The sequence below is a fragment of the Saccharopolyspora sp. NPDC050389 genome, assembly GCF_040655595.1.
Taxonomy (GTDB): Bacteria; Actinomycetota; Actinomycetes; order Mycobacteriales; family Pseudonocardiaceae; genus Saccharopolyspora.
In genome coordinates this window covers 56,807-107,366 of the sequence record NZ_JBFAKG010000030.1, presented here as the reverse complement: position 1 = coordinate 107,366, position 50,560 = coordinate 56,807, and the positions used below count along the sequence as shown (strand labels likewise).

The following is a 50,560-nucleotide window of genomic DNA, read 5'->3' as shown; positions in this document are numbered from 1 at the left end:
CGAGGTCGTCCTTCTGCTCCTTGACCTCCTCGACGACGGGCTTCTCCGGCTCCGGCGGCTTCTCGATGTAGTCCGGCCATAGCAGCCCAAAAGACTCACGGCCCGAACGCCGGTGTCCACTGTGGTCAGCCGCGGGACGGGACCTGCGGGTCGCTCCAGCCCAAGTAGTTGTTGAAGTAGGAGACGCTGTCGGCGTGGCCGATCGCCCCGCCGATGCTGCTCGCGTAGATGCCGCCGTTGCCGTCGGCGATTCCGACGTGGCCGTACTGGCTGATGTTCCAGTACACGAACGCGCCCTTGGGCGGGGTGGAGCCGTCGGTGTGCGCCTTGCCCGCGGATTTCGCGGCGTTCCAGTGCGCGATCGCGGACGGCCAGACCCCGGTGGTGCCCCAGGCGTTCTCCGCGGCCTTTTCGCAGAGACCCTGGTAAGAGGTGTCACCGATGCGCGCCTTGTACCACTCGATGGCACCCTGCGCGGTGCCGTCGCCGGGAGCGGCGGCGACCTGAACGGCCTGCGATGCGGGTTGAGCGATCACGCTCGGCGCGGCGAGCGGAGCGAGCACGAGTGCTGCGGCAACACCGCAGGTGCCGGTTAATCGAACGAGACGATGCTTGTTCACGAAGTCCTCCCGGAGCGCAAAAATCTCCAACGAACGGGAAGGACGCTAGCGATCTCCAGTGCCGAACACCATCAAGAACACCTGAACAGCCGATGACAGTCGCGCCGGGCGCAGCACTCAGTGCGACCTGCCGCGGCTTCGGTGGTGGCGCTACTCGTCGAGTTCCCCGGCGCGAATGACGCGCTTCGACTCGCCGGCGGAGTACTCGATCCGGATGCGCGGATCGAAGTGCTCGGCGAGTAGTTCGGTGAGTGCCAGCCCCCGATTCCACCACTGCTCTTCGGCTTCCGGGGTCGGGAACCAGGTGGACAGCGGGTCGTCCCAGTTGAGCAGCGCGGTCCACTGATCGTGCCACTCGTCGATGCGCTTGATCAGATGACCGGGAATCGTGGCGTATTTCAGCAGGTCTTCAGCCGGGACCGGAAAGGACGTGTCTCCCGTTCGCGTGTTGAGCCAGATCGGGTAGGCCTCCCAATCGATCATCACCCGGATCTTCACGAGCTCGTCCTGCTCGCTCTTCCACGGTCGGGAGCCTCGTGCGGGGACTTCCGGTGGGCGGACGGTGACGGTCGAACCCTGGTCGTGGAACCACTGGGCGAGTTCGGTGCCGTCGAGCACGACCGTTCGGTGATCTTTGCAGACGATGACCGGACCTCTGATCGAACCCGTGGTGCCGGAAACCTGGGCTCCGGAAAGGTTTGCGCCGCTCAGCACGGCGCGATCCAGGTTGCAGCCGGTCAGATCGGCGTTCGTGAAGCTCGCCCCGCTGAGCAGGGCCAGCCGCAGGACCGCGCCGGACAGATCGGCATCGCGGAAGATCGCGTTCATGGCGGACGCGCCGAGGAGATCGGCGCGGACGAGGCTGGTTCCGGTCAGGTCGGCGCGATCCAGGTTGGCCTCGGAGAGATCGGTGTCCGTCAGGTCGCATCCGGTGAACCGGGCCTCGGTGCACACGGCCTCGAAGAACGCCATGTCGCGAAGCACGGTGCCGGTGAGATCGCTCGACATGAACCACGCGCCGACCAGGTAGCCGCCGGTGAAGTCGGCTCCGCGCACGTCGGATGCGATCGCGTAGAACACCTCGTGGCCGTTCCCCTCGAGCCAGATTCGCAAGTCGCCTGCAACAGCCGGGTCGTTCGGCCAACGTCGAGGCTGCCAGGAGTAGGCGCCCGCGCGCTGAGTCCAGCTCGGGGCCGAAGGCGTGTTCTGCGCTGCGGGCGGGTAGTCGAAGACGGTGATCGGCTCGCCGATTCCGCCCGATGGGGCGTTGCGCAGTTCGGTGAGGATGGCGTCGGTCGATCCTGGTCCAAGATCTGACAGCGCCAGGTGCAGGGAGCGGCCTGCTTTGCGCACCTTGGCGAGTGTTCGGGGGAGCGAGTGCAGCAGCTCGATCGCCACCGGCCGGTTCTCCGTCCACAGCTGTTCGAAGTGTCCGAGCACGACTCGTGAGGCGGCGATGTCGCCGATCTGGCCGAGGAAGTAAGGACTCGGCAAGCCCAGGTTTCGCACCAGAGATGACGATTGGCTCGTGCCGCTCACGCCGATCGCGCGAATCGGGTGCTCATCCCGCTCGTCTCGCCACCGCTTCAGCGCCGATTCGGGCAAGTCGACGTGGATGGCGGTCGCAGGGGGCGTGATGTCCGTGTCGAAGTGCTCGATGCGCACTGCCGGCCGGCGAAGGCTCTCAAGCGTCGCGCTGTCGAATCCGGACAGGCTCAGCCCGTTCCAGTCGAGCAAGTACTGCTCGAACGGAATGCCGCAGTCGGCAGCGTGGCCTCCGATCTCGGTGTAGGTCTCCTCGACCTCCTCCATGCCCGCTTCGTAGTCGAAACCGATGGTCAGCGGGTGCTTGGTGTGATCCGCGAGGAACTTCCAAAGGGACTCGTTCAGCAGGGGCCGGGTGGGGTTGCGCGGGCTGCTCGCCGGGCCGATGTGGAAGTAGTCGACGCTCCCGCCATCGCGCAGAACGGGCTTCCCGAGCGCGAGATAAACCCTGCACGGTGAGCAGATCAGATACCCCAGGTCGCTCATCCTTCGCCCTTCTGCTCGGCTTCACCCGTTACGGCATGGTGGGGTAGTCGAACACGATGATCGGCTCCTCGATTCCGTCAGAGGGGGCGCTGCGGAGCTCGGCGAGGACGGCGTCGGCCGATCCCGCGCTGAGGTCTGCCAGTGCAATGTGCAAGGAACGGCCTGTAGCGCGTACCTGAGCAAGCGTTCGAGGAAGGGAATGCAGCAGCTCGATCGCTACCGGCCGGTTCTTGGTCCACAGCTGTTCGAAGTGCCCGAACACGATCCGTGAGGCATCCGTATCGGCGACCTGGCGGAGCATGTACGGGCTTGGCAGGCCCAAAATTCGTGCGAACATCGACGACTCATTGATGTCGCGGACACTGATTGCGCGAAGAGGCTTGTCTCTCTCGTGCTGCCACCGCTGTAGGGTTGATGGGGGTAGATCGACGTGGATCGCAGTGGAAGGGGCTTCGATATTGGAATTGAACGGCTCGACTTGCACTGCCGGCCGGCGGAGGCTCTCAAGCGTGAAGCTGTCAAAGTTGGACCTGTTCAGTCCGTCCCAGTTCAACAGGTACTGCTCGAATGGAATATCGTCGTCGGCGATCTCCCCGCCGATCTCGGTGTATTCCTCCTCGACTTCCTCCATGCCGTCTTCGTAATCGAACCTGATGACCAGTGGATGTCCGGTGTGATCTGCGAGAAACTTCCAGAGCGATTCGTTTAGCAATGTCTGTGTGGGATTGCGCGGGTTGTTCCTTGGGCCCAGGTGGTAGTAGTTGACGCTTTCGTCGTCTTTGAGGACGGGTTTCCCAAGCGTGAGGTACATCTTGCAAGGTGCGCAAATAAGATACCCGAGGTCGCTCATGGGTTCCTCATTCAATCTTTCCGTTGGCTAGGTTTCCCCTGCCGATGATCCTACCGGATGGGTCGCAAAATATCAGATTCACGTTCTCGTGGTCGGTCGGGCCGCGTCGGCCGCGCCATCGATCCACCCACGAATTTAATTCGTCCACAGTTACTCCCTGTGGTATCTGGTAGAAGACTTCTCCTCCTTCTTTGCCGAGTTGTTTGCAGGCCTTTTTGGTGTTCGTGTTAAATGAATTCTCGGATCCGTTGAGTGCCTTGTTTTCCCGGTTTAGGGCATCGTTTCCGTTGCTGTCTTGGAATCGGATGTCGGGTCCGAAGGCGTTCTTTTCGTCGACGAACGGCGTCGTTCCGGGAGGGCCGTCGCGGAGTGAGGCGATTGCGGCTTCGCGCGTCATTCCGCCTCGGGAGTCGTCGATGATCTTTCTGATCAGATCTTCCTGTTCGTGGGGTGGAAGTCTGTCGAAAGGATCTTCCGGGTCGGGGTGGCCGGTTTTCGGGTCGTCGGGTGGGTCGTTGGGGTTTCTTGGGGTGTTCGGGTCGTCTGGGGCGTTCGGGGGTTTTTCCGGGGGCTGCGGGGTGGGGTTGCCGTGGGTTATGTCGGTGAGGATTTTTCGGAGTTGGCCGAGGAGATCGGCGAGTTTGCGGACGAGAGGAATGAGGTCGCCCAGGGCTCGCAGCAGCTTCTGGATGACCTCCATGATCCGGACGGCCCAGCGGGCTACGCGGGCCGAGGCCTGGACCGCTACCGCGGCGATGCCCACTCCGGTGGCGGCTTCGATCGCCCAGGACACCAGCCTGCCCACGCAGTCCGCGATCAGATCGCGGACCACCTCGCGGATGGTGCCCACGACCATGCCGGCGGTTTCCGTTCCTTCTGCGAGCGCTCCGGCGGCTTGCGACTGGGCCCGGATGAGTTCGGCGGTCGCGCCCAGCCGGGAGCGGTATGCGTCGGCTGTCGCGCCGGTCCAGCCCGCGGTGTCCCGGTTGACGTCGGCCTGCATCGCGTCGGCGGTGGACCGCAGGGACTCACCGACGTTGCGCCAGGTTTGGGCGTGGGCCGCGACCGCGTCGGCGTTTCCCGCTAGCCAGTCGAGGATGTCGGTGAGCGGCTGGACGAACTCGATCAGCCAGCCGACGAGCCAGGGCACTCCCGTGCCGATGGGGTCGAGGACGGCCGACAAGACCTCCAGCCCGGCGCCGAGCACGGAGTAGCCGATCTCGGCCCACGAGCCCGATTCGATCGCCGCGCTGACGTCGGAGATGGCTTCGACGATGCCGATGCCGGTGTACCAGCTGGAGGAGTCCTGCGGTTGTGCGATCAGCGGGTTGTCGCCCACCTCGTCACCCGCCGAGTTCGTCGGCGAGGCGCTGCAGGCCGGCGGCGATCTCGGCGTCGGTCGCCTCGTGGTCCGCGATGGCGTCGCGCAGGGCGGTCGAGAGCGCGGAAACCGCATCGTGCGCCGCGGATGTGGTGGACAGCACCGTCTCGGCGGTGCTGTCCAGGATCGGCGGCAGGAACTAGCAGATCACGCCGTACGCGTCCGTGCCCAGTTGCACGTTTCGCCCGGCGTCGGCGGCCTGGCCGATCGCCGAAGCGTGGCCGTCGAGGCGGTCCGCGTGCGCGCGCAGCTGTTCGGCCGGTATCTGGAAGCCCTCAGCCATCGATTCCCCTCAGAAGGTTCCTAGTTCAGGAACGTCTCGTCGCTGAAGTCGCCGTCGCCGTGAGCCTGCGTTGGGCCGGACTGCACGGGCGGGCCGGACGGCGGAGGCGCAGGCGGACTGGCCGCCGGCGGTGCAGGAGCGGGCGGCGCGGTAGGAGCGGGCGGTGCAGGAGCGGGCGGCGCGGCGGGTTTCGGAGGTTGAGGTGGCGCCGGCGAGTGCGAAGCAGGAGGAGGCGCTGATGGGAATCGCTGCCGGTAGTTCTCGGTCACCGCGTTGGCGATCTTCGCGTCGCGGTCGCCGAGCGTGGACCTGGTGGCCTCCGTCACCTGATCGGCGATGCGGGACTGGGCTCGGCTCAGGACCGCCATGAACTCCGCGCTCAGCTCCGCGCCCGAGGCTCGTTGATCGTGGAACCGCACCTCTGTCGGGACGCCTTCGGCGTTGATGGTCACCGTCACCGAACGCCCGCGTTCGGTGACCCGGATGCGGCCGATCTCCTGTTGCATCGCCGCCGTGCGTTGCGCCTTTTCCTGCAGGCCCTGCGCCCAGTTCTGGAGAGCCTTCTCCGCCTGCGCCGGATCGGCCCCGAAGTCCGGTGGCTGCAACTCGTCCCCCTTGGCCCGAAATTTCGAGTCAGGGGAGTTCTACTGCACCGCGCCGCCCCGGTTGCGTGGATCAACCGCTGCTGCTCCGGACGGGTCAGGCGGTGCTCGGCCGAACAGGTGGCCGACCATGGGGATGCTTCCTCAGGTGGTACCGGTAGCCTGTCGCGACGTGCCTTCCGCGGTCGCGACAGCTCCGCCTCGCCCGTCTCACGTCGAGCCGGTGGAGATCGAGAAGCTCGCCGATTTCATCGGCGCGCAAGTACTTCGCGCCCCTGGTCACAGCGCTGCCGCAGCGCCGGTGACCGGGGCGACCCTGCGTGCTCAGCACGTTCGTCCCGGCGATCTGTTCGCCGCGCTGCCGGGCACCCGCGTGCACGGCGCCGACTTCGCGCAGCACGCGCTGGATTCCGGCGCCGTCGCAGTGCTCACCGACCGGGCCGGGATCGAGCGGGCCACGCTCGCCGAGCATCCCGCCGTCCGCGAGGGCAAGGTCGCGTTGCTCGTGCACGACGATCCGCGTGGCGTGCTCGGCTCCGCCTCGGCGCTGATCTACGGCGACCCGTCGCGGAAGCTGAAGGTGCTCGGCGTGACCGGCACCTCCGGCAAGACCACCACCACCTACCTGCTGGAGTCCGCGCTGCAGGCCGCCGGGTTCGGCACCGGGCTGGTCGGCACGGTCGAGACCCGCATCGCGGGCGACCGGCTGGACAGCGCCTTCACCACCCCGGAGGCGCCGGACCTGCAGGCGCTGCTGGCCGTGATGGTCGAGCACCGGGTGACCTACGTGCCGATGGAGGTCTCCAGCCACGCGCTGGCCATGGGCCGCGTCTCCGGCACCCGGTTCGCCGTCGGCGCCTTCACCAACCTCTCCCAGGACCACCTGGACTTCCACCGCGACCTGGAGGACTACTTCCAGGCCAAGGCGCTGCTGTTCGACGGCCGCGCCGAGCACGAGGTCGTCTGCATCGACACCGACTGGGGCAAGCGGCTGGTCAAGCCGGACACCATCACGGTGTCCACCGCCGCGGACGCGACCTGGTCCGCCACCGACGTGCAGGCGTTCCCCACCGGGGAGCAGACCTTCACCGCGCACGGTCCCGACGACCTGAAGCTGCCCATCCGGCTGCGGCTGCCCGGCCCGTTCAACGTCGCCAACGCGCTGCTCGCGATCGGCGTCCTGCACGCCGCCGGCGTGCCCACCTGGGCCATTGAGCGCGGGCTCGCGGAAGTCGACGTGCCCGGCCGCATGGAGCGTGTTGCGCTCGGGCAGGACTTCACCGCTGTGGTGGACTACTCGCACAAGCCCGGCGCGGTCGCCGCGGTGCTCGACGCGGCCCGCGCGCAGGTCGACGGCAAGGTGATCGTCGTGCTCGGCTGCGGAGGCGACCGGGACGTCGCGAAGCGGCCGTTGATGGGCGAGGCGGCCGCCCGCCGGTCCGAGCTGCTGATCGTCACCGACGACAATCCGCGCAGCGAAGACCCGGCCGACATCCGGGCGGCCATGCTGGCCGGTGCGCAGGAGGTGCCCGCCGACCAGCGCGGGGACGTGATCGAGATCGGCGACCGGCGCGCGGCCATCACCGCGGCGGTCGAGCGAGCCGAACCGGGCGACATAGTCGTCGTCGCGGGTAAGGGCCACGAGACAGGGCAGGAGGTGGCGGGCGTTGTGCACCCCTTCTCCGACCGGGAGGAGCTCGCCGCTGCCCTCCGTCTATTTTTGGGCCAAGGGCCCCGGGCCCCAGAGGAAACCGATGTTCGTCGGGGGCAGGGCGACGAGGAGGCAAGTTGATCCGGCTCAGCCTCGCTGACATCGCGGAAGCGGTGGACGGCAGGCTTCATCGTGCGGAAGGCTCGGAGATCGTCAGCGCGGGTGTCGAGTTCGACTCCCGCAAGGTCGAACCCGGCGGGCTGTTCGCGGCCGTGCCCGGGGAACGGGTCGACGGGCACGACTTCGCCGCGCAGGCGATCGCGGACGGTGCGGCGGGCGTGCTCGCCGCGCGGGAGGTCGACGGCCCGGCGGTGATCGTGCCGCCGGTGGACGACGACAGGCACGGCGCGCTGGCGCTGGCCGGCGACGTGGACGGTTCCGGCGCCGCGGTGCTGGCCGGGCTGGCGAAGCTGGCCCGCCACGTGGTCGACCGGCTGCCGCAGCTCACCGTGGTCGGCGTGACCGGCTCTTCGGGCAAGACGTCCACCAAGGACCTGATCGCGCAGTTGCTGGAGCCGATGGGCTCGACGGTCGCGCCGCCCGGCTCGTTCAACAACGAGCTCGGTCACCCGTGGACCGTGCTGCGCGCCGACGAGAGCACCCGGCACCTGGTGCTGGAGCTGTCCGCGCGCGGCGTCGGGCACATCGCGCACCTCTGCGAGGTGGCGCCGCCGCGCATCGGCGCGGTGCTCAACGTCGGCCACGCGCACCTCGGCGAGTTCGGCTCGCAGGAGGCGGTGGCGCAGGCCAAGGGCGAACTGGTCGAGGCGCTGCCCGCGGACGGCGTGGCGGTGCTCAACGCCGACGATCCGCTGGTCGCGGCGATGGCCGAACGCACGAAGGCCCGCGTCGTGTTCGTCGGGGAACGCCCCGATGCGCACGTGCGCGCTGAGGACATCGACGTCGACGAGCGGGCGCGACCGACTTTCACGCTGGTCACCGCGCAGGGCGAGGCCCGGGTGACGCTGCCGCTGTTCGGCGAGCACCACGTGGGCAACGCGCTGACCGCGGCCGCCGTGGCGCTGGAGCTCGGCGCGACCGTCGAGCAGGTGGCCGAGCGGCTCGGCTCGGTGCGCCGGGTGTCCGCGCGGCGCATGGAGGTCAGCGAGACACCGGGCGGCGTCACGGTCGTCAACGACGCCTACAACGCCAACCCGGAGTCGGTCCGGGCGGCGCTGAAGACGCTGGCCGCGATGACCCGCGGGCGTCCGGCCCGGGCGTGGGCGGTGCTGGGACCGATGGCCGAACTCGGCGAGTCGGATGCCGAAGCGCACGACGAGATCGGGCGGCTGGCCGTCCGGCTGAACATCGACCGGCTGGTGGTGGTCGGCGAGCAGGCCCAGGTGATGCACCAGGCGGCATCGCTGGAGGGGTCGTGGGGAGAGGAGTCGGTTCTGGTGCCGGACGTCGATGCGGCCGTCGCGCTGCTGCGCGCCGAGCTGCGTCCCGGTGATGTGGTGCTGACCAAGGCATCGAATTCCGCCGGGCTGTGGCGGGTCGCCGAGGCCCTGCTGACCGAGGGAGATGCGGGGAGGCAGCAGCCGTGAAGCCGATCCTCGTAGCGGCCGCCGTGTCGCTCGTCGTTTCGATCCTGTTCACGCCCTACCTGATCCGGGTGTTCTCCAAGCAGGGCTTCGGCCAGGAGATCCGGGAAGAGGTGCAGAGCCAGCACGCCGCCAAGCGCGGCACCCCGACCATGGGTGGCGTGGCGATCCTGGTGGCCATGTGGGTCGGCTACCTGGTGAGCCACCTGATGGGCGGCGACCCGATGACCGCGTCCGGGCTGCTGGTGCTGGGCCTGACCACGGCGCTGGGCATCGTCGGGTTCCTGGACGACTTCATCAAGATCCGCAAGCAGCGCAACCTCGGGTTGAACAAGACGGCGAAGCTGGTCGGCCAGCTGATCGCCTCGGTGCTGTTCGCGATCCTGGCGATCCAGTTCGCCAACCAGAACGGCGTCACCCCGGCGTCGGTGGAGCTGTCGTTCCTGCGCGACATCACGGTGATCTCGTTCGGCGCGATCGGGTTCGTGATCTTCGCCTACGTCGCGATCAGCGGCTGGTCGAACGCCGTCAACTTCACCGACGGCATGGACGGCCTGGCCGGCGGCACCGCGGCGATGGTGCTGGCGACCTACGTGCTGATCTCGTTCTGGCAGCTGCGCAACGACTGCTTCGCGCCGTCCGGCCCGACGCCGGGCTGCTACACGGTGCGGGACCCGCTGGACATCGCGGTGGTCGCCGCGGCGGCGATGGCGGCCTGCGTCGGCTTCCTGTGGTGGAACGCCGCGCCCGCGAAGATCTTCATGGGCGACACCGGTTCGCTGGCGCTGGGCGGCCTGCTCGCCGGGCTTTCCATGGTCACCCGCACCGAGCTGCTGATGATCGTCATCGGCGGCGTGTTCGTGGTCGAGGCGCTGTCGGTGGTGCTGCAGATCGTGGTGTTCCGCAGCACCCGGCGACGGCTGTTCCGGATGGCGCCGTTCCACCACCACTTCGAGTTGGCCGGGTGGGCGGAAACCACGGTGATCATCCGGTTCTGGGTGCTGGCCGGGATCAGCTGCATGTTCGGCGTCGGCCTGTTCTACGCGGACTGGCTGGAAAAGGCCATGATCCTCAAGTGACGGTGCGGGTGTCGTGAGTGCGCAACCGGGCTGGAGCCCGGTTGCTCACTCACGACCACGCTGCGAAGACACGTTAGGGAGGCGAGCCGGTGGCAGGGCGGTTCGAGGGGCGGAACGTGCTGGTGGCCGGGGCCGGGGTGTCCGGCCGCTCGGCCGCCGAGGCGCTGCTGGCGGCGGGCGCGGCGGTCACCGTCACCGACGCCTCCGCGGACCGGCTGGTGGCGCTGGCGTCGCTGCAGGCGCTGGGCGCGGAGCTGGTCGCCGGGCTGGTCGAGCCGCCCGCGGGCACCGACCTGGTCGTCACCAGCCCCGGCTGGCGGCCGGACGCGCCGCTGCTGGCGGCGGCGGTGGCGGCCGGTGTCGAGGTGATCGGCGAGGTCGAGCTCGCCTGGCGGCTGGACCAGGAGAAAGAGGTGCCGGCCACCTGGCTGGCGGTCACCGGCACCAACGGCAAGACGACGACGGTCAGCATGCTGGAGTCGATCCTGCGGGCCGGTGACGTCGACGTGGTGGCCTGCGGGAACGTCGGGTTGCCGGTGGTAGACGCGGTGCGGGCCGGGCACGAGGTGCTCGCCGTGGAGCTGTCCAGCTTCCAGCTGCACTGGTCGGACTCCGTCGCGGCGTTCGCCGCTGTCGTCCTCAACCTCGCCGCCGACCACCTCGACTGGCACGGCTCCCTCGTCGCCTACGGCGATGCCAAGGCGAAGGTGTACTCCGGCAACTCCGTTGCCGTCGCCAACGCCGACGACGAGTGGTCGACCCGGCTGTCCGCCGCTGCCGCGGCGGACGCCAGGCGGGTCTCCTTCACACTGGGCGCTCCTGCGGAGGGGCAGCTGGGTGCCGAGGGCGGTTCGCTGGTGGATCGGGCCTTCGGCGATGGCGTGGTGCTCGCGGAGCTCGCGGACGTGCATCCGGCGGGCCCGCACAACGTGGCGAACGCGCTGGCCGCGGCGGCGTTGGCGCGGGCTTACGGCGTCGAGCCCGCGGCGGTCGCCGACGGGCTGCGGGCGTTCCAGCCCGGGGCGCACCGGTCGGTGCGCGTCGCGGAGGCCGCCGGTGTGTCCTATGTAGACGATTCCAAGGCGACGAATCCGCACGCCGCCGACGCGGCGTTGCGCGCGCATCCGCGGGTGGTGTGGATCGCGGGCGGGCTGCTGAAGGGCGCCGAGGTCGACGAACTGGTCGCGGCCAACGCCGATCGGCTGGCCGCCGCGGTGCTGATCGGCCGCGATCGGGGCCGGTTCGCCGCCGCGCTGGCCCGACACGCGCCGGATGTGCCGGTCCGCGAGGTCACCGCGGGGGACGATGCGGGCATGCTGGAAGCTGTTCGCGCGGCCAACGAGTTCGCGCGTCCGGGCTCGGTGGTCCTGCTCGCCCCGGCCGCCGCGTCGATGGACATGTTCACCGACTACGCCCACCGGGGCCGGGCTTTCGCCGACGCGGTGCGCGCGGTGCTCGCCGATGCCCCGGCGGCGGCGCACGGCGGGTGATCCGCCGTGACGACGATGACGAAGCCCGCGCCCGCGCGCAACCCGAGGAAGCGCGCCACCCGGGGCGTGCTGTCGCCGCTGACCGCGTGGCTGACCCGGCCGCTGGCGTCGTTCCACCTGCTGCTGGCGGTCTTCGGCCTGCTGACGATCTTCGGCCTGGTGATGGTGCTGTCCGCCTCCAGCGTCGACTCGTTCAACAAGGACGGCTCGTCCTACAGCGTGTTCAGCAAGCAGGTGATGTACTGCCTCGCCGGGCTGCTGGTGTTCTACGCCGCGCTGCGGGTGCCGGTGCGGCTGATGCGCCGGTACAGCCTGATCCTGCTGACGATCTGCCTCGGGCTGCTGGTTGCGGTGCTGACGCCGCTGGGCACCAAGCTGAACGGGGCCCAGAGCTGGTTCATGGTCGCCGGCGTGTCGTTCCAGCCGGTCGAGTTCGCCAAGATCGCCTTCGCGCTGTGGGGAGCGCACGTGCTCGTCACCAAGCGCGGCCTGATGACGCAGTACCGGCACCTGCTGGTGCCGGTGGTGCCGGCGGCGCTGCTGATGTTCGCGCTGGTGATGATGCAGCCCGACCTCGGTTCCACGATCACGCTGTTCATCGTGCTGCTGGCCCTGTTGTGGTTCGCCGGTGCGCCGCTGCGGCTGTTCCTGGTGATGCTGCTGGGCGCGGTGACCGGTGCCGTGGTGCTGGCGATGGTCGCCGACTACCGGATGGCGCGGCTGACCAGCTTCCTGGATCCGCTCGCCGACCCGGCCGGCAACGGCTACCAGGCCTCGCAGGCGCTGTTCGCGCTGGCTGACGGCGGGCTGTTCGGCCGCGGGCTGGGGCAGGGCTGGTCGAAGTGGCAGTACCTGCCCAACGTGCACAACGACTTCATCTTCGCGGTGATCGGCGAGGAGCTCGGGTTCGTCGGCTGCACGATAGTGCTGATGCTCTTCGGCACCACCGCGTACGTGGGCATGCGCATCGCGTTCCGCAACACCGACCCGTACATCCGGCTGGTGTCGGCGACGCTGACGATGTGGCTGGTGGGGCAGGCGATCATCAACGTCGGCTACGTGGTCGGCCTGCTGCCCACCACCGGGCTGCCGCTGCCGCTGATCTCCTCCGGCGGATCGTCGGTGGTCACGACGATGCTGGTGTTCGGCCTGCTGGCGAACTTCGCCCGGCACGAACCCGAGGCCATCGCCGCGCTACGGTCTTTGGGACCGGGTCGGGTCGGCAAGCTGCTGCGGCTGCCCACCCCGGCCCCGTACCGGCCACCGGCGAAGCGGCGGCCGGCACGACCGACCCCACGAAGCCGGCCCGGCGCGAAGAGCTCCGGGGCGGCGGCAACTCGCCGGGGAAGCGGGGACACGCGCGCGCGTGGTGCGCGCAGCGGACCCGGATCCCGGGCGCAGACACGAGGAGGACACCGTTGAGCGGGGAGCAGACGGTCCGCATCGACCAGGGTGCTGTGGCCGACCCGCGGGGCGCCGCCATGGGTCGGCGGCCGCTGTCGGTGGTGGTCGCCGGCGGCGGCACCGCCGGGCACATCGAGCCCGCGCTGGCGCTGGCCGACGCGGTGCGCCGGCTGCGGCCGGACGCCCGGGTGACCGCGCTGGGCACCGAGCGGGGCCTGGAGAACCGGCTGGTGCCGGCCCGCGGCTACCCGCTGGAGCTCATCCCGCCGGTCCCGATGCCGCGCAAGCCCAACGTCGACCTGCTGAAGCTGCCGCTGAAAGTGCGGGAATCGGTGAAGCAGACGCGCGAGGTGCTGGAGCGCGTCGGCGCGGACGTGGTGATCGGCTTCGGCGGCTACGTGTCGCTGCCCGCCTACCTCGCCGCGCGCGGCCGGGTGCCGATCGTGGTGCACGAGGCGAACGCGCGCGCGGGCCTGGCGAACAAGGTGGGCGCGAAGTTCGCGGAACGAGTGCTGGCGGCGACGCCGGACAGCGGCCTGGCCGGGGCGCAGACCATCGGCATCCCGCTGCGCGAGTCGATCACGCAGCTGGACAGGTGGGCGCTGCGGATGCAGGCCCGCCAGCACTTCGGGCTGCACCCGCACGCCCCGACGATCCTGGTGTTCGGCGGCTCGCAGGGCGCCCGCACCCTGAACACCGCGTTCTCCGGCGCGGCGGAAGCGCTGGGGCGCGCCGGAGTCGGCGTGCTGCACGCGCACGGCCCGAAGAACACCATTGCGGTGCAACAGGTTCCGGGCGCGCCGGCGTACACGGCGGTGCCCTACCTGGAGCGGATGGACCTGGCGTACGCGGCGGCTGACCTGGTGGTGTGCCGCTCCGGGGCGATGACCGTCGCCGAGGTCTCGGCCGTCGGGCTGCCCGCGGTGTTCGTGCCGCTGCCGCACGGCAACGGCGAGCAGGCGCTCAACGCGCAGCCGGTGGTCGCCGCGGGCGGCGCGCGGCTGGTGGCGGACGCGGAGCTGAGCGTGCAGCGGGTCATCGACGAGGTGCTGCCGCTGGCGCTCGACGCCCAGCGACTGCAGGAGATGAGCCGGGCGACGCTGGGCAGCGGTCACCGCGAGGCGGACCAGGTGCTGGCGCAGATCGTGCTGGAGGTGGCCGGAAAGTGACCGGACCATCCACTTCGGATACTTCGGCTCTGGAAGCCGTGCTGGCCCGGGTGCACCTGGTCGGCATCGGCGGGGCCGGGATGAGTGGCATCGCCCGAATCCTGCTGGCCCGCGGGCAGCAGGTGTCCGGCTCGGACGCCCGCGACTCGCGCACGGTGCTGGCGCTGCGCGCGCAGGGCGCGCACATCGGCATCGGCCACCAGGCGGAGAACCTGGACCAGTTCGACGAGGACCCGACGGCGGTCGTGGTGTCCACGGCGATCAAGCCGGACAACGCGGAGCTGGTCGAGGCGCAGCGCCGGGGAGTCACGGTGCTGCGCCGCGCCGAGGCGCTGGCCGCGCTGATGGCCGGGCACCGGGTGGCCTGCGTGGCGGGCACCCACGGCAAGACGTCCACGACGTCGATGCTGACCGTGGCGTTGCAGCACTGCCGCTTCGACCCGTCCTTCGCCATCGGCGGCGACCTCAACGAGTCGGGCGCGAACGCGCACCACGGCGACGGCAGCATCTTCGTCGCCGAGGCGGACGAGAGCGACGGCTCGTTCCTGGTGTTCTCGCCGTCGGTGGCGGTGGTGACCAACGTCGAGCCGGACCACCTGGACCACCACGGCACCGCCGAGGCCTACATCGCGGTCTTCGACGAGTTCGTGCGGCGGATCGAGCCGGGCGGCGTGCTGATCGCCTGCGCCGACGACGCGGGCTCGGCCGAACTGGCCGACAAGGCGGCGGCGCTCGGGATCCGCGTGCGGCGCTACGGGAAGTCGGCGACCGGCGAGGGCGATGCGCGGCTGGTCGGCTACCGGGCCGAACACGGCTCCGGGGTGGCGACCGTGGAGCTCGGTGGCGAACGCGTGGACGTGCAGGTGGCGGTGCCGGGCGAGCACATGGCGGGCAACGCGGTCGCGGCGCTGCTGGCCGGGCTGGAGCTCGGCGCGCCGCTCGGCGGCCTGCTCGACGGGCTCGCCGCGTTCGGCGGCGTCCGGCGGCGCTTCGAGTTCAAGGGCCGCGCCGGCGGCGTCCGCGTCTACGACGACTACGCCCACCACCCGACCGAGGTCGACGCGCAGCTGCGCGCGGCGCGGCCGGTGGTCGGCGACGGCCGGCTGATCGTGGTGTTCCAGCCGCACCTGTTCTCCCGCACGGCGGCGTTCGCCGACGAGTTCGCGACGGCGCTGGGCCTGGCCGACGAGGTCGTGGTGCTGGACGTCTACGGCGCGCGGGAAGACCCGCAGCCCGGCGTCACCGGCAAGCTGATCGCCGACGAAGTGCCGCTGCCGCCCGGGAAAGTGCACTACGAGCCATCCTTCACGGCGGCGGCGCCGCTGGTCGCGGGCCTGGCCCGGCCGGGCGACCTGGTGCTGACGATGGGGGCCGGGGACGTGACGATGCTAGGCCCGGAGATCCTCCGCGAGATCGACCGCGACGCCGCGGAGGAGCAAGGGTGACCCCGACGCGCCGCCGCGCAACGGAACGCCCCGGGCTGCGCAGCACCCGGGGCCGCCCGGTGCGGGGCGGCGCGACGGCGCCGTCGAAGTGGCGGCGCTGGGCGCTCCCGGCGGTGCTGGCCGCGGTGACCGCAGTGGCGCTCGTGCTGTACTTCACGCCGCTGCTGGGCGTCCGGTCGGTGCAGGTCGTCGGCAACGCGACGCTGGGCCAGGACCAGGTGGTGCAGGCGGCGGGCATCGAGCCGGGCACGCCGATGCTGCAGGTCGACGTCGACCAGATCCACGACCGGCTGCGGGCGGTGCCGAAGATTGCCGCGGTGCAGGTGTCGCTGAGCTGGCCGTCGACGGTGCAGGTCCAGGTGACGGAACGGGTGCCGGTGGCGTTCCTGGTGGCCCGCAACGGGATTCAGCTCGTCGACGCGGGCGGCGTGCCGTTCGAGGCGGTCCCGGAACGCCCGGCCGACCTGCCGGAGCTCCGGGTGCGCGAGGCGTCCCAGAACGATGCGGCGACCCGAGCGGCGATTACGGTGCTGATGGCCCTCTCGCAGCCGGTGCGCGCGGACGTGACGGCGGTGATCGCGGAGAACCCGAACGACATCCGCTTGATGCTCAAGGGAGACCGCGAGATCCACTGGGGGACCCTGGAGGAAACACCCAGGAAGGCGGCGATCCTCCCGCCCCTGCTGACCCGCCCGGGCAACGTCTACGACGTGACCACCCCAGCCCTCCCGACGGTGGCCTGAGCGGCCGGCGGTCCGAAGTGGACTGCTGCACATCGCGGGAATCCATTGATACCGGACATATCGGTCCGGCGGGTGCAGTACGAGTTCCCGGACCGGTGGCAGCCGTAGGACCTGAACGTTCCCAAGGATTTCAAGCCGTTCCAGATCACCTGGGGTCGCAGCCAGCGAGTGGCGGCCTACGGTTGCTCACGTGGCCGTGAGTACTTTGGGTTGCTGTAGAGCCTGTTTGAGAACTCGTTCCGCGCAGTCGTGCATCCCCGCTGGCTGGTGTGGAGCGAACGGGCCGTTCGTCCCGATAGACGAGGCGAACAGGCCGTTCGCTCCACCACCCCGAACGCACAAGCCGCCCTACTGCAACCCCACCCGACAACATCCCAAACAGCCTCTACAGCAACCCAAAAGACTCACGGCGCCGAGCCGGTCGATCCTCCCATTCCTGCGCATCTTCCCGGACAAGGTCTACGACGTGACCACCCCGGCACTTCCCACGGTGGCCTGATCGGCCGGGGGTCGTGAGTGGTTTGGACTGCTATGGCGATCCGAAGTACTCACGACCCCTGATACGGAGCCGGGGTCACGTCGTGGGGTCGCCGATGTTGGCGACGGTGTTCTTGAAGGACGGGCGGGTTTTCATCGCGTAGGCGTAGATCGCGGCGCTGAACACCGCCATGACGATCGCGCCGGAGACCATGCCGATCGGGCCGTTCCCGCCCGGTAGCAGCGCGTCCCGCGCCGCGCCGAACTCGCCGAAATAGCTGATGATCGCCATTCCGGCGATCCAGAACACGCACCACGAGCCCGCACGGAGGTCCAGGACCGGCAGGCTTCGGCGGGCGAAGCGCCGGTAGACCGCCAGGAAGACGTAGCCGCCCGCGATCGCCAGGAACAGCTTCTCGTTGATCTGCCAGCCGGTCCAGAACACGATCAGGTTCGCCGACAGGAATCCCAGGTAGGCGATGGTGTCTCCGCCGGGCAGCCGGAACGGGCGGGGCTGGTCCGGCAGGGTCCGCCGCAGCGCGCCGAAGACGACCGGTCCGAACGCGAAGGTTAGCACGGTCGCCGAGGTGATGAAGCCGATGATCTTCTGCCAGCCGGGGAACGGCAGGAAGAACACGCAGCCGAAGACGAAGGTGAGCACTGCCGCCAGCCACGGCACACCACGCCCGTTGAGCTTCGTCAGCGCCAGCGGCGCGTTGCCGTTCTGCGCGTTCGCGTAGGCGATTCGCGTGGTCACGGCCGTGTAGATCAGTCCGGTATCGCCGGGGGAGACGATGGCGTCGACGTAGAGCGCGATCGCCAGCCAGGTGGCGCCGAGCAGGGTGGCGAGCCCGGCCAGCGGGCCGGCGACGTCCGCGAAGGTGACCTCGGACCAGCCGCCGCCCAGCAGTTCGCTCGGCAGCCCGGTGATGAACGCGACCTGCAGCAGCACGTACAGCAGCCCGGTGATGACGATGGACCCGATCACCGCGAACGGCACGTTCCGCTGCGGGTTCGCGGTTTCCCCGGCGAACTCGATGCCCTGCCGGAAGCCGAGGTAGGCGAACACGATGCCGCCGGCGGGCAGGGCCGTGAACACCGCGCCGACGCCGTTCGGGAACAGCCCGCCGTGCGCGACCAGGTTCGAGGCGTTGAACGACAACACGAAGAACGCCACGACCACGACCGCGATGACCAGCAGCTTCCACCAGACCAGCAGGTCGTTGAACCGGACGAAGGCCTTCACCCCGAGCACGTTGATCACGCTGAACACCGCCATCAGCCCGACGGCGACCAGCAGCCCGGGGAAGGTCGCGACCAGCACGCCGTCCTCGGAGGTCATCAGCCCCGGCAGGTAGGGCTTGGCGTACTGGATCACCGCGAGCACCTCGCTCGGCGCCGACGCCGCGCAGGCCACCCACATGACCCAGCCGGCGAAGAACCCGGCGAAGGAACCGAAGCCGTACTGCGCGAAGCGGATCACCCCGCCTGTCACCGGGAACATTACGGACAGCTCGGCGAACGTGAGCCCGATCAGCGTGACCATCACGGCGGCGATGATCCAGGAGAAGATCGCGCCGGGGCCTGCGATCTTCGCCGCGCTCAACGCGCTGAACAGCCAGCCCGAGCCGATGATCGACCCGACGCCGGTGAACAGCAGGCTGCGGCGCCCGATCTCGCGCCGTAGTCCGGTGTCCAGCCGAACCGCGGTGCTGCGGGTGGTTCTCGATGGTGCCGCCATGGCCGCGTTGCCTCCCTGCCGTTTCGTTGGGAACGCGCGGGTCCGAACTGGTCAGCCGCCGCGGCTGACCAGTTCGCTGAGCAGGATCTGGGTCCGGGTGTGCACGACTCCCGGGGTCCGCTGCAGCCGCAGGATGATCTGTTCGAGGTGGTCGGAGTCCCGCGCGTGGATCAGCGCCAGGGCATCGGCACTTCCCGCGGTGGTCCACGCCCGCACGATCTCCTCCTGGTCTTCGAGCAACGCGGTCAGCGCCTCGCGGGTGGTACCTGCGGCGGCGAAGACGCCGATCAGGGCCTGCAACCCCAATCCCAGCCTCCGCCGGTCGAGCTGAACCGCGTATCCGCGGATCACGCCCGATTCTTCGAGCCGTGCCATGCGACGTTTGACAGAGGATGCGGCGAGCCCCGAGATCTCGGCAAGACGTTCGAGCGAGGCGCGTGCATTCCGGGTCAGTTCGTGCAGGATTCTTCGGTCGATGTCGTCCATCTGCGGGATTCTTGCACTGTGAACGGGCGTTGCCGCCTTTTCGTCGACATCGGATTCGGTCCGGCTTAGCTTCCGGCTCATGGAGATTCGTCGGAGGAACCCTTCGGCCGAGGAGCTTTCCGCCCTGGCCGCAGACCTTTTCGAGGTGGTCGCGGATGTCGTGCCGATGTCCGGGGAACGGCATCTCAACGCCCGGCTGGACGTCGACGGCCGCCCGCGCTACCTGCTGAAGGCGTACGCGGCGGGCACCGCGGAAGCGGATCTCGCGCTGCAGAACGCGCTGCTCGCTTGGCTTTCCGACTCCGGCACCACCTCGCTGGCCGCGGCAGGGACCGCCGTCTTGGAGGGCGAGACCCGCACCGTCCACCTGCTCGATTGGTTGGACGGTCGGGAGTGGTCCCGGGCCGGGGCGCCGGATCCGGCGCGGTTCGCCTCCTTGGGCGCCGCCGTCGCCCGGCTGGACCAGTCGTTGGCCGACTTCGAGCATCCCGGGCTCGACCGGCCCTACCGCTGGAACCCGTTGCAGGCCAACGATCTGGCGACCACATTGCCGCTGCTCGACGACGCGGAGCGGCCGTTCGTGGCGGCGGCGCTGGGACGACTTGCGGAACTCCTGCCCGAACTGCGGGAACTCCCGCAGCAGGCGATCCACAACGATGCCAACGAGAACAACGTGATCGTCGACGACGACGGATCGATCGCCGGGATCATCGATCTGGGCGATGTCGTGCGCGCGCCCCGCGTCTGCGGTCTCGCGGTCGCGCTCGCCTATGCGCAGCTCGACGTGCTCGACCCGGTTTCGGCTGCAGGTCAAGTGGTTTCGGGCTACCACCAGGAGTCTCCGCTGACGGCACAAGAACTCCGGGTGCTGCCCGACCTGGTGGACGTCCGGCTGGCGATGAGCATCGCCAACGCCGCCGCGCAGCGCGCTGACGATCCGGACAACGAGTACCTGACGGTCAGCCAGCCGCAGATCCGCGCGCTGATCTCGGTGCTTTCCGGCCAGCCCCGGGCGCTGCTGTCGGCGCGATACCGCGACGCCTGCGGCTACCGGGCGGTTGCGGCGGAGCAGGAGATCATGACCTGGCTGCGGTCGGCGGACTGCGATCCTGCGCCGATGCTGCGCGCGGATCTCCGCAGGGCGCACCTCATCGACTGGACTTCCCGGGGCCCGGACGAACTGCGGATGCGGCATGGCGCGGAGTGGGTGAACGCCGCGATCGAGGCGCAGGTTCGCGCCACCGGCAGCACCGTCGCGCTGGGGCGGTATCGCGAAGACCGCGTCGTCTACAACTCCGCGGCCTTCGCCGAGGGCAACGGCCGGCGCAGCGTCCACATGGCCATCGACGTGTTCGCCGCCGCGGACGAGCCGGTGTTCGCGCCGTTGGACGGCGTCGTCGCGGCCGTGGACTTCCGCCCGGCGGAATACGACTACGGCGGCGTCGTGATGCTGGAGCACTGCACCGGCAGCGGGACGCCGTTCTGGTTGCTGGTCGGGCATCTCAGCAGGGCCAGCGCCGACCGGATCCGCCCGGGCGACGCGGTTCGGCGCGGCGACTTGATCGGCTGGACCGGACAGGTTCCGGAGAACGGTGGCTGGCCGCCGCACATCCACGTGCAGCTGTTCACCACGCGGCTCGGCCGCTCGACCGATCTGCCCGGCGCGGTCCACCCGGACGAGGTCGACGTGTGGGAGAGCATCTCGCCGAACCCGAACCTGATCCTGCGCGCGCCGGAACCCACGGCCGCGGCACCGGTTCGCGACTCGGCGGACATCTCCGCTCGGCGCAGGGCGAATCTGTCCGGCACCTTGTCGTTGAGCTACGCGGAACCGCTGCACATCGTGGCGGGTGAGGGCGCGGAGCTGATCGATGCGCGCGGCCGCCGTCATCTTGACCTGGTGAACAACGTGTGCCACGTGGGGCATTGCCATCCGCGCGTCGTCGAAGCGCTTTCCGCGCAGGCCGCGGTGCTGAACACCAACACCCGCTACCTGCACGGCAACATCACCGAATACGCCCGGCGGCTCGCGGCGACGTTCCCCGATCCGCTGAACGTGGTGCTGCTGACGAATTCCGGCAGCGAGGCCAACGATCTGGCGTTGCGGCTAGCCCGAACGGCGACGTGCCGGGAGCACGCGTTGGTGCTGGACTGGGCCTATCACGGGAATCTCGGTTCGCTGATCGAGATCAGCCCGTACAAGTTCAACCGAGCCGGCGGCGCGGGGCCGGGGGACCGGGTGCGGATCTGCGCTGTTCCGGACCCCTATCGCGGCGAGTTCGGTGCCGACGGGGCGCGGTACGCCAACGACGTCGAAGCGCATTGCGCGGCGCTGGCGGCGGCCGGAACCCCGCCTGCCGCGTTCATCCACGAGTCGATTCCGGGCTGCGCTGGGCAGATCGAGCTCGCCGACGGCTACCTCGAAGCCGCGTACGCGGTGACGCGCGCGGCGGGCGGGCTGTGCATCGCGGACGAGGTGCAGTGCGGTTTCGGCCGGGTGGGCACGCACATGTGGGCGTTCGAGAAGCACGGTGTCGTGCCGGACATCGTCACCCTCGGCAAGCCGATCGGCAACGGCCACCCCATCGGAGCGGTCGTGACGACGCCGCAGGTCGCGAGGCGGTTCAGGACGGGCATGGAGTACTTCAACACCTTCGGCGGGAACCCCGTTTCCTGCGCGGTCGGCATGGCGGTGCTGGACGTGGTGGAGGACGAACGGCTGATGGCGAACTCGGCGAACGTCGGCGGGTTCTTCGAGGACGGCCTACGGGCCTTGGCGGAGCGGCACGACGTGATCGGCGATGTCCGTGGCCGGGGCTTGTTCCTCGGGGTGGAGCTCGTGGTGGATCGGCGTGGCAAGGAGCCGGCCGCCGCGACGGCGAAACGCGTTGTGGAAGTGGCGAAGCGCAACGGGGTGCTCCTTTCGACCGATGGACCGGCGGACAACGTTCTGAAGATCAAGCCGCCGGTTGTGCTGAGCCGGTCGCAAGCGCGGCAAGCGGTGGAAGTGCTCGACCGCGCACTGCGGGAGTCCGGTTCGGCCAGGTGAACCGCGATGAGCACGGTGCGTTGCTCCGGTTGCTCGCCGTGCTCCCCGGGCCGGCCAGGGGAAAGCGCCCGCCCGTACGTGCTGGGGGTGATGAAGATCGTTTTTGTCACGCTAACGTGTGATCGTGTTCAGGGTTAGTGGCGATGCGCCGGAGTCGGTCTTCTCCGGGCAGGCTCAGCGGACCAGGCGGTTGCACGCGGTTCATCGACCGCCGGCCCGCTCCGCGCCTCCGGTGGACGTCGCCGAGGCCGAGGAGTTCCTGCGGCTGTTCCACGCCGAGAACCGGGATTCCGGATCGCTGCAGCAGCGGCTGGACCGGATGCGCTACGAGATCGACACCGTCGGTAGCTACCGGCACACCCCGCAGGAGCTGACCTTCGGCGCGCAGGTGGCATGGCGCAACAACGCCCGCTGCATCGGGCGGCTGTACTGGCGGAGCCTGAAGGTGCGGGACCTGCGCGACGTGCACACCGTTTCCAGCGTCGCGGCGCACTGCGTGCAGCACCTGCGGATGGCCACCAACAACGGCAAGATCCGCCCGGTGATCAGCGTGTTCCCGCCGGAGATCCCGCAGCGCCCGGCGCCGCGGATCTGGAACGAGCAGCTGATCCGCTACGCCGGTTACCGGCGCCCGGACGGCTCGGTGCTGGGCGATCCGCGATACGTGCAGTTCACCGACGCCTTGATCGGCTTCGGCTGGCGCCCGCCGGCGCAGCGCTCCGCGTTCGATGTGCTGCCGCTGGTGGTGGAGACCGCCGACGAGGGGCCGCACATGTTCGCGCTGCCCGCGGAGCTGGTCAAGGAGGTTCCGCTGAGCCATCCCGAGCTGCCCTGGTTCGCCGAGCTCGGGCTGCGCTGGCACGCCGTCCCGGTGATCAGCAACATGCGGCTGCGCATCGGCGGGGTGTCGTACCCGGCGGCGCCGTTCAACGGCTGGTACATGGGCACCGAGATCGGCGCCCGGAACTTCGGCGACACCGACCGCTACGACCTCGTCCCGGTGGTGGCCGAGAAGCTCGGGCTGGACACCTCGCGCGAGGACACGCTGTGGCGGGATCGCGCGCTGGTGGAGCTCAACCGCGCGGTGCTGCACTCCTACCAGCAGGCCGGGGTGACCATCACCGACCACCACACCGAGTCGAAGCGCTTCCTGACGCACCTGGCCAAGGAGGAGGCGGCGGGCCGCAAGTGCCCGGTGGACTGGTCCTGGATCGTGCCGCCGATGTCGGGCTCGCAGACCCCGGTCTTCCACCGCTACTACGACGAGGACCCGCAGCGCCCGGACTTCCTCCTCGACGACGACGCCACCCGCCGCGGCCTCGAAGGCGGCCCGCCCCGCTTCGGCACCGGCGCGAGGCCGTAGTTCGGCGCGGCGGCCCGGCCCGATGCCGCCTGCTGGTATTCATGTCGTCATGAACGACCAGCCAGTCGGCGGGACCCTCGCGCGGATCAGGGCCACGTTGCCCGCGCTGCTGCCCAGCGAGCAGCGGGTCGCCGAGGTGGTGCTCGCCCGGCCGAAGGAGGTCATCGACTGGTCGGTGGCAGACCTGGCCGCGGCCGCCAACACGTCCTCGGCGACGGCGGTGCGGGCCTGCCAGCACCTCGGTTTCCGCGGGTTCCAGCAGTTGCGGTTGCTGCTGGCGCGGGACATCGGCGCCGGGGTGCAGCAGGTCAATCCCGAGTTCGGGCCGGACGATCCGCCCGAGGCCGTCGCGTCGGCGGTGTTCGGCGCGGTGAGCGCCGCCGTGGCGGAGGGGATGAGCACCGTGGACACCGGTGCGCTGGCCCGGGCGGCGGATCTGCTGACCGGTGCGCAGCGGCTGCTGTTCGTCGGCAACGGCGGTTCGGCGTTCGTCGCGCAGGCCGCGGCTCTCCGGTTCGTCAGCACCGGCCTCCCCGCGGATGCGCCGGCGGATGCGGTGACGCAGCAGATCACCGCTCGGTTGCTGGGCTCGGCGGACGTGTGTGTGGCCGTGAGTTCCAGCGGCGCCAACGAGTTGACGGTGCGCGCCGCCGAAGCGGCCCAGAAGGCGGGGGCCGCGGTGATCGGGGTGACCGGCTTCGCGCGGTCGCCGTTGATCGGCGTCACCGACATCGCGCTGGTGACCGGCACGTCCTCGCCGCTGGCCGCGCACAACGTGATGTCCGGCCCCATGACGCAGCTCGCGCTGCTGGTGTCGTTGCACATCACCGTGGGATTCCGGCGCACGGACCGCTCCCAGGAGGTGCTGGAGGAGGTCTGGCAGATCATCTCGCCGGACCAGCGCCGCAGCTGATCGCCCGCTGAATCCTGGCCGGCCGGACGGACTCCGCTCGGCTGCCGGTCATCTCCCGTTCACGACGCCCGCCGACACTTCCCGTGTAAGCGCGTACCAAAGATTTGTTGATCTATGGAACGCGAATTCATAGGAGGAGTCGTGGGACAGATTCGCCTCGACCGGCTGAGCCGGCGCTTCGGCACCGTCGCGGCGGTGGACGGGATAGACCTCGAAATCGAACACGGAGACTTCCTGGCGTTGCTCGGCCCCAGCGGCTGCGGGAAGACGACCCTGCTGCGCATGATCGCCGGGCTCCTGCCGCCCAGTGAGGGGCGGATCCTGGTCGACGGCGAGGACGTCACGGACGTGCCGCCCAAGCGGCGCGACCTGGCGATGGTCTTCCAGAGCTACGCCCTCTACCCGCACCTCACCGTCGCGAGCAACATCGGGTTCCCGCTGCGGGTCCGGCGCCGCCCGCGCGCGCAGGTGCGGGAGCGCGTCGAGGCCGTGGCCGGCCAGCTCGAACTCGGCGGGCTGCTCGACCGCCGCCCCAAGGAACTCTCCGGCGGCCAGCGGCAGCGGGTCGCGCTGGCCCGCGCGCTGGTGCGGGACCCGAAGGCGTTCCTGATGGACGAGCCGCTGTCCAATTTGGACGCCAAGCTGCGCACCGCGACCCGGGTGGAACTGGCGGCGCTGCACCGGCGCCTGGGATCCACCTTCATCTACGTCACGCACGACCAGGTCGAGGCGATGACCATGGCCACCCGGATCGCGCTGATCGACGGCGGCCGGCTGGAGCAGGTCGGCAGCCCGGCGGAGGTCTACGACGAGCCCGCTTCGGTGTTCGTCGCCGGATTCCTCGGCGCGCCGCCGATGAACCTGCTGCCCGCCAGGGTGCGCGCCGAGGACGGCCGGGTGCGGGTCACCGCGTCCGATGCGGACGTTCCGCTGTGGCGCGGGCGCACCCCGGACCAGGACGTGGTGCTGGGCATCCGCCCGGAACACCTGTCCTTCGCCGCGCTCACCGAGGAAACCGGGGAGCGGCCGCTGCTACGCGGTGCGGTGCGGGCGGTGGAGAACCTCGGCAGCGAAGAGGTGGCGATCTGCGATGTCGGCGGCGCGGACGTCGCGGTCCGCGGCCCCCGGCCGCTCGGCGTGATCGCGGGCGAGGCCGTGGCCCTGACCGCCGATCCGAGCCGGATCCACCTCTTCGACGCGCCCACCGGACGCCGCCTGGTGTGGCAGGAGGAACCCGTCCCAGTCGGCGCGTCCTGACCCTCGTTTTGCCTGGTGAGTGCCCGTGCGCGTTTTGTGTCGCTATAGCAGCACAAAACACGCACGGCTCCTGACCAGCGGAAACAGTCTTACCCCAGTTAGGAGAATTCAGCGTGAAACCGCAACGCCGGTACGCCGTCGGCGCGCTGCTCTGCGCCGTGGCGGTGCTGGCCACCGCCTGCGGCGGCCTCGGCAGCACGGCGCAGAACGCCGGCTCCGCCGAAATCGTCCCCGAACTCGATCCGAACCAGCAGGTGGAGATCACCTTCGAGAGCTACAACCTGGCCACCGCCGGCGCGTGGTCGGACACGATCAACTCGCTGCTCGCCGACTTCCAGGCCAAGCACCCCAACATCAAGGTGCACGGGCAGCCCCCGCAGGGCGGCGGGCCGGCCGGCAGCAGCACCGTCTCCAGCGTGCAGAGCCAGCTCGTGGTCGGCAAGGCGCCGGACGTCGCGCAGCTGACCTTCGGCGACCTCGACTACGCCGTGCACAACCTCCGGCCGAAGGCACTCGACGACCTCGTCGGCCGGGACGCCGTGCAGGCCCACTTCGAAGGCACGCACCCGATGCACCCGCGAGCCCGGGAACTGGCCAAGCTGGACGGCAAGACCTACGGCATGCCCTACGTCTTCTCCACGCCGGTCCTGTACTACAACGCCGACCTGTTCCGGCGGGCCGGGCTCGACCCGGACAAGCCGCCCGCCACCTGGGCCGAGGTCCAGCAGGCCGCCCTGGCGATCAAGAGCAGCACGGCCACGCCCGGCGTCTACCTCGACTGCCTCACCAAGACCGCGGGCGACTGGTGCCTGCAGGGCCTGATCCGCTCCAACGGCGGCCAGGTGATCTCCGCCGACCGCAAGACGCTCACGTTCGCCGAACCGCCCGCGGTCGAGGCGATCTCGATGGCCCAGCAGCTGGTGAAGTCGGGCGCCGGCCCGGACCTCAGCCAGGCGCAGGCGATGGAGGCCATGGGGCGCGGTCAGCTCGGCATGTTCCTGGAAACCAGTGCCCTGCAAGGGACTCTGCAGTCGCAGTCGGCCGGGAAGTGGGAGCTGCGGGCGGCGCCGATGCCCGGCTTCGGGGAGAAGCCGACCATGCCGACGAACTCCGGCTCCGCGCTGTTCGTGATGTCCGACGACAAGGCGAAGCAGCGGGCCTCCTGGGAACTGATCAAGTACCTCACCAGCGACGCGGCGTACCAGCAGATCTCGGCGAAGATCGGCTACCTGCCGCTGCGCACCGGCCTCGTCGACGACCCGAACGGCCTCAAGCCGTGGGCGGACCGCAACCCGCTCGTTCGCCCCAACCTCGCGCAGCTCGACCGGCTGGAACCGTGGGTCTCCTTCCCCGGCGACCACTACGTGCAGATCCGCGACCTGATGCTGCAGGCAGTGGAGAACTCCGTTTACCGGGGCCAAGATCCGCAGGCGACCATGTCCGAGGCCCAGCGCCGGGCCACCGAACTCATGCCGCGCTCATGAGCACCGCAACGCGGCGGCACGCGCCGCTGACCGGCACGCACAACGTCCGCGACATCGGTGGCTATCCCACCGCTGACGGCCGGTGGACCCGTTGGAACACGTTGATCCGCGCCGATGCGCTGCACCGGTTGACCGACGACGGGCGGGCGCACTTCACCGCGCTCGGCCTGCGCACCGTGCTGGACCTGCGAGAACGAGCCGAGCGGGAGCACGCGCCGGATGCGTTCGGTGAGCCTTCGCCGGTGCTGCTGGCGCTGCCGATCTTCGACGGCGGGCTGAACCCGTCGGTGGTGGACCTCCCGGAGATCTACCGGCGGATGGTCGACGACTTCGGCGACCGCCTGACGCTCGCCGTGCGCGAGCTGTGCCGGCCCGGCGCGCTGCCCGCCGTGGTGCATTGCAGCGCGGGCAAGGACCGCACCGGCGTCGTCGTGGCCCTGGCGCTTTCGGTGGCCGGGGTCGCGCCGGAGGTGATCGCCGAGGACTACGCGCTGACCAGCGAATTCCTCGGCGAGGAGTACCTGGCCGACATAGAGCGCCGGATGGCCGCGCTCGGGCTGCCCCAGCAGCTGCGCGACAACGCCGTCGCGTGCCCGCCCGAACTGATCCTCGACACCCTGACCCGGATCACCGACGAGCACGGCACCGTGCCGGACTTCCTGCTCGCCCACGGCGCCACCGAAGCGGAACTCGACGCCCTCCGCGCCGCCCTCGTGTCGTGAGCGAAAAAGCCGGTAAGAACCGGCTTTTTCACTCACGACCCCGCGAAAACTCCTGAGGAGCCCCGAAATGTCCCTGCCCGAGCACACCATCATCCAGATCAGCGACACCCACATCGTCCCCGAGGGCGAGTTCCTGCACGGCCGAGTCGACACCGCGGCGAACCTGACCGCGGCGCTGGAAGACGTCGAAAAGCTGGCCACCGCGCCGCATGCGGTGCTGCTCAGCGGCGACCTGGCCGACACCGCGGACCCCGCCGCCTACCAGCGGCTGCGCACGATCGTCGAGTCCTTCACCGAGCGCACCGAGATCCCGGTGCTGTACGCGATGGGCAACCACGACGAGCGCGCCGCGTTCCGGGCGGGCCTGCTCGACACCGATGGCGTCGAACCGTACGACTACGTGCAGATGTTCGGCGACCTGCGGCTGATCGTGCTCGACAGCACGGTTCCCGGCCACCACCACGGCGAGCTGACCGACGAGCAGCTTTCGTGGCTGGCCGACGAGCTCTCCGCCCCGGCGCCGCGCGGCACGGTGCTCGCCCTGCACCACCCGCCGATGGATTCGCCGATCCCGCTGATGGATGCGGTCGCCTTCCACGGCGTCGACCGGCTGGCCGAGGTGCTGCGCGGCAGCGACGTGCGGATCGTCGTCAGCGGTCACGCGCACTACCCGTCGGCGGGCCTGCTCGGCGGTGTGCCGGTGTGGATCAGCGGCGCCAGCGCCTACACCCAGGACGTGCTGATCGAGCAGAACGGCCTGCGCGGGTTCGTCGGCGGCGCCTACACCCGCATCGACGTCTTCGAGGAGACCGCGATCGCGACGTCGATTCCCATCGGCGCCAAGGAAACCGTCTACGAGATCACCGCCGAGCAGCTGACGGCGTACATGGAGCAGGAGAACTGAGACGTGCTGGTCCCGGTCGCTCGACCGGCAGCACCGGCAGCGGAGAGCCGGCCCGCCCGGCTCTCCGCGGCGCGGCGGCTGCGCGGTCTGCTCCCGCCACTGCTGTACCTGGCTCCGGCCGCGGTCTTCCTCTACGCGTGGACGTACCGGCCGCTGGGCCAGGCCTTCCAGCTCTCCTTCTACAACTGGAACCTGCTGCCCAGCTCGCCCATGACACCGGCAGGCCTGGACAACTACGCGCGCGTCGTGCAGCTCCCGGAGATGGGGCAGGCGGTGTGGAACACCGTGATCTACATGGCCGCGCTGCTGCCGTTCACGGTGCTGATCCCGATCGTCGCCGCGCTGCTGGCCCGGCGGATCCGGGGCCGCGCCCGAACCGCTTACCAGGCCTTGATCTTCGTGCCCACGCTGGTGACACCGGTGGCGAGCGCCGCGGTGTGGCGGTGGCTGCTGGATCCGAACAGCGGGCCGGTGAACCGCGTCATCGCGGCGTTCGGCGGCGAGCCGGTCAACTTCTTCCGGGAACCGGGCGCCGCGATCGTGGCGATCATCGCCATCTCGGGGTGGAGCCTGCTGGGCTTCGCCACCCTGGTCGTCTCGGCCGGCCTGGCCGGGATCAACGGCGACTACGCCGCCGCGGCATCGCTCGACGGCGCGTCCCGCTGGCAGACGACGCGGTGGATCACGCTGCCGCTGCTGTCGCCGACGGTGCTGTTCCTGGTGCTGATGACCACCCTGCTGTCGGTGCAGATCACCTTCCCGCTGATCGACGTGCTTTCGCAGGGCGGCCCGGACGGTGCCACCACGAACGTCTACTACCTGTTGTGGGAGTACGGCTTCCGCAACTTCGACGCGGGCTTCGCCGGAGCTGCCGGAACGGTGTTCTTCCTCGGGTTCGGACTGGTGGCGGTGTTCTTCGTATGGCTGTCCAACAAGTTGAGCTTCTACGACGACTGAGGGATCGAGATGCCGCTGACCGTGATGGCCGCGACGCCCGCGGCCGAGCAAGCTCCCGAACGCGTGGCCGCGGCCGCGGACGGGCCGGTGGGGGAGGACACCAGGGGCCGGTCGGTGGTCGGGCACGTCGTGCTCGTCCTGCTGTCGGTCGTCGCCGTGTTCCCGATCTACTGGATGTACGCGACGTCGCTGCGCGCGCCGTCGGACGCGTTGAGCCAGTCGTTGCTGCCGTGGCCGCTTTCGCTGGTGAACTACGAGTACGCGTGGCAGGCCATTCCGATGGCGAAGATGCTGGCGAACACCTTCGTGGTGGCCGCGGCCTCCAGCGTGGCGCAGCTGTTCGTCGCACTGCTGGCCGCCTACGCGTTCGCGGCCTGGAACTTCCCCGGCAAGGGCCTGCTGCACCTGCTGTTCGTCGGCGCGTGGCTGATTCCGTTCCAGGTCACCATGATTCCCAACTACGTGTACCTATCCCAGCTCGGGCTGCTGAACTCGCTGGCCGGAGTAGTGGTTCCGACGGTGTGCTCGACGATGGCGGTCCTGCTGCTGCGTCAGCACATCCAGGCGTTCCCGCGGGAACTCCTGGACGCGGCGCGGATGGACGGCCGCACCTCGTGGGGAACACTGTGGACGGTCGTGGTGCCGAACCTGCGACCAGCACTGGCGTCCATGTCGATCCTGCTGTTCATCTCGGCGTGGAACGATTATTTCTGGCCCGCGCTGGTCCTGCAGCGAACGGATTCGGTGCTGCAGATCGGCGTGCGCAGCTTCCTGTCCGCTGAAGGCGACAACTGGGGAGCGGTGATGGCGGCCTCCGGCCTGGCCTGCCTGCCGATCTTCGCGCTGTACCTGCTCCTGCAGCGCCAGGTGCTGGACGCCTTCGTCCGCTCCGGCCTCCGCTGAGGATCAGTCGCCGGAACACGCGGGCCAGGGCGCTCCCCACGATTCGGGTTCCAGGTCGAGGGCATTGCACAGGTAGCTGATCGTCCGGTACCAGCCGACCAGGACGATCAGCTCCACCAGTTGCGGTTCGCTGTACCGGTCGCGCAGCCGTGCCCACATCGCGTCGTCCAGGCTCGCGGTCGTGTCGAGCTGGTCGACGGCCGCGAGCAGCGTGAGCTCCGCTTCGCTCCAGGCCTCGGCGCTCGGCCGCGGCTCGACGGTGTCCACGAGCTGCTCGGCGCTCAATCCGACCTGCGGGCCGTAATGAGCGGCGTGCACGCCCCATTCGTAGCGAGCGCCGTTTCGTGCGGTGACCCGGTCGATGACGATCTCCCGATCGCGATCCGGGAGCCTTCCGTGGGCGAGCAGCCCGCTGCCCAGAACCCGCATCCGGGAGGCCAGCTCCGGGTGGACCTGGAGCACCCGGAACAGCAGCAGGGGATCGTGCGGGAAGTCCGGCGGGTGCCATTTGGCCAGTTCCGCCGGGTTTTCGGCTGGTGCGGGGATGCGGCTCACGGTGGCCTCCGGTGGTAGCCTCGTGCTTCGAAAAACGAAGCGTAGGTGGTTCGATTGTCGAAGCGCAAGGACTCGGAAGCCGATCCGTTGCCCGGCCGGCCGGTGCGAGGTTCGGAGTCCGGCCGCCCGGTCATGGCGGCGCTGGACCTGCTCGGCCGGCGGTGGACGCTGCGGATCCTGTGGGAACTGCACCAGCAGCCGGACGGCTTCCGCGGGCTCCAGGCCCGATGCGACGGAATGTCCAGCAGCGTCCTCGCCACCAGGCTGAACGAACTCTCGTCGGCCCGGCTCGTCGAGGGTGGATATCGCCTCACCCGGCTCGGCGAAGACCTGGTCGAAGCGATGGGGCCGATGGTCGAGTGGTCCCGGCGATGGGCCGACGAGCTGACCTGACCGCGAGTCTTCCGGGCCGCTCCGTCGAGGCATCTCTGCAGGTCAAAGCCCGTGAGTACTTTGTGTCGTTATAGCAACACAAAGCACTCACGGGCCTTGAGCAGCGCAAACGGCGCGCGATCGGCAGCCGGGTGCGGCCCGCCACGAATGGCGCATTGACTCGACCGGTGGGTGATCAATAGCGTCAGCAATCGTTTTCTGGGGAGGCATGGTTTACCGGGGGTGATCGACTTGGCTCGTCCGGAGGGGAACGTGAGCCGCCGCGGCTTCCTGCGCGGCGTCGGCGCCGCCGCCCTCGCCGCTCCCGCGCTGGCCGGATGCGCCCCGGCGCGGAACCCGCGCGAGATCACCTTCTGGAACTTCCTGGGGCCCGGTGGCGAGCCGAAGGCGCGCAGCGACTGGGTCGTGCGGGTGGCCGCCGAGTGGAACGCCACCCACCACGTCAAGGTCCGGCTGCGCTACGTGCCGACCAAGGACTACACGTCCGGGCCGACGCTGCAGACCTCGTTCAGCGCGGGCGCGGGGCCGGACGTCTTCATGCTCAGCCCGGGCGACTTCCTGCGCTACTACAACGGCGGCGTGCTCGCCGACCTCACCCCGCACCTGGATCCCGCGGTGCGGGCCGACTTCCTGCCGCAGGTCCTGCAGACCCGGCTGGTCGACGACCGGGTCTACGGCCTGCCGATGGAGATCGAGCCGCTCGCGCTCTACTACGGCGAGGCGGCCTTCGAGCAGGCGGGGCTCTCCGAGGGCGACCTGCCGCGCACCTGGGACGATCTGATCGCGGTGGCGGAGCGGCTGACGACGCCCGACCGCTTCGGGATGATGTTCGAGACGAATCCCGGCTACTACCAGAACTTCACCTGGTACCAGACGATGTGGATGGCCGGCGGCGAGGTGTTCACGGCCGATCAGCGCCGTTCCGCCTTCGACGGCCCGGGCGTGCACGCGGCCCTGCGGTTCTGGCAGGACACCGTGCGCGCCGGGGTCGCGCCGCGCCGGGTGCGGGGCGCGGGCGCCAACGACTCGATCTCCAACATCGCCGACGGGTACTGCGCGATGCAGCAGCTCGGGATCTGGGGCATCGCCGAAATCGCCGAGCAGGCACCGGATTTCCGCTACGGCGTCACGCCCATGCCCGCCCCGCCCGGCGGCACCTACACCACGTCGCTGGGCAGCTGGGCGCTGGTCGCCAACGCCAAGGGCGCCAACCCGGAGGCCGCGGCCGAGTTCGTGGTGTGGGCGCTCGGTTCCGCCGATCCGGCGTGCATCGAGCGGATGCGGCTGTGGAACACCGTCGCCAAGACGAACCTGCCGCCCCGCTACTCGGTGCAGCGCGCCGCCGAGGAGCACGGCGCGTTCGAGCACGGCCCGATGCGGGTGTTCGCCGAGCAGGTGATGGCCGAGGCCCGGCCCGAGCCGAGGTATCCGCCGGAGGTCTACCGGGCTGTCTCCGACGCGTTGCAGGCCTGCCACCTCGACGGCGCGGATCCGGTCGCGGCCGCCGGTGCCGCGGCCGAGCAGATCGACACGTTCCTGTCCACCTACGACGGAGCGCCGATCCATTGAGCACCCGACGAAGCGGAGACCGCAGATCCGACGCCGCGGCGGCGTTCGCCTTCCTCGCCCCGGACGGGATCGGGCTGCTGCTGTTCGTCGCGATCCCCACGGCCCTGGCGCTGGTGGTGGGCCTGTTCGACGTCGACGGCTTCGGCAACGTCTCCTGGGCCGGGCTGGACAACTTCCGGCTGATGGCCGGCGACGGCCTGCTGTGGCGCAGCTTCGGCATCACGGCCACCTACGCGGTGTTGTTCGTGCCGCTGGCGTTCGCCGCCGCGCTCGGGCTCGCGCTGCTGGTCAAGGACCACTTCCCGGGCGTCGGGATGGTGCGCGCCGCGCTGTTCCTGCCGAACGCGGTGAGCCTGGTGGTCATCGGGCTGCTGTGGCAGTTCCTGCTCTCCGACAAGACCGGCGCGGTCAGCCGGCTGACCGGCCTGGACGGCGTTTCCTGGCTCGGCGACCCGAATCTGGCGCTGATCACGCTGGTGCTGATCAGCGTGTGGTTCCTGATGGGCTACCAGATGCTCATCTTCCTCGGCGGCCTGCAGGACATCCCGCGCGAGCTGTACGACGCGGCCGTCGTCGACGGCAGCGGCCCGTGGCAGCGGTTCCGCCACGTGACCTGGCCGATGCTGCGCCCGACGAGCTTCTTCGTGCTGGTCACCTCGACGATCAACGCGGTCACCGGCATGCAGGTGTTCGACCTGGTCTTCGTCACCACCTCCGGCGGCCCGGCCAACGCCACCACGACCGTCGTCTACTACGCCTACCAGCAGGCCTTCCAGTTCGGCCGGTTCGGCTACGCGGCGGCGATCTGCGCGCTGCTCGTGCTCGCCCTCGGCGCGGTCACCAGCGCCATGTTCGCCCTGACGAGGGGAGGTCGTTTCGATGCATAGGATCTCCGGCAAGGCGGTGCTCGCCTACCTGGTCGCGCTGGTGACCGTCGCGCCGCTGCTGTGGTTGCTGCTCAGCGCCTTCCGCCCGGAATCGCAGCTGTACGACCTCGGCTGGCCCGCCGAACTGACGCTGTCCAATGTGGCCTACGTGCTGACCGAGGTGCCGTTCCTGCGCTACCTCGCCAACAGCGCGTTCGTGGCCGTCTCGGTCACCGTGATCGCGCTGTTCCTGCATTCGATGGCGGCCTACGCGCTGGCCCGGTTGTCCTTTCGCGGCAGGGGATTCGCGTTCGCCTCGGTGGTGGCGACGCTGCTGATCTCGCTGCCGGTGATCCTGGTGCCGCTGTTCATCGTGGTCCGCGGGCTGGGCATGGTCGACACCTACGCGGGCCTGATCGTGCCGGGCCTGTTCAACGCGTTCGGCATCTTCCTGCTCCGGCAGTTCTACCTCGGGGTGCCGCGGGAACTGGAGGAGGCGGCCCACCTCGACGGCTGCGGGCACTGGCGGATCTACTGGCACGTCATCCTGCCGCTGAGCCGCCCGATGCTGGCGGCGCTGGCGGTGCTGTTCTTCCTGGCAAACTGGAACTCGTTCCTGTGGCCGCTGGCGGTGGCGCAGGACGAGTCGCTGCGGGTCGTGCAGGTCGGGATCGCCTCCCTGCAGGGCCAGTACGCCTCGAAGCAGCACTACGTGCTGGCGGCGGCGATGCTCGCGGTGCTGCCGACGATCCTGGTCTTCCTCGTCGGCCAGCGGTGGCTGGTGGCCTCCCTCAAGACCTCTGGCCTCCGCTGACCGGTTGGCGATTTCGCGCGAAACCGCGACCGGGCGTTCTCGCGCGAAATCGCCGCCTGCGATCAGCCGTTCGCCTCCAGCTGGTTGGCGGCGCGGATCAGGCCGTCGAACAGGTCGCGCAGCACGACCAGCCACGTGACGGCGTCGGAGAGCGCCTTGCCGAGCGCCTTCATCAGCTGAACCGGCGATGCGCACCACCTGGGCGATCTTGCTGGTCGCCTGGGCGACCACCAGCGGCGCCGCGGCGCCGAGCGTGCAGGCGAGCTCGATGGCCCAGCTACCAGGGCACCGGCGATGCCCGACAGCAGGTCGCGGACCGCGGTGCGCACGCCGTTGACGACCTCGGCCATCCCAAGCGTCAGGCCCGCGATCGCGTGCGCGCCGCCACCGCGAACAGCGCGCCGGCCGTGCCACCGGCATCGGCGGCCGGCGCGAACGCCGGGATCAGTCCAACTAGGACAGTCGCGCCGCCGGCGAGGAATGCCACCCGGGGTGCGGACGAGGGATCGGTGCCGCCGCGCAGCACCAGCCAGCCCAGCTGCACCGCGGTCAGGGCGAGCGCGGCGATCACCGGCAGCAGCGCCCAGGAGCCGCCACCGATCGAGGCCAGCGCGCCGCAGGTGCCGGCGAGCAGCGCCGGGGCCACGCCGAGCGCGATGATCAGCAGGATCCGCCCCCGGCGCCACCGGGCTGCCAGCTGCGGATCTGCGGAGGCGGGGACTGACACGCTCCGAACCCTGGCAGATGGGGCAAAGCGGATCAATCGGGAGTCGCGCGGATCGCACCCGGCGCCGTGGCGTAGCTTGCCTGGTGTGCGGGCGTCGCGGTTGGTTTCGTTGCTGTGCTTGTTGCAGGTGCGTGAGGTCATGACCGGGCCGGAACTCGCCCGCGAGCTGGAGGTCTCCGAGCGGACGGTGGCCCGCGACGTGCTCGCGCTGGCGGCGGCCGGGGTGCCGGTGTACGCCGAGCGCGGGCGAACCGGCGGATACCGGCTGCTCGGCGGCTACCGGGCGAAGCTCACCGGGCTCCACCAGGCCGAAGCGGAGGCGCTGTTCCTCGCCGGCGTGCCGGGCCCGGCGAGCGACATGGGCCTCGGCGAAGCCGTCGCTGCCGCGAGGCTGAAGGCGTCGGCCGCACTGGCGCCGCCGTTCCGCGATGCGCCGCAACGGGTGGGGCAGCGGTTCCACCTCGACGCGCCCCGCTGGTTCCGCGAGGCCGAAACGCCCGCGGTGCTGCCGGAGCTGAGCCGAGCGGTGTGGCGCGACCGCAAGGTCATCGCCCGGTACCGGCGCGGCGACGAAGAGGTGCAGCGCGAACTGGAGCCGTACGGGCTCGTGCTCAAGGCAGGAGTCTGGTACCTGGCGGCCCGCCGCGACCAGCGGTTCCTGACCTACCGAGTCGACCGCTTCCGCGAGGTGGCGGTCGGCGATGAGGCGTTCGCCCGCGACGGAACCTTCGACCTCCAGGCGTTCTGGGACGAGAAGGCCGACGAGTTCGCCCGCTCCCTGCTGACCGAACACGTCGAGATCCGGATCAGCCCGGCGGGCCTGCGAAAACTGCACGCGACCACCGACGGCGCCGCGGCCCGCGAAGCGGAAGCGGCCGCGAGCGAACCCGACGCCGGAGGCTGGGTGACCACCACGTTCCCGGCGGAATCCCTGGAAGTGGCCTACGACCAGATCCTCGCGCTGGGCCCGGAAGCGGAAGTCCTCGCCCCACCGGACCTCCGCAACCGCCTGGCCGCAACGGCCACCCGCTTCGCCGCCCTCTACAACAACCCCACCTGAGGGCGCCTTTCGCCGGGCAACCCGGCGAAAGGCGTCCCGGTGGTCAGCGGTAGTCGGCCGGGTCGCCGGGCTTGCCGGGCCATTCGACTTCGAGGACGTAGCGCCAGGCGTCCGGCCGGGAGCCGTCCGAGTCCGTGAAGCCGTAGACCTTCGCCAGGTGGCCGCTGGACAGCGACTCCGCGTTCCAGCGGGCCACCTCCGGGTCCGTCGCCAGCGCGACCACCGCGCGGCCGACGAACTGCGGCGACTCGGAGATGCCGAAACCCTCCGGCGCCGTGGTGGACTCCCGCCAGTTCTCCTCGGTCACGCCGAAGAGTTCGAGCATCATCTCCGACCGCAGCCAGCCCGGCGTCAGCGAAACCGCCGTGCCGCCGTGCTTCTTCAACTCCTCGCCCTGCGCCCGGGCCAGGCGGTGCGCGGCGACCTTGACGATGTCGAAGAACGCGCCGCCCTCGCTGCGGTAGTACTGCTCGTGCACCTCCGCGGTGCCGTCGGTGAGCTCCACGACCAGCCCGCCCGGGCGCTTGCTCAGCAGCGCCAGCGCGAAGTGGCTGGTGATCATGTGCGCCTCGATGCCGACCCGCAGCCGCTGCAGGCCCTTGGTCAGATCCTGCTCCCAGATCGGCTTGTTCCAGTCCATCAGGTGCTCGCCGCCGAGGTCGTTGATCAGGATGTCCAGCCGCCCCTGCTCCGCCTCGATCCGCCGCACCAGCTCGCGGACCTGGTCCGGGTCGGTGTGGTCGACCTGGACCGCGATGCCGTTGCCGCCGGCCCGCGTCACCAGCTCGGCAGTGTCCTCAATGGTCTCCGGCCGGTCGTAGTCCGAGCGCTGGGTCCGAGTGCTGCGCCCGGTCCCGTAGACCGTCGCGCCGGCCCTCCCCAGCTCCACCGCGATCCCGCGGCCCGCACCGCGGGTCGCCCCGGCAACCAGCGCGACCTTGCCGTGCAGTTGTCCACTCATGTCTGGGATTCCTCCTGTTCCCTGATCGGTTCGGAAACGACCCTCGCAGCGAATCCGGACATCTGCCGTCAGGATTCCCCGATCGGTTCCGGATCGGCCCGCCACGCGAAAGGAGTTCATGCACCGGCTCTTCTGCCTGCCTCGACCGGGTGAGCGGTACTCGGGGTACGGTGTTGGTGGTGATCACGTCCACGACGTGAGCACCGCCAAGGGGAGGAACAAGACTGGGCTCGCTGCGGCGGAAGGACCCGCTGGGCGGCGGTGGAAGCGGTCAGGACGGAAGCGACGAGGTGCGCGGCACAACACACCTGCTGAAGCTCCCGGCGTGGCTGCTGGACGCGGAGGCAGTTGCTTGCCTACGGTCCGGACCGGGCACGGGAACGGCCGCACCTCGCATCCCGCGCCGACAGCGACCGGGGGAACCCGCGTCGGCGACGACCGGTACTGCGGCCGTCCCGGCGGTCGACGCAGAGAGCACAGAGCCACGATCAGGAAGGCGGATCCGATGACGCCCCCGCACAACTATCTCGCGGTGATCAAGGTCGTCGGCATCGGCGGCGGCGGCGTCAACGCCGTCAACCGCATGATCGAGGTCGGGCTCAAAGGTGTCGAGTTCATCGCGGTGAACACCGACGCGCAGGCCCTGCTGATGTCGGATGCCGACGTCAAGCTCGACATCGGCCGCGAGCTGACCCGCGGCCTCGGGGCCGGAGCGGCTCCGGAGGTTGGCCACAAGGCCGCCGAAGACCACAAGGAAGAGATCGAAGAGGTCCTCAAGGGCGCCGACATGGTGTTCGTGACCGCCGGCGAAGGCGGCGGCACCGGCACCGGCGGCGCGCCCGTCGTGGCGTCGATCGCGCGCAAGCTCGGCGCGCTGACCATCGGTGTGGTCACCCGGCCGTTCTCCTTCGAGGGCAAGCGCCGCGCGGCCCAGGCCGAACAGGGCATCAAGGAACTCCGCGAGTGCTGCGACACCCTCATCGTCATCCCGAACGACCGGCTGCTGCAGCTCGGCGACATCGGGGTGAGCCTGATGGACGCCTTCCGGTCCGCGGACGAGGTGCTGCTCTCCGGTGTCCAGGGCATCACCGACCTGATCACCACCCCGGGTCTGATCAACCTCGACTTCGCCGACGTCAAGAGCGTCATGTCCGGGGCGGGCAGCGCGTTGATGGGCATCGGCTCGGCCCGCGGCGAGGGCCGGGCGGTGCAGGCCGCGCAGAAGGCGATCAACTCGCCGCTGCTGGAGGCGTCCATGGAGGGCGCGCACGGCGTGCTGCTGGCCATAGCGGGTGGCTCCGATCTCGGGCTGTTCGAGATCAACGAGTCGGCGTCGCTGGTGCAGGAATCCGCGCACCCCGAGGCCAACATCATCTTCGGTACGGTCATCGACGACTCGCTGGGCGACGAGGTGCGGGTGACCGTGATCGCGGCCGGGTTCGACTCCGGCACGCCCACCCACAAGAAGCTCGAACCGACGAAGGTCGGCGCACGCACCGAGGAACCCGAGCCGGCTCCGGTCGTGGAGAAGCCCGCGCCGCAGCCGGTGGCGAGCGAGCCCGCGCCGCAGCCCGCGCCGCAGCCGACGCAGCAGCAGCAGCCGGCTCCGGCGCCGCAGCCCGCTCCGCCGGTGCAGCCCACCCCGCCGCCCGCTCCGCAGGCGGAACAGCCGGTTCCGGCGCAGCCGGAGCCCGCGCCGGAACCGCAGCAGCGGCCGAATCTCGGCCAGCGGTCCGGGCTGTTCGGCAGCGACGGCCCCTCGACCGGGCAGCAGAACGTCTCGGTGCCCACCCGCGCCGGCGGCGGCTACCCGACGCACGGCGGCACCCCCACCGCGGGCCGCTCCGGTGCGTTGCCCAACCGCGGCATCCCGGTGAACGACGACACCGACGACGACGTCGACATACCGCCCTTCATGCGCCGCTGAAGCGCGGTGCCCGCACCGCGCGGCGCATGAGCGAGAATCGACACCGGAAACGCCACGTTTCCGGTGTCGACTTGTGTTCGGGAGGCTGAGCAGCAGTGCGGATTCGGCGCGTGATCACCACGCGGGAGGGCGGGAGTTCCCGGCCGCCCTTCGACTCCTTCAACCTGGGCGGCCGGGTGGGCGACGATCCCGCAGCCCTGGCGGCGAACCAGCGCAAGCTGGCCGACGGCATCGGCCTGCCCGAGGACCGTCTGGTGTGGATGGAGCAGATCCACGGGCGCACCGCGACCATCGTCGACGGGCCGCAGCCCGCGCCGGTGGAGGCGACCGATGCGCTGGTGACCGCCGAACCGAAGCTGGCGCTGATCGCGCTCACCGCGGACTGCGTGCCGGTGCTGCTCGGCGATCCCGAGACCGGCGTGGTTTCTGCGGTGCACGCCGGCCGGGTCGGCGCGCGCGTGGGAGTCCTCGTCGCGGCGCTGAAGGCGATGCAGGAGGCTGGCGCCCGGCTGGACCGCATCGAGGCGCTGCTCGGCCCGGCGGCCTGCGGCGAGTGCTACGAGGTGCCCGCCGAGATGCAGGCCGACGTCGAGAAGCACCTGCCCGGCAGCGCGTGCAAGACCCGCAAGGGCACCGCCGGGCTCGATCTGCGCGCGGGGCTCTGGGAGCAGCTGGCTGCGGCCGGGATCGCAAAGATCGGCGTCGATCCGCGCTGCACCATGGAATCCCCGGAGCTCTACAGCCATCGCCGCGACAGCGGGCGCACCGGACGGTTCGCCGCGGCGATCTGGGCCGAGCCGGAGGCGACCGAGTGAGCGAGGAGTTGCGGCGGGCCGAGCTGGCGGAGTCGCTGCGGGAGGTCCGCGACCGGGTCGACCGCGCCTGCCGCGCGGCCGGGCGGCAGCCCGACGAGGTCGAGCTGCTCGCGGTGACCAAGACCTTCCCGGCATCGGACGCGGCCCTGCTGGCCGATCTCGGGCTGACCGAGTTCGCCGAGAACCGGGAGCAGGAGGCGCGCGGGAAGGTCACCGAGTTCGCCGGGCTGCGGCCGGCGGCGGAGGTGCGCTGGCACATGGTCGGGCAGCTGCAGCGGAACAAGGCCCGGGCGGTGGTCCGCTGGGCCGACGTCGTCGAGTCGGTGGACAGCGAGCGGCTCGTCGAGGCGCTGGGCCGGGCCACCGCGAACGCCCTGGACGCGGGAGAACGGGAGCGGCCGCTGGACGTCTTGTTGCAGGTGAGCCTGGACGAGGCGACCGGGCGCGGCGGCTGCCGTCCGGAGGACGTGCCGGCGCTGGCCGATATGATCACGCGTACGAGTGGTCTTAGGCTGCGGGGAGTGATGGCAGTCGCCCCGTTGGGTGGCGAACCCGATGTGGCTTTTGCCACACTTTCCAAGATCTCCGAGCGCCTGCGCCGAGATCACCCCGAAGCTGGCGAAGTGTCGGCGGGGATGTCCGGCGACCTGGAAAGTGCCGTTGCCCACGGCTCGACCCGGGTGCGTGTCGGAACCGCGCTGCTCGGTGGGCGGCGGTTAACCTCGCCGTAGCCGTGAACAGGGGGGTCGAAGGCCGGCCGCCTCGTGCTCGGTGCTAAGGAGTCGCAGAGGAAGGGCATGCCGATGAGCGCTTTGCACAAGTTGAAGGCCTACTTCGGCATGGTCCCGGCCGACGAGGTGGACGACTACGACGACGAGCCCGGCTATCGCGATCGGTACTCCGACACCGACCGCGATGCCTACGACGGCCCGTCGGACCGGGTCGGTGCACGTCGCCGGGTCGGCACCCGCGGCGGCTACCAGGCGGAAGCCGAGGTGGAATCGGACAACTTCGTCGAGGAGTACCGCGAGCCCGCGGCACGGCCCCGGCGGCAGTGGACGCCGGACCCGCCGGTCCGCAGTGCGGCACCGGCCGACCCGCCGCGGGAGTCCGTCTCGCGGCTGCGGGCGGTCACCGACACGGGCACCCAGCTCAACTTGAGCAAGATCACAACGCTGCACCCGCGCAGCTACAGCGAGGCCCGCACGATCGGCGAGCAGTACCGGGACGGAACGCCGGTGATCATGAACCTGACCGAGATGGAGGAGGCCGACGCCAAGCGCCTGGTCGACTTCGCCGCAGGTCTGGCGTTCGCGCTGCGGGGCTCGATCGAGAAGGTCACGAACCGCGTGTTCTTGCTCTCACCGCCGAACGTGGACGTCGCGGCGGAGGACAAGCGGCGGCTGGCCGAGGGTGCCTTTTTCAACTACGGGTGAGTGGTGGCACAGTTGAGGCGTGAACCCGGTGCAGATCGTCCTGTTTTACGTTCTGTTCTTCTTCTGGCTGCTGCTCACGGCCCGTATTGTGATCGAACTCGTTCGAGTGTTCGCTCGCGATTGGCGGCCTGTCGGAGGGGTTGCAATCGCGTTGGAGAGCATCTACACAGTGACCGACCCACCCGTAAAGTTGGTGCGTCGGGTGATTCCGACGGTCCGGATCGGCGGCGTCGGACTGGACCTATCGATTATGGTGCTGCTGCTGGTCGTGTTCATACTGATGCGACTGGTGCAGCCCGGGTGACGGGGAACCCGGGCTACCCGCAGCCGAGGAGTGCGTGAGGTGATCTTGTGGGCTTGACCCCCGCCGACGTGCATAACGTCGCGTTTAGCAAACCTCCGATCGGTAAGCGGGGCTACAACGAGGACGAGGTAGACGCATTCCTCGACCTGGTTGAAGCCGAGCTTGCCCGGCTGGTGGAGGAGAACAACGACCTGCGCAGCCAGGTGGAGCAGCTGGAGTCCCAGCTGCAGACCGCGCAGGTCGACTTGGACGACGCGCGCAGCCAGGCCGCGTCGGTTCCCTCGACCCCGGCCGCCCCACCGGAGGAACCGCGCCGGCTTACCCCGGTCCCGGCGCCGACCGCTGCCGAGCAGACCTCCCCGGGCGGTGATCACCACGTGCAGGCCGCCAAGGTGCTGGGCCTCGCGCAGGAGATGGCCGACCGGCTGACCGGCGAGGCCAAGGCCGAGGCCGACGGCATGTTGTCCGAGGCGCGGACGAAGTCCGAGCAGCTGCTGTCCGAAGCGCGCTCGAAGTCCGACAGCATGGTCAACGAGTCCCGGACCCGTGCCGAGACGATGCTCAACGACGCCCGTACGCGGGCCGAGACGCTGGAGCGGCAAGCCCGCGACAAGGCAGCCAGCCTGGAGCGCGACGCGCAGCGCAAGCACGCCGAGGTGATGGGCAACATCACGTCGGAGAAGAACGCCCTCGAGAAGAAGATCGAGACCCTGCGCACGTTCGAGCGCGAGTACCGCACTCGACTGCAGACCTACCTGGAGTCGCAGCTGCGCGAACTGCAGGACCGGGGCTCGGCCGCGCCCGCGGACAGCAGCGGCAGCCGGTCGTCCGGTCAGCAGGCCAGCTACAGCTTCGGGGCGCGCGCAGCCGAAGCCGGCTGAGCAAGTTCGTTCGCATCGGCGGCGACGGGTCGAACGCCCGTTGCCGCCGACGTGTATCCGGACCGTTCGGCGAGGGGCGTGAGGTCGCGTGCTGTTGGTCGTGCTGCTGCTGGTCCTGGCGGCCGGCGGTGTTCTTGCCGGTGCGGTCGCCGCCGGCGAACCGGATCTGGCGTGGCTGTCGGTGTTGATCAGCGTCGCCGGGGTGGCGCTGCTGGTCGCCGATCGGCGACGGCGCCGGGCGGGGCCGCGCGAGCGGCCGCCGGCGGAGCCCACGCCGACCGACGGCAAGGAGCCGGGCGAGGAGCGCAGCAACGCCGCGGACGCGGCGGATCCGGGCGCCGAGGTGCTGGTGCTCGACGAGCGGCCGCGCTACCACGTGAGCACCTGCGAGTGGATCGGCGATCGGAAGACGATCGCGCTGCCGCTGCGCGAGGCTCGGGAGCTCGGCTTCACGCCGTGCGGGCGTTGCGCGCCGAACGCCACGCTGGCCGCCGAGGTCCGCCGGGCTTAGCGCCGTTTCGACTGAAACCGCGCACCGGTGAAAACCGGTGGCGGGTGCCCGGTACTCTGGACTGACCAGGCATTGATCCGGCCATCACCGGGGAGCCTCCGGAAGAACGGGTGCCCGGCCGGGGCGCCTCAGTAGAACCGGACGGGTCCAGCCCGTCACAGCTGGCAACGAGTGGTCGTCGGCGTCGGTCGGCGGCAAGCGGGGTGGTACCGCGGATCTCGTGCGGGCATGCGCGCGAGGTGTCGTCCCCGTGTGGACACCGATGTTCCGGTGACCGTGCGGCGGAAACGACACACCGCGAGGAGCGCATCCGCGATGGCTTATCCCAAGGTTCAGTTCGGCGACGCCGGTGAGCGCGGCGTGGCGGCCCAGCCCGTGTTCCCCGAGATCGAGCGCCAGGTGCTGGATTTCTGGGCCGACGACAAGACTTTCCGGGCCTCGGTGCAGGCTCGCGAGCCCGGTTCTAACGGCTCCAACGAGTTCGTCTTCTACGACGGGCCGCCGTTCGCCAACGGGCTCCCGCACTACGGGCACCTGCTGACCGGCTACGTCAAGGACGTGGTGCCGCGCTACCAGACGATGCGCGGCCGCCGGGTGGAGCGCCGGTTCGGCTGGGACTGCCACGGGCTGCCCGCCGAGGTGGAGGCGGAGAAGCAGCTCGGCATCACGTCGAAGTCCGAGATCGAGCAGATGGGCGTCGCCGCGTTCAACGACGCGTGTCAGGCCTCGGTGCTGCGCTACACCGCCGAGTGGGAGGACTACGTCACCCGGCAGGCCCGGTGGGTGGACTTCGACAACGACTACAAGACGCTCGACCTGGACTACATGGAAAGCGTCATGTGGGCCTTCAAGACCCTGTGGGACAAGGGTCTGGTCTACGAGGGCTTCCGGGTGCTCTGGTACTGCTGGCGGTGCGAGACGCCGCTGTCCAACACCGAGACCAAGATGGACGACGTCTACCGCCAGCGGCAGGACCCGGCGGTGACCGTGGGCCTGCGGCTCAACGCGCCAGGCAAGGCCTTCGACGGCGCGCTGGCCCTGGTGTGGACGACGACCCCGTGGACCATGCCGTCGAACTTCGCGGCGGCCGTGCACCCGGACGTGGACTACGTGCTGGTCGCGCCGCCCAACGCCACCGAGCGCTACGTGCTGGCCGAGGCGCGGCTCGGCGCGTACGCGCGGGAGCTCGGCGAGGACGTGGCCGAGCACGTGGTGGAGCGGGTCAAGGGGGCCGACCTGCTCGGTGTCCGCTACACACCGCCGTTCGACTTCTTCGTCGGCAACCGCAACGCCCACCAGGTGCTGCCAGGGGAGTTCGTCACCACCGAGGACGGCACCGGAATCGTGCACATCGCGCCGTTCGGTGAGGACGACAAGGCCGTCACCGATGCGGCGGATGTCGAGCTGGCTGTCCCGGTCGACGCCCACGGCCAGTTCACCGCCGAGGCTCCGCCGTACGAGGGCCAGCACATCTTCGACGCCAACAAGCAGATCATCCGCGATCTCAAGGACGCCGGGCTCCTGCTGCGGCACGAGACCTACGACCACCCGTACCCGCACTGCTGGCGCTGCGACAACCCGCTCATCCAGCGTCCGGTGTCGTCCTGGTTCGTGGCGGTCAGCCAGTTCAAGGACCGGATGGTAGAGCTGAACCGGCAGATCAACTGGGTGCCGGGCCACATCCGGGACGGCCAGTTCGGCAAGTGGCTGGAGAACGCCCGCGACTGGAACATCTCCCGGAACCGGTACTGGGGCTCGCCGATCCCGGTGTGGGTCTCCGACGACCCGGCCTACCCGCGCACCGACGTCTACGGCTCGCTGGACGAGCTGGAGCGCGACTTCGGGGTGCGGCCGGCGAACCTGCACCGCCCGGAGATCGACGACCTGACCCGGCCGAACCCAGACGACCCGACCGGGAAGTCGACGATGCGCCGGGTGCCGGAGGTGCTGGACTGCTGGTTCGAGTCCGGCTCGATGCCGTTCGCCCAGGTGCACTACCCGTTCGAGAACTCGGAGTGGTTCGAGCACCACTACCCGGGCGACTTCATCGTCGAGTACAACGGCCAGACCCGCGGCTGGTTCTACCTGCTGCACGTGCTGGCGACGGCGCTGTTCGACCGGCCGGCGTTCACCAACGTGCTGGCGCACGGCATCGTGCTGGGTGACGACGGCCTGAAGATGTCGAAGTCCAAGCGCAACTACCCGGACGTCAACGAGGTCTTCGACCGCGACGGTTCCGACGCGATGCGCTGGTTCCTGATGGCCAGCCCGATCCTGCGCGGCGGCGACCTGGTGGTCACCGAGCGCGGCATCCGGGACGCGGTGCGCCAGGCGGTGCTGCCGCTGTGGAACTCCTGGTACTTCCTGGCGCTGTACGCCAACGCCGAGGGCATCTCCGGCGAGTCCAAGGTGGACAGCAAGCACGTGCTGGACCGGTACATCCTGGCCAAGACGCACGAGCTGGTCGGCGACGTGCAGTCCGCAATGGACTCCTTCGACCTCGCGGGCGCCTGCTCGGACGTGCGGGACTTCCTGGAGGTGCTGACCAACTGGTACGTGCGCCGTTCCCGCGACCGCTTCTGGTCCGGTGACCGGGACGCGATCAACACGCTGCACACCGTGCTGGAGGTGACCTGCCGGGTGGTGGCGCCGATGCTGCCGCTGACCGCGGAGGCGGTCTGGCGCGGGCTGACCGGCGGCCGCTCGGTGCACCTGGCGGACTGGCCGCTGGTCGACGAGCTGCCCGCGGACGCCGCGCTGGTGACCGCGATGGACGAGGTGCGCCAGGTGTGCTCGGCAGCGTCGGCGCTGCGCAAGTCCAACAAGCTGCGGGTGCGGTTGCCGCTGGCCAAGCTCGTGGTCGCCACCCCGGACGCGGAGGCGCTGCGGCCCTTCGCGGACCTGATCCGCGACGAGGTCAACGTCAAGGACCTGGAGCTGAGCAACGACGTCGCCGCGCACGGTCACTTCGAGATCGCGGTGAACGCGCGGGCCGCCGGTCCGCGGCTGGGCCGCGACGTGCAGAAGGTGATCAAGGCGGTGAAGTCGGGCGAGTGGCAGCGCACCGGCGGCACCGTGGTCGCGGCGGGCATCGAGCTGCAGGAGAACGAGTTCGACGAGCGGCTGGTCTCCACCGACCCCGGCGCGGCCTCGGCGCTGCCCGGCGGCAAGGGCCTGGTGGTGCTGGACACCGAGGTGACCCCGGGGCTGGCGGCCGAAGGCCTGGCCCGCGACGTGGTCCGCGTCGTCCAGCAGGCCCGCAAGGAGGCGGACTTCCAGGTTTCCGACCGGATCGCGGTGGCGATCTCGGCCCCGGCCGAGGTCCTGTCGGCCGTCGCCGCGCACCGCGAGTTCATCGCGGCCGAAACCCTGGCGAACGCGGTCGAGCCCGGCGACGTGGCGGACGGCTTCACCGGCGCCGTCGGCGAGGGCACCGAGATCAAGGTCGCCGTCACCAAGGCCTGATCCCGCGAGGTCAAGGGCGCTTTCCGCCGGATTTCCCGGGGGGAAGCGCCCTCCGCGCTTCCCGGGTTGGTGTGACCAAGGCCGCTCCCACGATCCGGGAATCCTGTTGTCCGGCGCCCCAGCGGTTTTCTAGGGTGCGTAGTCGAAGGTCATGAGTGCCAGCGTCAAGCCCCGGCTTGCTGGCCGGCAACCCTCCAACCGCGGTGGGGTGCCCCGGGTGAGGACCTGGCCGGTCGTGCAGGGCGATCCGGCAAGCGCGGACCCCTCTGGGCGGGTCCGATGAGGCCCCCGAGGAGGCCGTCATGTCGTCTGCCGTCATCGACATCCCGACTCAGTCCAATGTGGACTACCGAATCCCCGCCGTGGTGGGCCGCTCGCTGCAGGTCCCGCTGGTCACCGGCGAGCGCATCGGATACGCGAACCTCGATCACGGCGCCAGCGCGCCCTGTCTGGAGCCGGTGCAGTCGGCGGTGAACGAGCTGCTGCCCTGGTACGCGAGCGTGCACCGCGGCGCCGGGTTCGCCTCCCAGGTGTGCACCCGGGTCTACGAGGGAGCGCGGGACAAGCTGCGGGACTTCGTCGGCGCCCGCCGCACCGACTCGGTGATCTTCACCCGCAACACCACCGACGCACTGAACCTGCTGGGGCGGGCGCTGCCGCGCGGCACGTCCGTGGTCGTCTTCGACACCGAGCACCACGCCGCGCTGCTGCCCTGGGGCGGCCCGCGAGTGCGCCGCCTGCCCGCGCCGGAGACCCCGGCAGAGGCGGTCGCCGCGCTCGACGCCGCGCTGGCGGAATGCCCGGAGGGGCCGCGGCTGGCGGTGATCACGGGCGCTTCCAACGTCACCGGCGAAGTGTGGCCGGTCGCCGAGCTGGCGAAGGTGGCGCGCCGGCGCGGGGCGCGCACCGTGCTGGACGCCGCGCAGCTCGCGCCGCACCGGCCGGTGCGGATCGGTGAGCTCGACGTCGACTACGTGGCGATTTCCGGGCACAAGCTCTACGCGCCGTTCGGCGCGGGCGCGCTGATCGGCCGCGCGGACTGGCTCAACGCAGCCGAGCCGTACCTGGCGGGCGGCGGCGCGACCCGGCTGGTGCAGGAGCGCTCGGTCAGCTGGACGACCGGGCCGGAGCGGCACGAGGCGGGTTCGCCGAACACCGTCGGCGTGCACGCGCTGGCCAAGGCATGCGAGACGCTCGCGGTCAACTGGTCGGACGTCGTCGAGCACGAGGAGACGCTGCTGCGCCGGCTGCGGGCCGGCCTGCGCGGCGTGCCTGGGCTGCGCGAGCTCCGGCTGTTCGACGCCGATCATGACCGGGTCGGCGTGGTGAGCTTCACCATCGACGGTCAGGACCCGGGCCTGCTGGCCGCGGCGCTTTCGGCGGAGCACGGCATCGGTGTCCGCGACGGCTTGTTCTGCGCGCACGTGGCCACGCGGCGGCTGCTCTCGCGGGCGGGCTCGGACGCCGAGCGCGCGGTGCGCGTCAGCGTCGGGCTGGGCACGACGTTGGAGCACGTCGACCGCCTGGTGAACGCGCTGCGGCGGCTGGTCGCCGTAGGCCCGATCTGGCGCTACGAGCAGGTCGACGGTCGCTGGGTGCCCGCCGACGACCCGCGCCCGGTGCCGGACTTCCTCGGCTGACCGCTCCGCGCCGCGGAAACGGGCTTCGCGGGACCCGATCTTGCCTGAAATCGGGTGGCTCCTCGCGGCGGGTTCCGGTGGGTTCGCGGTGGTGGCCGGGCCTGGTGCGCGGGATTCGGTACTGCCGTGATGCGTCCGCCCAGGTTCAGGGACAATGGCGGCGTGAGCACCGAGCAGTCCTCCCAGGGGGAATCCTCAGCAGAGCAGGCGGGCACCGAGCCGACCGCCGCGGAACAGGCGTCCGAGACGCAGGCCGAGGCGGCGGAGGAGTCGCCCAAGCGCGGCTCCGGGAAGCTGCTCGGGTTGTTGGGCGGGGTCGCCGTGGTGGCCCTGGGCATCGACATCCTCACCAAGGTCGCCGTGGTCGCCAACCTGGAGGGCAACCCGCCGGTCGAGCTGTTCGGCGGCCTGCTCTACCTCGACGTGCTGCGCAACCCCGGCGCCGCGTTCTCGCTGGCCACCGGCATGACCTGGCTGCTCGCGCTGCTCGCGATCGCGGTCGTCGGCGTGATCATCTGGCTGGCGCCGAAGCTGCGTTCGCCGGGCTGGGCGGTGGGGCTCGGCCTGGTGCTCGGCGGTGCCTGCGGCAACCTGGTCGACCGGATCTTCCGCGCGCCCGGCCCGCTGCAGGGCCACGTGGTGGACTTCCTGTCGGTGTTCGCGCCGGGCGGCGCGGCGTGGCCGGTGTTCAACGTCGCCGACTCGTGCATCGTCTGCGGCGGCATCCTGGTCGTGCTGATGTCGCTGCTGGGCCGCGACTACGACGGCACGGTGCACCGCAAGAAGAAGGCAGCGGAGTCGTGACCGACCTTCGAACGCTGCCGGTTCCCGAGGGGCTCGACGGCATGCGCGTGGACGCGGGCCTGTCGAAGCTGCTGGGCCTGTCCCGCAGCGCCGTCGCCTCGCTGGCCGAGTCCGGTGATGTGCTGGTCGACGGCAACCCGGCGGGCAAGTCCGACCGGCTGGTCTCCGGGGCCTGGCTGGAAGTGACGCTGCCGCCCGCGCAGCAGCCGCTGCAGATCGTCGCGGTGCCGGTGGACGGGCTGAAGATCCTGCACCAGGACGACGACATCGTCGTGGTCGACAAGCCGATCGGCGTCGCGGTGCACCCGAGCCCGGGCTGGGAAGGCCCGACCGTGGTCGGCGGGCTCGCCGCCGCGGGCGTGAGCATCGCTACCTCCGGAGCCTCCGAACGGCAGGGCGTCGTGCACCGCCTCGACGCGGGCACCACGGGTGTCATGGTCGTCGCCAAGAGCGAAAACGCGTACTCGGTCCTCAAGCGCGCGTTCAAGGAACGCACCGTGGACAAGCGGTACCGCGCGGTGGTGCAGGGGCATCCGGACCCGAGCCGCGGCACCATCGACGCGCCGATCGACCGGCATCCGCGCCACGACTACAAGTTCGCGGTCGTCACCGGCGGCAAGCCCAGCATCACCCACTACGAGACGGTGGAGGCGTTCCGCGCGGCGTCGCTGGTGGACGTGAAGCTGGAAACCGGTCGCACGCACCAGATCCGGGTGCACTTCGCGGCGATCAAGCATCCCTGCGTCGGCGACCTGACCTACGGCGCTGACCCGGTGCTGGCCCGACGACTCGCTATTACCAGGCAGTGGCTGCACGCGCGCAGCCTCTCCTTCGAGCACCCGTCCGGCGGCTGGGTCACGTTCGAAAGCGAATACCCCGCCGACCTGCAGCACGCGCTGGACGAGCTCCGCGATCAGGATGGCTGAGCCGGGTACGGTGGCGGACAAGCCTGGGACGAGCAAGGGGGCTTGATGGCACAGTCGAGGTCGTTCGAGGGATCGGATGCGCCGACGCCGCCCAGCGGCATACCGGTGTTCGAACCCGGAGCCGACACGGACACACCACCGACCGGTATCACCGGCCTCGGTGACGTGATCAGCGCGGAGGACGTGGGCACGGCGTCGCCGTCGGTGTTCGGCGCCCCGGAGCCGGAGATGTCGCGGGGCGACGCGGGGGACTGGCCGACGCTGGAGTACCGCAGCCGCAACAAGCCGGAACGCCCGA

General features: G+C 70.2%; 47 protein-coding genes and 1 riboswitch (1 of these 48 only partly in view). Of the genes, 34 read left to right on the top strand and 13 right to left on the bottom strand.

Annotated features, from left to right (window positions below; genetic code table 11):
• Positions 1 to 125: 125 nt before the first annotated feature.
• The 7 genes from AB0I53_RS21255 to AB0I53_RS21225 form a co-directional block, all read right to left on the bottom strand.
• The gene (locus tag AB0I53_RS21255) at positions 126 to 536 is read right to left on the bottom strand and encodes a CHAP domain-containing protein (RefSeq protein WP_358605432.1); all 411 of its coding nucleotides are present in this window, start codon (positions 534 to 536) and stop codon (positions 126 to 128) included.
• Between the two features lie 234 nt (positions 537 to 770).
• Positions 771 to 2,651, bottom strand: a complete 1,881-nt coding sequence (locus AB0I53_RS21250) for a pentapeptide repeat-containing protein (RefSeq protein ID WP_358605411.1) — start codon at positions 2,649 to 2,651, stop codon at positions 771 to 773.
• A 28-nt stretch (positions 2,652 to 2,679) separates the two neighbouring features.
• A complete protein-coding gene (locus tag AB0I53_RS21245; protein ID WP_358605408.1) occupies positions 2,680 to 3,501 on the bottom strand; it encodes a hypothetical protein in 822 nt (273 codons plus the stop codon).
• Positions 3,502 to 3,508: 7 nt separating this feature from the next.
• Entirely contained in the window at positions 3,509 to 4,840 is a 1,332-nt protein-coding gene (locus tag AB0I53_RS21240; protein WP_358605405.1) for a WXG100 family type VII secretion target, read from the bottom strand.
• Positions 4,841 to 4,844: 4 nt separating this feature from the next.
• Complete coding sequence (locus AB0I53_RS21235) at positions 4,845 to 4,985, bottom strand: hypothetical protein (RefSeq protein WP_358605402.1); 141 nt, start codon at positions 4,983 to 4,985, stop codon at positions 4,845 to 4,847.
• 36 nt (positions 4,986 to 5,021) lie between these two features.
• Positions 5,022 to 5,165 (bottom strand): hypothetical protein, encoded by a 144-nt coding sequence (locus AB0I53_RS21230; protein ID WP_358605399.1) that lies wholly within the window; start codon positions 5,163 to 5,165, stop codon positions 5,022 to 5,024.
• 20 nt (positions 5,166 to 5,185) lie between these two features.
• Positions 5,186 to 5,770, bottom strand: a complete 585-nt coding sequence (locus AB0I53_RS21225) for a YbaB/EbfC family nucleoid-associated protein (protein ID WP_358605396.1) — start codon at positions 5,768 to 5,770, stop codon at positions 5,186 to 5,188.
• A gap of 220 nt (positions 5,771 to 5,990) precedes the next feature.
• On the opposite strand from AB0I53_RS21225, the gene AB0I53_RS21220 reads away from it, so the two are divergent.
• From AB0I53_RS21220 to AB0I53_RS21185, 8 genes are all read left to right on the top strand, one after another.
• Entirely contained in the window at positions 5,991 to 7,559 is a 1,569-nt protein-coding gene (locus AB0I53_RS21220) for a UDP-N-acetylmuramoyl-L-alanyl-D-glutamate--2,6-diaminopimelate ligase (RefSeq protein WP_358605393.1), read from the top strand.
• Positions 7,556 to 9,025 carry a UDP-N-acetylmuramoyl-tripeptide--D-alanyl-D-alanine ligase gene (gene murF / locus AB0I53_RS21215; RefSeq protein WP_358605390.1) on the top strand — a complete coding sequence of 490 codons (1,470 nt, stop codon included), beginning with the start codon at positions 7,556 to 7,558 and terminating at the stop codon, positions 9,023 to 9,025. Before AB0I53_RS21220 ends, murF begins: the two co-directional genes overlap by 4 nt.
• On the top strand, positions 9,022 to 10,101 hold the full coding sequence (gene mraY, locus AB0I53_RS21210; protein WP_358605387.1) for a phospho-N-acetylmuramoyl-pentapeptide-transferase: 1,080 nt from the start codon (positions 9,022 to 9,024) through the stop codon (positions 10,099 to 10,101). Before murF ends, mraY begins: the two co-directional genes overlap by 4 nt.
• An 89-nt stretch (positions 10,102 to 10,190) precedes the next feature.
• A complete protein-coding gene (murD, locus tag AB0I53_RS21205; RefSeq protein ID WP_358605384.1) occupies positions 10,191 to 11,591 on the top strand; it encodes a UDP-N-acetylmuramoyl-L-alanine--D-glutamate ligase in 1,401 nt (466 codons plus the stop codon).
• A 15-nt stretch (positions 11,592 to 11,606) separates the two neighbouring features.
• The gene (ftsW, locus tag AB0I53_RS21200; protein ID WP_358605429.1) at positions 11,607 to 13,013 is read left to right on the top strand and encodes a putative lipid II flippase FtsW; all 1,407 of its coding nucleotides are present in this window, start codon (positions 11,607 to 11,609) and stop codon (positions 13,011 to 13,013) included.
• Positions 13,014 to 13,072: 59 nt separating this feature from the next.
• Positions 13,073 to 14,164, top strand: a complete 1,092-nt coding sequence (gene murG / locus AB0I53_RS21195) for an undecaprenyldiphospho-muramoylpentapeptide beta-N-acetylglucosaminyltransferase (protein WP_358605426.1) — start codon at positions 13,073 to 13,075, stop codon at positions 14,162 to 14,164.
• On the top strand, positions 14,161 to 15,609 hold the full coding sequence (gene murC / locus AB0I53_RS21190; RefSeq protein WP_358605381.1) for a UDP-N-acetylmuramate--L-alanine ligase: 1,449 nt from the start codon (positions 14,161 to 14,163) through the stop codon (positions 15,607 to 15,609). Before murG ends, murC begins: the two co-directional genes overlap by 4 nt.
• Positions 15,606 to 16,352, top strand: a complete 747-nt coding sequence (locus AB0I53_RS21185; protein WP_358605378.1) for an FtsQ-type POTRA domain-containing protein — start codon at positions 15,606 to 15,608, stop codon at positions 16,350 to 16,352. The genes murC and AB0I53_RS21185 overlap by 4 nt, the downstream gene beginning before the upstream one ends.
• Positions 16,353 to 16,926: 574 nt before the next feature.
• On the opposite strand, the gene AB0I53_RS21180 is transcribed toward AB0I53_RS21185, so the two are convergent.
• Positions 16,927 to 18,570: an APC family permease gene (locus AB0I53_RS21180; protein WP_358605376.1), complete on the bottom strand. Its 1,644-nt coding sequence runs from the start codon at positions 18,568 to 18,570 to the stop codon at positions 16,927 to 16,929.
• Between the two features lie 51 nt (positions 18,571 to 18,621).
• Entirely contained in the window at positions 18,622 to 19,056 is a 435-nt protein-coding gene (locus AB0I53_RS21175) for an Lrp/AsnC family transcriptional regulator (protein WP_358605373.1), read from the bottom strand.
• 79 nt (positions 19,057 to 19,135) lie between these two features.
• Here AB0I53_RS21175 and AB0I53_RS21170 point away from each other — a divergent pair, with 79 nt between their 5' ends.
• The 9 genes from AB0I53_RS21170 (at position 19,136) to AB0I53_RS21130 (ending at position 30,608) form a co-directional block, all read left to right on the top strand.
• Positions 19,136 to 22,105, top strand: coding sequence for an aminotransferase class III-fold pyridoxal phosphate-dependent enzyme (locus tag AB0I53_RS21170; protein ID WP_358605370.1), 2,970 nt, complete (start codon positions 19,136 to 19,138; stop codon positions 22,103 to 22,105).
• Positions 22,106 to 22,295: 190 nt separating this feature from the next.
• A complete protein-coding gene (locus tag AB0I53_RS21165) occupies positions 22,296 to 23,468 on the top strand; it encodes a nitric oxide synthase oxygenase (RefSeq protein ID WP_358605423.1) in 1,173 nt (390 codons plus the stop codon).
• Positions 23,469 to 23,517: 49 nt separating this feature from the next.
• On the top strand, positions 23,518 to 24,381 hold the full coding sequence (locus AB0I53_RS21160; RefSeq protein ID WP_358605367.1) for a MurR/RpiR family transcriptional regulator: 864 nt from the start codon (positions 23,518 to 23,520) through the stop codon (positions 24,379 to 24,381).
• Positions 24,382 to 24,522: 141 nt separating this feature from the next.
• Positions 24,523 to 25,638 (top strand): ABC transporter ATP-binding protein, encoded by a 1,116-nt coding sequence (locus AB0I53_RS21155; protein WP_358605364.1) that lies wholly within the window; start codon positions 24,523 to 24,525, stop codon positions 25,636 to 25,638.
• A 113-nt stretch (positions 25,639 to 25,751) separates the two neighbouring features.
• On the top strand, positions 25,752 to 27,122 hold the full coding sequence (locus AB0I53_RS21150; protein WP_358605361.1) for an ABC transporter substrate-binding protein: 1,371 nt from the start codon (positions 25,752 to 25,754) through the stop codon (positions 27,120 to 27,122).
• Positions 27,119 to 27,844 (top strand): tyrosine-protein phosphatase, encoded by a 726-nt coding sequence (locus AB0I53_RS21145; RefSeq protein WP_358605358.1) that lies wholly within the window; start codon positions 27,119 to 27,121, stop codon positions 27,842 to 27,844. Before AB0I53_RS21150 ends, AB0I53_RS21145 begins: the two co-directional genes overlap by 4 nt.
• Before the next feature lie 67 nt (positions 27,845 to 27,911).
• Positions 27,912 to 28,748 (top strand): phosphodiesterase, encoded by an 837-nt coding sequence (locus AB0I53_RS21140; protein WP_358605355.1) that lies wholly within the window; start codon positions 27,912 to 27,914, stop codon positions 28,746 to 28,748.
• 3 nt (positions 28,749 to 28,751) lie between these two features.
• Entirely contained in the window at positions 28,752 to 29,705 is a 954-nt protein-coding gene (locus AB0I53_RS21135) for a sugar ABC transporter permease (protein ID WP_358605352.1), read from the top strand.
• Between the two features lie 9 nt (positions 29,706 to 29,714).
• Positions 29,715 to 30,608 carry a carbohydrate ABC transporter permease gene (locus AB0I53_RS21130; protein WP_358605349.1) on the top strand — a complete coding sequence of 298 codons (894 nt, stop codon included), beginning with the start codon at positions 29,715 to 29,717 and terminating at the stop codon, positions 30,606 to 30,608.
• A 3-nt stretch (positions 30,609 to 30,611) separates the two neighbouring features.
• Here AB0I53_RS21130 and AB0I53_RS21125 read toward each other — a convergent pair whose 3' ends face one another.
• Positions 30,612 to 31,163, bottom strand: a complete 552-nt coding sequence (locus AB0I53_RS21125; RefSeq protein WP_358605346.1) for a carboxymuconolactone decarboxylase family protein — start codon at positions 31,161 to 31,163, stop codon at positions 30,612 to 30,614.
• Positions 31,164 to 31,217: 54 nt separating this feature from the next.
• Between AB0I53_RS21125 and AB0I53_RS21120 the strand changes: the two genes are divergently transcribed.
• From AB0I53_RS21120 to AB0I53_RS21105, 4 genes are all read left to right on the top strand, one after another.
• Positions 31,218 to 31,556, top strand: a complete 339-nt coding sequence (locus tag AB0I53_RS21120; protein WP_358605343.1) for a helix-turn-helix domain-containing protein — start codon at positions 31,218 to 31,220, stop codon at positions 31,554 to 31,556.
• Between the two features lie 252 nt (positions 31,557 to 31,808).
• Positions 31,809 to 33,125 carry a sugar ABC transporter substrate-binding protein gene (locus tag AB0I53_RS21115; protein WP_358605340.1) on the top strand — a complete coding sequence of 439 codons (1,317 nt, stop codon included), beginning with the start codon at positions 31,809 to 31,811 and terminating at the stop codon, positions 33,123 to 33,125.
• Positions 33,122 to 34,012: a sugar ABC transporter permease gene (locus AB0I53_RS21110; RefSeq protein ID WP_358605337.1), complete on the top strand. Its 891-nt coding sequence runs from the start codon at positions 33,122 to 33,124 to the stop codon at positions 34,010 to 34,012. The genes AB0I53_RS21115 and AB0I53_RS21110 overlap by 4 nt, the downstream gene beginning before the upstream one ends.
• Positions 34,005 to 34,805 carry a carbohydrate ABC transporter permease gene (locus tag AB0I53_RS21105; RefSeq protein ID WP_358605334.1) on the top strand — a complete coding sequence of 267 codons (801 nt, stop codon included), beginning with the start codon at positions 34,005 to 34,007 and terminating at the stop codon, positions 34,803 to 34,805. The genes AB0I53_RS21110 and AB0I53_RS21105 overlap by 8 nt, the downstream gene beginning before the upstream one ends.
• Positions 34,806 to 34,867: 62 nt before the next feature.
• Here AB0I53_RS21105 and AB0I53_RS21100 read toward each other — a convergent pair whose 3' ends face one another.
• The gene (locus tag AB0I53_RS21100) at positions 34,868 to 35,155 is read right to left on the bottom strand and encodes a hypothetical protein (protein WP_358605331.1); all 288 of its coding nucleotides are present in this window, start codon (positions 35,153 to 35,155) and stop codon (positions 34,868 to 34,870) included.
• Between the two features lie 8 nt (positions 35,156 to 35,163).
• Positions 35,164 to 35,532: a hypothetical protein gene (locus AB0I53_RS21095; protein WP_358605328.1), complete on the bottom strand. Its 369-nt coding sequence runs from the start codon at positions 35,530 to 35,532 to the stop codon at positions 35,164 to 35,166.
• A 118-nt stretch (positions 35,533 to 35,650) separates the two neighbouring features.
• On the opposite strand from AB0I53_RS21095, the gene AB0I53_RS21090 reads away from it, so the two are divergent.
• Positions 35,651 to 36,592: a transcriptional regulator gene (locus AB0I53_RS21090; RefSeq protein WP_358605325.1), complete on the top strand. Its 942-nt coding sequence runs from the start codon at positions 35,651 to 35,653 to the stop codon at positions 36,590 to 36,592.
• A 43-nt stretch (positions 36,593 to 36,635) separates the two neighbouring features.
• Here AB0I53_RS21090 and AB0I53_RS21085 read toward each other — a convergent pair whose 3' ends face one another.
• Entirely contained in the window at positions 36,636 to 37,553 is a 918-nt protein-coding gene (locus tag AB0I53_RS21085) for an SDR family oxidoreductase (RefSeq protein ID WP_358605322.1), read from the bottom strand.
• Between the two features lie 505 nt (positions 37,554 to 38,058).
• Here AB0I53_RS21085 and ftsZ point away from each other — a divergent pair.
• The 12 genes from ftsZ to AB0I53_RS21025 form a co-directional block, all read left to right on the top strand.
• Positions 38,059 to 39,480 carry a cell division protein FtsZ gene (gene ftsZ / locus AB0I53_RS21080; RefSeq protein WP_358605319.1) on the top strand — a complete coding sequence of 474 codons (1,422 nt, stop codon included), beginning with the start codon at positions 38,059 to 38,061 and terminating at the stop codon, positions 39,478 to 39,480.
• 110 nt (positions 39,481 to 39,590) lie between these two features.
• The gene (pgeF, locus tag AB0I53_RS21075; RefSeq protein WP_358605316.1) at positions 39,591 to 40,295 is read left to right on the top strand and encodes a peptidoglycan editing factor PgeF; all 705 of its coding nucleotides are present in this window, start codon (positions 39,591 to 39,593) and stop codon (positions 40,293 to 40,295) included.
• The gene (locus AB0I53_RS21070; RefSeq protein WP_358605313.1) at positions 40,292 to 41,026 is read left to right on the top strand and encodes a YggS family pyridoxal phosphate-dependent enzyme; all 735 of its coding nucleotides are present in this window, start codon (positions 40,292 to 40,294) and stop codon (positions 41,024 to 41,026) included. The genes pgeF and AB0I53_RS21070 overlap by 4 nt, the downstream gene beginning before the upstream one ends.
• 72 nt (positions 41,027 to 41,098) lie before the next feature.
• Positions 41,099 to 41,731, top strand: coding sequence for a cell division protein SepF (locus AB0I53_RS21065; protein WP_358605310.1), 633 nt, complete (start codon positions 41,099 to 41,101; stop codon positions 41,729 to 41,731).
• Between the two features lie 19 nt (positions 41,732 to 41,750).
• Positions 41,751 to 42,035, top strand: coding sequence for a YggT family protein (locus AB0I53_RS21060; RefSeq protein ID WP_093160639.1), 285 nt, complete (start codon positions 41,751 to 41,753; stop codon positions 42,033 to 42,035).
• Between the two features lie 47 nt (positions 42,036 to 42,082).
• Positions 42,083 to 42,916 carry a DivIVA domain-containing protein gene (locus AB0I53_RS21055; RefSeq protein ID WP_358576575.1) on the top strand — a complete coding sequence of 278 codons (834 nt, stop codon included), beginning with the start codon at positions 42,083 to 42,085 and terminating at the stop codon, positions 42,914 to 42,916.
• Between the two features lie 88 nt (positions 42,917 to 43,004).
• Entirely contained in the window at positions 43,005 to 43,427 is a 423-nt protein-coding gene (locus AB0I53_RS21050) for a hypothetical protein (protein ID WP_358605307.1), read from the top strand.
• A gap of 315 nt (positions 43,428 to 43,742) precedes the next feature.
• The gene (gene ileS, locus AB0I53_RS21045) at positions 43,743 to 46,892 is read left to right on the top strand and encodes an isoleucine--tRNA ligase (protein ID WP_358605304.1); all 3,150 of its coding nucleotides are present in this window, start codon (positions 43,743 to 43,745) and stop codon (positions 46,890 to 46,892) included.
• Between the two features lie 147 nt (positions 46,893 to 47,039).
• A riboswitch (SAM riboswitch) is annotated at positions 47,040 to 47,155 on the top strand.
• Positions 47,156 to 47,194: 39 nt separating this feature from the next.
• Positions 47,195 to 48,532 carry an aminotransferase class V-fold PLP-dependent enzyme gene (locus tag AB0I53_RS21040; RefSeq protein WP_358605301.1) on the top strand — a complete coding sequence of 446 codons (1,338 nt, stop codon included), beginning with the start codon at positions 47,195 to 47,197 and terminating at the stop codon, positions 48,530 to 48,532.
• Between the two features lie 162 nt (positions 48,533 to 48,694).
• Positions 48,695 to 49,336, top strand: coding sequence for a signal peptidase II (gene lspA / locus AB0I53_RS21035; RefSeq protein ID WP_358605299.1), 642 nt, complete (start codon positions 48,695 to 48,697; stop codon positions 49,334 to 49,336).
• A 41-nt stretch (positions 49,337 to 49,377) separates the two neighbouring features.
• Positions 49,378 to 50,262, top strand: coding sequence for an RluA family pseudouridine synthase (locus tag AB0I53_RS21030; protein WP_358605420.1), 885 nt, complete (start codon positions 49,378 to 49,380; stop codon positions 50,260 to 50,262).
• A gap of 45 nt (positions 50,263 to 50,307) precedes the next feature.
• On the top strand, positions 50,308 to 50,560 hold the 5' portion of the coding sequence (locus AB0I53_RS21025) for a hypothetical protein (RefSeq protein ID WP_358605296.1). Its footprint extends 44 nt past the window's final position; the window shows 253 of its 297 coding nt (coding positions 1-253); the start codon lies at positions 50,308 to 50,310; the stop codon falls past the right edge of the window.

Excerpts from the sequence above, each read along its gene's own strand:
- AB0I53_RS21250 (WP_358605411.1), bottom strand. The coding sequence starts at position 2,651 with ATGAGCGACCTGGGGTATCTGATCTGCTCACCGTGCAGGGTTTATCTC.
- AB0I53_RS21245 (WP_358605408.1), bottom strand. The coding sequence starts at position 3,501 with ATGAGCGACCTCGGGTATCTTATTTGCGCACCTTGCAAGATGTACCTC.
- AB0I53_RS21230 (WP_358605399.1), bottom strand. The coding sequence starts at position 5,165 with ATGGCTGAGGGCTTCCAGATACCGGCCGAACAGCTGCGCGCGCACGCG.
- ftsW (WP_358605429.1), top strand. The coding sequence starts at position 11,607 with ATGACGAAGCCCGCGCCCGCGCGCAACCCGAGGAAGCGCGCCACCCGG.
- murG (WP_358605426.1), top strand. The coding sequence starts at position 13,073 with ATGGGTCGGCGGCCGCTGTCGGTGGTGGTCGCCGGCGGCGGCACCGCC.
- AB0I53_RS21180 (WP_358605376.1), bottom strand. The coding sequence starts at position 18,570 with ATGGCGGCACCATCGAGAACCACCCGCAGCACCGCGGTTCGGCTGGAC.
- AB0I53_RS21175 (WP_358605373.1), bottom strand. The coding sequence starts at position 19,056 with ATGGACGACATCGACCGAAGAATCCTGCACGAACTGACCCGGAATGCA.
- AB0I53_RS21170 (WP_358605370.1), top strand. The coding sequence starts at position 19,136 with ATGGAGATTCGTCGGAGGAACCCTTCGGCCGAGGAGCTTTCCGCCCTG.
- AB0I53_RS21160 (WP_358605367.1), top strand. The coding sequence starts at position 23,518 with ATGAACGACCAGCCAGTCGGCGGGACCCTCGCGCGGATCAGGGCCACG.
- AB0I53_RS21145 (WP_358605358.1), top strand. The coding sequence starts at position 27,119 with ATGAGCACCGCAACGCGGCGGCACGCGCCGCTGACCGGCACGCACAAC.
- AB0I53_RS21140 (WP_358605355.1), top strand. The coding sequence starts at position 27,912 with ATGTCCCTGCCCGAGCACACCATCATCCAGATCAGCGACACCCACATC.
- AB0I53_RS21130 (WP_358605349.1), top strand. The coding sequence starts at position 29,715 with ATGCCGCTGACCGTGATGGCCGCGACGCCCGCGGCCGAGCAAGCTCCC.
- AB0I53_RS21105 (WP_358605334.1), top strand. The coding sequence starts at position 34,005 with ATGCATAGGATCTCCGGCAAGGCGGTGCTCGCCTACCTGGTCGCGCTG.
- AB0I53_RS21100 (WP_358605331.1), bottom strand. The coding sequence starts at position 35,155 with ATGGCCGAGGTCGTCAACGGCGTGCGCACCGCGGTCCGCGACCTGCTG.
- AB0I53_RS21085 (WP_358605322.1), bottom strand. The coding sequence starts at position 37,553 with ATGAGTGGACAACTGCACGGCAAGGTCGCGCTGGTTGCCGGGGCGACC.
- ftsZ (WP_358605319.1), top strand. The coding sequence starts at position 38,059 with ATGACGCCCCCGCACAACTATCTCGCGGTGATCAAGGTCGTCGGCATC.
- AB0I53_RS21065 (WP_358605310.1), top strand. The coding sequence starts at position 41,099 with ATGAGCGCTTTGCACAAGTTGAAGGCCTACTTCGGCATGGTCCCGGCC.
- ileS (WP_358605304.1), top strand. The coding sequence starts at position 43,743 with ATGGCTTATCCCAAGGTTCAGTTCGGCGACGCCGGTGAGCGCGGCGTG.
- AB0I53_RS21040 (WP_358605301.1), top strand. The coding sequence starts at position 47,195 with ATGTCGTCTGCCGTCATCGACATCCCGACTCAGTCCAATGTGGACTAC.
- AB0I53_RS21030 (WP_358605420.1), top strand. The coding sequence starts at position 49,378 with ATGCGCGTGGACGCGGGCCTGTCGAAGCTGCTGGGCCTGTCCCGCAGC.